This window comes from Microbacterium sp. bgisy207 (assembly GCF_057706855.1).
On the sequence record NZ_JBYIPB010000006.1, the window covers coordinates 55,908 to 113,578 of the forward strand.

Sequence of the window (57,671 nt, forward strand, 5' to 3'; positions counted from 1 at the left end):
CGAGGTGTGGTTCGAGGACGGTTTGGACACGCCGGGCATCACCCTGCTGCGCGTGACCCCGGTCGAGATCGAGTTCTGGGAGCCCGGTCAGAACCGGCTCGAGCAGGCCGCGGGAATGCTCAAGGCGTTCGTGACGCGCGACGCCCCGGACGACGACATCGTCCGACACGCGAAGATCACGTGCTGAACGGGACTCAGGCTGTGAGGCGGCCGATCGCCGCCTCGAACGTCAGCGTCTCGCGGTCCCCGCTGCGACGGTCCCAGAGTTCGACCTCGCCTGTCGCGGCGCCTCGGCCGACGATGAGGATGCGGGGCACGCCCACGAGCTCCGCATCGCCGAACTTGACCCCGGGCGACACCTTCGCACGGTCGTCGTAGAGCACGTCGAGCCCGGCGTCCTCGAGCCGCGCACACGCCTGCTCGGCAAGATCGAAAGCGACGGCATCCTTCCCCGTGGCGACGACGTGCACATCGAAGGGGGCGACGCTCGACGGCCAGATGAGCCCCTTGTCGTCGTTGTTGAGCTCAGCGATGATCGCGAGGATCCGTGTCACTCCGATTCCGTACGAACCCATCGTCACCGTCACGAGTTTGCCGTTCTCGTCGAGCACCTTCAGTCCCAAGGTCTCGGCGAAGAATCGTCCGAGCTGGAAGACGTGACCGATCTCCATGCCCCGCGCGAGCTCGACCGGGCCTGAGCCGTCAGGGGCCGGATCGCCCGGAGCGACGTCCGCGACCTCGACGAAGCCGTCCCCTGTGAAGTCGCGGCCCGCGACGAGCGAGTGCACGTGCTTCTGATCGATGTTGGCGCCGGTGATCCACGAGGTTCCGTCGACGACGCGGGGGTCGAGCAGATACCGGATGCCGGTTGCCGACTCCTCACCGAGCAGCGCACCCGTCGACGACCAGGGACCGATGTAACCCTTGACCAGCAGCGGGTGGGCCTCGAAGTCCTCGGGCGTGGCAGCCTCGACGGTCGCCGGCGCGAAGGCCACCTCCGCGCGCTTGTCATCGACGTCCCGGTCACCGGGAATACCGACGACGACGACCTCCCGGGACCCGTCGAGGTGGGTCAACGCCAGAACGACGTTCTTGAGCGTGTGGGCGGCGGTCCATGTCGTGGCGCCCTGCGTGGCAGGGCCGGCGATCCCGGGCACCGGGGCGTCGAGATGCGTGTTCGCGTGGTCGACGAGCGTGGCGATCGTGGGGGTGTCGGGAGAGTCGAAGATCACCGGCTCCGGCAGTCCATCGAACGGGATCGGCTCCGGGGCGAGCGTCGTGAAGGCTTCCACGTTGGCGGCGTAGCCGCCGGCGCTGCGGACGAAGGTGTCCTCGCCGACAGGAGTCGGATGCAGGAACTCCTCGCTGCGGGCCCCACCCATCAGACCGTTGTCGGCGTTGACGATGACGTATTCGAGTCCCAGCCGCTGGAAGATGCGCTCGTAGGCGTCCCGTTGAGCTTGATACGAGGCCTCGAGACCGGCATCCGTGTAGTCGAAGGAGTAGGCGTCCTTCATCGTGAACTCGCGCCCGCGCAGCAGGCCCGCCCGCGGCCGCGCCTCGTCTCGGTACTTGTCCTGGATCTGGTAGATCGTCAGCGGGAGGTCCTTGTACGAGGAGTACAGGTCCTTCACGAGGAGAGTGAACATCTCCTCGTGGGTCGGGGCCAGGAGATAGTCGGCACCCTTCCTGTCCTGCAAGCGGAAGATTCCGTCCCCATAGGACTCCCAGCGGCCCGAGGCCTCGTAGGGCTCCCGGGGCAGAAGCGCCGGAAAATGCACTTCGTAGGCACCCGCGGCCGCCATCTCGTCACGGATGATCTGCTCGATCTTCGCCTTCACGCGCAGGCCCAACGGCAGCCAGGCGAAGATGCCGGGCGCTTGCCGGCGGATGTAGCCGGCGCGGACGAGCAGCCGGTGGCTCGTGACCTCCGCGTCGGCGGGGTCCTCGCGAAGCGTGCGGAGGAAGAAGTGCGAAAGACGGGTGACCACGAGCGTCAAGTCTAGGCCGCGCCGCGGTGGGCGATCGGTCCCGGCGAGACCGATCGGCAGGGGAACTCAGGCATCCGCGGGCGCAAACGCCAGCAGATCGTCCGTCGCACCCTCGGGCTCACCCGCGCGCGCCCAGCGCAGCTGAGCCTCGCTGCGGTCAAGTCGTGTGCGCAGCTCGGACCACCCGGACGGCGACTCCCAACGCAGCCGAAGCCATCCGTCGTCCTCGAGTGCGGACTCGAAAGCCCCGTCGAAACCCGGGGCGGCTGCGCGGAACCGGCAGAGCGCGAGGAGCGCCGCGACGACGGGGCGCTCAAGTTCGCGGTCGAGTTCGGACGCGCTGTAGACGTGCCGGTTGATGTCGCGACCGACGCCGGTGCGCTCCAGCAGCGCCCGGTCGTTGTGACCGGCGAGCGCGCCGACGTAGTAGATCTGGTGGATCCCCGGCAGGAAGAGCTGGACGGCGCGTGCGGCAAGATAGGCGCGATCATCGCGGCCCATGGCGTCGTAGAACGTGCTGTTGACCTGATAGATGTCCAGGTTCGACGCTGCAGCTCCCGTCGCGGCTCTACTGTCCCCGCCGGTGGCGTCATGGATCGCATCGACCAGGGCATCCAGCTGTTGCGCATTCAGCAGGCCCGGCTCCCCCGTGGCCGGGTCGGGTCCGACATCCACGATGCCGATGCCGTCGTGGGTGTCGAGCACGGTGACGGCATTGACCGGTCGCTCGGCCACCCACCGCGCCAGCGGCGCATGATCGCCCGTCGCTGCCGCGAAGAGGACCAACGGTGGCAGGGCGAAGTCGTAGACACGGTCGACGCGAGCCGCGATCTCGATCTGTCGCCGGTAGAACGAGTGCACCTCGACGAGCACCTCCAGCCCGCGCGCGTGGGCGAGGGCGGTCAGCTCGTCGATGAAGGCGAACGTCTCGGGTGTCATGAATGACGAGGTCCCGGGCGTCTTCACCGCATACCCGACGGCATCGAGGCGGATCATCCGCACCCCCGCCTCCCGCAAGGTGTCCAGGATCGCGACGAGGTAGGCGGCGCCTTGCTCGCTGCGCACGTCGATGTCGACCTGGGCGGAGGTGAAGGTCGTCCACACGAGCCGCGTGCGCTCACCCCACACGTACGGGGGTGAACGGCAGGCCCGGGCGCGGCCGGTAGATCCGCAGGAGATCGGCTTCGGTCGCACCGTCGGGAAAGACCGCGCCCATCGTCAGGAACATCGACGCGTACGGCGACGCGTCCCCGCGCTCCATCACGTCACGGAATTGGGGCGAACGGGCCGAGACGTGGTTGACGATCACATCCACCATGACGTCGAGATCGCGTGAAAGGGCACGGACGTCCTCCCACGTCCCCAGCCGGGGATCGACCGTGGTGTGGTCGTCGGGATCGAAGCCGGCATCGGCTCCGTCGAAGGGCGTGAAGAAGGGGAGGATGTGCACCCCGCCGAAAGCGCCGCCGAACCGCTCCCGCACGAGTGCGCCCAACGCCGGAATCGTGCCGCCCAGGCGGTCGGCGTAGGCGATGAGCTGGATGGGGTGGGTCATGAGTCGCGCTCCGGATGCGGTCGCAGGTGTACGTCGAGGCGTATCCCGCTGCTAAATCGTTTGAGCTAATTTTACCGCGATGTCCACGCGCACGCCTGACACTCCCAGCGGGGCCAGTCGTCGATTTGACACCGTCGCTGCGGTGAAATGCAATATATTGCATGCCGGTCCCCTCCGACGTGGGCGCCCACCGCCCCCTCCTCCGCGAAGAGGTGGAGGCGCGCCTGCGTGCCGCGATCGTCGATGGGACGCTCGAGCCCGGAGAGCAGGTGCGGGATGTCGACATCGCCCAATGGCTGGGCGTGAGCCGCACCCCCGTGCGCGAGGCTCTTCTCGAACTGGCTCGCGCCGGACTGGTGCATACACTGCCGGGGCGTGCCACGATCGTGTCACCCATCGAGCCGCGTGCCGTATGCGCGGCTCGCGACGTCGTGGCGGCGATGCACCGACTCGCCGCGCTGGCCGCCGTCCCCCGACTCAGTGAGGATGACATCGCCCGCATGAGGGCGGCGAACCGGCTGTTCACCTCCGCGCACCGCTCGGGCGACATCGATGGCGCGATCGCGGCGGATGAGCTCTTTCACGCGGTCCTCATCGACGTCGCCGACAATGACGCGGTGCGCACCGTCCTCCACCTCTACCAGCCCGTTCTGCTCCGAGCTGAACGGGCACGGTTCTCGTCGGAACGCGCCGAGCTGTCGACGCTTCGACACGGCCAGCTGATCGAGAGGTGCGTTCAGGCTGACGCCCTCGGCGCAGCCGCGATCGCAGAGGAAATCTGGACCGACCTCATCACCGACATCGAAACGAGGACCCCCACCGATGAAGCTTCATGAGTTCCCTCGCTACCCCTTGACGTTCGGACCGAGCCCCGTCCACCACCTCGCGCGACTGAGCGCCCACCTCGGGGGCGCTCAGATCTGGGCCAAGCGCGAGGACGTGTCCAGCGGACTGGCCTATGGCGGGAACAAGGTCCGAAAGCTCGAGTACATCGTGCCGGATGTCCTCGCCTCCGGCGCCGACACCCTGGTCTCGATCGGCGGGTACCAGTCCAATCACACGCGTCAAGTCGCTGCCGTCGCCGCGCACCTGGGCCTGCGAGCGCGACTGGTGCAGGAGAAGTGGGTTCCCTGGGACGATCCCATGAACGACAAGGTCGGCAACATCCTGCTCTCGCGAATGATGGGCGCCGACTCCCGCCTCGATGACGCAGGGTTCGACATCGGCATCCGGGATTCTTGGAAGTCGGCGCTCCAGGAGGTCGAGGATAGCGGCGGCACTCCGTACCCCATCCCCGCCGGGGCATCCGAGCACCCGCTGGGCGGACTGGGCTTTGCCAACTGGGCGTTCGAAGTCGCTGAGCAGGAGAAGCAGCTCGGCGTCTTCTTCGACACGATCGTCGTGTGCACGGTGACCGGGTCGACCCACGCCGGCATGATCGCCGGTTTCGCTGCGCTCGAGGACCTCACCGGGGTACGGCGCCGCGTCATCGGCATCGACGCGTCAGCGACCATCGAGAAGACCCGCGACCAGGTCGCCCGGATCGCCCGCAACACCGCGGACCTCATCGAGCTCGGTCGCGACCTCCGCGACGACGAAATCCAGGTCCTCGAGGGTTGGGCGGGTGATCTCTATGGCATCCCGGTCGAATCGACAATGACCGCGATGGCGCTCGGCGCCCAACTCGAAGCGATGATCACCGACCCGGTGTACGAGGGAAAGTCTCTGGCCGGACTGATCGACCTCGTGCGGGACCGCGAGATTCCCCAGGACTCGACGGTGCTCTACGCCCACCTCGGCGGCCAGCCTGCGCTGAACGCCTACTGGCGCCTATGGGACTGATCCCGTCCTGCGCAATGGGATAGCGTCGCGCGGGGGTCGTATGGCAGGTTAGGCAGACGACCGGACGGCTCACCTATCGCTATCCGGAGCCACGGGAGGAATGCATGACCGCCGCGGAGCCGACCACCAACACGGTTTCCATCCCGATCCTGACGCAGGAGCCGTTCCCCGACACTCCCGGCAGCGCCGAGCCGGAATGGTTCAAGACCGCGGTGTTCTACGAGGTTCTCGTCCGATCCTTCAAAGACAGCGACGGGGATGGCACAGGCGACTTTCGGGGCCTGATCGACAAGCTCGACTACCTGCAGTGGCTCGGGGTCGACTGCTTGTGGTTGCCGCCATTCTTCCCCTCGCCCTTGCGCGACGGCGGGTACGACGTCGCCGACTACACCGGCATACAGCCGGGACTGGGGACCATCGAGGACTTCCAGGAGTTCCTCGATGCCGCCCACGAGCGGGGTATGCGCGTCATCATCGACTTCGTCATGAACCACACCAGCGACGAGCATCCGTGGTTCCAGGAGAGTCGGCGCGATCCGGATGGCGAGTACGGCGACTTCTACGTGTGGAGCGACACCGACGAGCTGTACGAGGACGCCCGGATCATCTTCGTCGACACCGAACCGAGCAACTGGACCTGGGACCCCGTGCGCCAGCAGTACTTCTGGCACCGATTCTTCTCGCACCAGCCCGATCTGAACTTCGACAACCCGCGGGTGCACGACGCCGTCCTGGACGCGATGCGATTCTGGCTCGACATGGGCCTCGACGGCTTTCGCCTCGACGCCGTGCCCTACCTGTACGAACGCCCCGGGACCAACGGCGAAAACCTGCCCGAGACGCACGAGTTCCTCAAGAAGGTGCGCCGCATCGTGGACCGCGAATACCCCGGTCGCGTGCTGCTGGCAGAAGCCAACCAGTGGCCTGCCGACGTCGTCGACTACTTCGGCGATCCCGACGTCGGCGGCGACGAATGCCACATGTGCTTCCACTTTCCGGTCATGCCGCGCATCTTCATGGCCGTACGCCGCGAATCGCGGTACCCGATCAGCGACATCCTCGCGGAGACTCCGCCCATCCCCTCTGGATGTCAGTGGGGCATCTTCCTGCGAAACCACGACGAGCTGACCCTCGAGATGGTCACCGACGAAGACCGCGACTACATGTGGAACGAGTACGCGCAGGATCCGCGCATGAAGGCCAACATCGGCATCCGGCGCCGCCTGGCCCCGCTGCTCGATAACGACCTCGACCGCATCGAACTGTTCACCGCCCTGCTGCTCTCGCTGCCCGGCGCACCCGTGCTGTACTACGGCGACGAGATCGGGATGGGCGACAACATCTGGCTCGGTGACCGCGACGGTGTGCGCACGCCCATGCAGTGGACCTCGGACCGCAACGCCGGATTCTCGAGCGCCAATCCCGGCAAGCTCGCGCTACCGATCGTGCAGGATCCGGTGCACGGGTATCTCGCGGTGAACGTCGAGGCCCAGCAGGAGAACCGGTCGTCGCTGCTGCAGTGGACGCGGCAGATGATCCAGGCCCGCAAACGCCACCCCGCGTTCGGGCTCGGCAGCTTCAACGACCTCGGGGGCTCGAACCCGTCGGTGCTGTCCTACTCGCGAGAACACACCAACGACGATGGCACGGTGGATGTCATCATCTGCGTCAACAACCTGTCGCAGTTTCCGCAGCCGGTCGAACTGGATCTGCGCCGCTTCGAGGGCCTCGTGCCCGTCGAGCTCGTCGGCGGCGTGCCCTTCCCCCGGATCGGAGAACTGCCGTACCTGCTCACGCTCGGCGGCCACGGCTTCTTCTGGTTCCAACTACATGCACCGGCCGACGACGCAGAGGAGGTAGGGCTGCTGTGACCGCTGTCGACAACGCTCTCCTGGAGAACTACCTGGTACGGACCCGGTGGTTCGGCGGCAAGGGCCGGCCGTTCGAGGTCGAACACGTCCGCACCATCGCCGAAGTGGCCCCCCACAACGGCAGACCCTACCTCGCGCTCTACCTTGTCACCGTCGCCTACCGCGACGACGACGCGGGGATCGAGCTGTACCAGGTGCCCCTCAGCGGGTATGAGGACATGGAGGAGCGGCTGAGCCACGCCTACGTCGGCACGCTCGACGCCGAGGGCACCCCCATCCATCTCTATGACGCCATACACGACCGCGAAGCCATGCAGCTGTGGCTCGACGGGTTCATCGCGGCCGAGGGCACCGGCACCGCACACGTCGACCGGATGCGATTCCGCCGAGTGACCGACGCAGACCCACTCGACGCGTCACTCGTCTCCTCCCCCATGACCGGCGAGCAGTCGAACTCGTCGGCGAGGTTCGACGACACCGCGATCATGAAGCTGTTCCGTAAGGTGAGCCCCGGGATCAATCCCGACATCGAGATCCACGAAGAGCTCACGCGAGGGGGCTCGCAGCATATCGCGCAGCTGTACGGCTGGGTCGAAGTGGATGTCGACGGCGAGCTCCTGCAGACAGCGATGCTGCAGGAGTTCCTGGCGACGGCCACCGACGGCTTCGAGCTCGCGGTCGCCAGCGTGCGCACCCTCCTCGCCGACCCGGAGCAGCGGGTCGAAGACTCCGGCGGAGATTTCGCCGGCGAGGCAGCCCGGCTGGGTGAAGCCCTCGCCGATGTCCACGCCCTCCTGCGCGACCGTTTTCCCGCCAGCCGCCGTGGAGCCGACGCGACAGCCGAGCTCGCGCGGGCGATGCGGGAGCGACTCGACCATGCGCGGCGCTTCGTGCCCGACCTCGAGAGGGTTGTGCCGCACCTGCACCACCTGTATGCCGCGGTCGCGCAACTCCGCGGGCTCGACGTTCAGCGTGTCCACGGTGACCTTCACCTCGGGCAGACGCTGCGCACGTCGCACGGCTGGCGCATCGTGGACTTCGAGGGTGAGCCGGGCAGACCGTTCCGCGAGCGATCGTTGCCCGATTCGCCGTGGCGAGACGTCGCGGGGATGCTGCGCTCCTTCGACTACGCCGCGGCCATCATCGACATGTCGTCCGGGACGGATGCCGATGACGACGACGGGCGAGCACTGCGCACTGCGCGCGCCCGGGAGTGGTCGGCCCGCGCTCGGGAACACTTCGTGGCCGCGTATGTCGCCGCGGTCCGCGGCGCGAGCGGCGAGTCGGAAGCCCCGGCCGGCGAGGCGACGCGGGCCCACCGCGTGCTCCTGGACGCCTACGTCGCCGACAAGGCTGTCTACGAAGTCATGTACGAGACACGCAATCGTCCGTCATGGGTGTCGATCCCCCTCGAAGCCCTGGAACGGGTCACCGAGACCTGAGCGATCCCGCAGCACGGAAGCCCACCGGGGGAGGCACACCGCCGCGACCGCGCCCCGGCACGGTTCCCTCGCCCGGTCCCCATTCATCGGGTGCCGGTTCGCCGCGCCCTAGCTCGTCACGACCTGCGCGGTGCCCAGCGGCGCATCCGGTCCCATCTCATCGGCGAGACGGTTGGCCTCCTCGATGAGGGTCGCGACGATCTCTGATTCGGGAACGGTCTTGATGACCTCACCCTTGACGAAGATCTGCCCCTTGCCATTGCCCGACGCCACGCCGAGGTCGGCATCCCGCGCTTCGCCGGGTCCGTTCACGACGCAGCCCATCACCGCCACCCGCAGCGGGACGGTCATGTCCTTGAGCCCCTCAGTGACGTTGTCGGCGAGCGAGTACACGTCGACCTGGGCCCGGCCGCACGACGGGCACGAGACGATCTCGAGCTTGCGCTCCCGAAGATTCAGTGACTGCAGGATCTGGTGACCGACCTTGACTTCCTCGGCGGGCGGGGCCGAGAGCGACACGCGGATGGTGTCTCCGATCCCCTCGCCGAGAAGGATTCCGAACGCCGTGGCCGACTTGATCGTGCCCTGGAAGGCCGGACCGGCCTCGGTCACACCGAGGTGCAGAGGCCAGTCGCCCCGCTCGGCCAGCAGCCGGTAGGCCTTCACCATGACGACGGGATCATTGTGCTTGACCGAGATCTTGAAGTCGTGGAAGTCGTGCTCCTCGAACAGTGACGCCTCCCACACCGCGCTCTCCACGAGCGCTTCCGGGGTGGCCTTACCGTACTTCTCCAGAAGACGTCTATCGAGCGACCCGGCGTTCACGCCGATCCGCAGTGACACGCCGGCGGCCTGCGCGGCCTTCGCGATCGCGCCGACCTGGTCGTCGAACTTGCGGATGTTTCCGGGGTTCACGCGCACCGCGGCGCACCCGGCGTCGATGGCCTGGAAGACGTACTTGGGTTGGAAGTGAATGTCGGCGATGACCGGAATCTGACTCTTCGCGGCGATGATGTGCAGCACGTCAGCGTCGTCCTGGGAGGGAACGGCGACGCGCACGATCTCACACCCGGACGCCGTCAACTCGGCGATCTGCTGCAGGGTCGCGTTGATGTTGGTCGTCGGAGTCGTCGTCATCGACTGAACGCTGACGGGAGCGTCACCGCCGACGAGGACCTTGCCCACCTTGATCTGGCGGCTCTTGCGGCGCGGAGCGAGGGTTTCGGGGACCTTCGGCATTCCGATGTTCACAGCTGGCACGGGACCAGCCTACGCATTCCGGCTGAGTGGCAGGCCGACCTCCCCAGATGCATCACGCCTACTGCAGTCGGCGCATCTCGTCCTGGATCTTGCTCTCGGTGAGCGCGCCGCGGGTAGGTCCGTAGGCGTTGAACGCGGAGAAGGCGACACCGATCGCGATCCCCGCGATCGGCCAGGCGGGCCAGAAGTAGCCCATGCCCGTGAGCGCCCAGATGAGAACGAAGAAGATCGAGAGCACCACCCACGTCGCCAGCGTGTACCAGAACCCCTGCTTCGCGCGAAGACTTGCGACCGCGCGTTGGCGGAGCTCGTCGGAACCACTCGTACCCTGCGGATCAGTCATGTCTCGAATGTATTGCGAGTGCGTGCCGTAGCGCCAGAGTCTCGGTCCGACCCGCTGCCGCTGTGGTAGTTTCGGCGCATGTTCGCGAGCACCGCTTGGTGGCCCACCGCTTGAGGCGGTGTGCTCGCGTTGACGCAGAGACCGCCCCGGGGCGGTCTTCTTTGTGAGGGTGGCCGCCCCACGACGAAAGACCGACCATGACCGGGACCCCCCTTCCCCCGCTCGCCGGGCTCGCCCACAGCGACATCCCGTTCGCGATCCTCGCCCGTGACGCCGACACCGTGGAGTTGCTCACCGGCGAGATCGTCGACGTCGATCTGCTTCGCGACATCCCGCTGCTGGGCGTCGACGGCACGCCACGGGAAGTCCTTGCCCTCGTGCCGTTCCGCCAGGTGCGCGAACGGGGCTTCGACTGCCTGGACGACGACGCACCCCTTCGGTGCCTCGTGATCACGCAGCGCGCGACGTACCTCCGGAGCGAGGCACTGGCGGTGCTTCCGCACGATGACATCCCCTTGCGCGCCGCGGGGTTCGACATCGATGACGAATCGTATGCCGACATCGTCCGCCGCGTGATCGCCGATGAGATCGGTCGCGGCGAAGGGGCGAACTTCGTCATCCGTCGCGACTTCACGGCCGAGGTCGACGCCGACCCGCGCGTGGCAGCGCTCGCCTGGTTCCGCGCCCTCCTCGAGCACGAACGCGGGGCGTACTGGACGTTCGCGGTCGTGACCGACGGTCACGTCGCGGTGGGAGCCAGTCCCGAGGCCCACGTCAGCGCGGAAGCGGGCGTGGTGACCATGAACCCGATCTCGGGGACGTTCCGCCACCCCGCGGAGGGTGCCACCGTCGAGAACCTCAGCGAGTTCCTGCGCTCCACGAAGGAGACCGAGGAGCTGTTCATGGTCGTCGACGAAGAGCTCAAGATGATGAGCGCCGTGTGCACGGACGGTGGACGGATCACCGGTCCGCACCTCAAGGAGATGTCCCGACTCACCCACACCGAGTACATGCTGCGCGGGTCCAGTCGCCTCGACCCGCGTGACATCCTGCGGGAGACGATGTTCGCGCCGACCGTCACCGGTTCGCCCATGCAGAACGCGTGCACGGTGATCACACGCCACGAGAAGACGCCGCGCGGGTACTACTCCGGCGTCGCCGCACTGTTCACGCCGCGGACGGATGCCGGCCCCGGCGAGGTCACCCACGACCTCGACGCGCCGATCCTCATCCGGACTGCCTATCTTGAGGACGGCCGCCTTCGGGTGCCCGTCGGTGCGACCCTCGTTCGCCACTCCGATCCCTACGGCGAGGTCAGCGAGACGCACGGGAAGGCGGCCGGTGTGCTCGGGGCGATCGGGGCGATCCCCCGCGCGGCGGTGCCCGTCGACGAAGATGCACCGGCCGGCGCTCCCCGACGCTTGGCCGACGATCCGACGATCGCAGCGTTGCTCGAGTCCCGCAACGCGCGGCTCGCGCCCTTCTGGTTGAACCCGCAGGCGCCGGCGGATTCCGGACCGTTCGCCGGTCATCGCGCACTCGTGGTGGACGCTGAGGACCGCTTCACCACGATGCTCGCGCACCAGCTGAGCCATCTGGGCCTGGACGTCTCGATCGTTCCCTGGGATGCCGTCAGCGACGACGAGGTGGACTCGGCGGAGCTGCTGGTGTCGGGCCCCGGCCCCGGCGACCCGCTCGATCCTGCCTCACCGCGGATGGCGCGGTTGCGCGAGATCATCACGCGGCGGCGGATGTCATCGCTGCCGCTGTTGACAGTGTGCCTGAGCCACCAGATCCTGGCGAGCGAACTCGGTATGGGTCTCGCGCCCCTCGCCCAGCCGCACCAGGGGATGCAGCTGACCGTCGACGTCTTCGGGCACCCCGCATCGATCGGCTTCTACAACACGTTCACTGCCCGGGTCGAACCGGGCCACACGCCCAGCGGCGTGGAGATCTCCGCCGATGCGACGACCGGCGACGTCTACGCTCTCCGAGGTGCGGGATTTGCCTCCGTGCAGGGGCATCTGGAGTCGATTCTCTCGCGCGACGGCATGTCGACCCTGGAGCAGCTGATCGCCTGGGCGCTGAGCACCCAGAGCGCCTGACCTCCGGGACCGGTCAATCCATCGGCCCCTCCGAATCGCCGCTCAGCCCAGGAGGGAGATCGGGTTCACCAGGTCGGCGATGATCAGGATGCCGCCCATCACGATGAGCGCGATCACGACGACGAAGGTGAGCGGCACGAGTCTGGTCGCGTCGATCGGGGCGGGTTCCGCCTTGCCGCGAACGCGTGCCCACCAGCTCCGGATGCCGCCCCACAGCGCGACCGCGATATGCCCGCCGTCCAAGGGCAGCAGCGGAATGAGATTGAAGACGAACAGGGCGATGTTCAGCGACGCCAGCAGTGACAGGATGACGGCGACGCGGTTGATGACCGGCGCATCCGTCGCAGCCACCTCGCCGGCGATCGCTCCCGCGCCCACGATGCTCAGCGGCCCGTTGGGATCGCGTTCCTCTCCCGTCACCAGCGACGCCGCGGTTTCGTACACCTTCACGGGAAGCTGCACAACGATGCCCGCGACGGCGGCGACGTTGTCTGCGACCGCGGCGGGCGCCGACCAGATCGGCTGGCGGACGAACTCGACGGTGCCCGTCACACCGATGACGCCGACCTCGGCATCCACTGTCTGGCCGTTATCGTCGACGATCTGACGCGTGACGACATCGGGAACCACCGTCAGCGCGAGTGTTTGCCCGTCGCGGTCGACGACGAGCGGCACACTCTCGCCGGGCGCCGCCTGGATGAGAGCGGCAGCTTCGGCGAAGTCCGAGACCTCCTCGCCGCCGACCGAAACGATCACGTCGCCGGGCTGGATGCCGGCCTCCGCCGCCGGTGACGCAGGATCGCCCGGCTGACACGAGGTGTCGGCGGCCGCGGGGACACACGCGCTGACCGAGGCGACGGTGCTCGTGACGGTCTGCACGCCGATGCCGGTGAGCACGATGGCCATGAGCACGACCGCGAACACAAGGTTCATGAGCGGCCCGCCGAGCATGATGATGACGCGCTTGGAGACCGGCAGCCGGTAGAAGACACGGGTGTCGTCGGCACTCTCGAGCGTCTCGTCGTTCGCCGCGCGTGCGTCCTGCACCATCGTGGCGAAGAACCCGCCACCCGCGCGGCCCGCCGCCGCGGATCCGTCCGACGCTGCGGCGCGGGCGGCGGGCGAGGGCGGGTACATCCCCGCCATCGAGATGTAGCCGCCGAGCGGAATCGCCTTGATGCCGTATTCGGTCTCCCCGCGGCGTCGCGACCAGAGCGTGGGTCCGAAACCGACCATGTACTGGCCGACGCGCACCCCGAACCGCTTGGCGGGAACGAGATGCCCAATCTCATGCAGCGCGATCGAGATCGCGAGGCCCACGACGAGCACCACGACACCGACGATGAAGGCGACCAGATCCACGCCGCCACGCTATCGGCTCTGCCTTGGAGTCAGCCCAGCGCGCGGGTGAGAAGATGGATGCGCCATGCCGACCGATTCCGCGAACCTGCCGCCCGTGCTTCGGCCGGAGCATCCGCCCGTGCACCGCCTCGCGGATCTCGCCGCGCACCTCGGCGCTGCCGTCGAGCGGCGCGACGCGGGCGAGCAGGCGAGCGATGCCGCAGCCGAGTCGTCGGCATCCGTCACCGGCCTCACGCTTGCGACGGCCGACCTGCGCGCGGGCGATCTGTTCGTCGCGGTGCAGGGCGGTACGCGGCACGGCGCAGAGTTCGCCGCCGACGCTGCAGCTCGCGGGGCTGTCGCCATCGTCACGGATGCCGCAGGCCGCAAGCGCGCTCTCGCGAGCGGACTGCCGACCATCGTGGTGCCCGACCCCCGAGGATGCCTGGGCTCCCTGTCCGCGTGGATCTACGCGACCGGACCGGACGACGAGCTTCCGATCCTCTTCGGGACGACCGGGACCAACGGCAAGACGAGCGTGTCGCACCTGCTCGAGGGGATCCTGACGCAGCTGGGCGTCACTTCGGGGTTGTCCTCCACCGCCGAGCGTCACATCGCCGGCGACGTGATCGTCTCACGGCTCACGACTCCCGAAGCGTACGAGATGCACGCTCTGCTGGCGCTCATGCGTGAGCGCGGAGTCGAGGCGGTCGCCGTCGAGGTCAGTGCGCAGGCCCTCAGCCGCCGACGCGTCGATGGGATCGTGTTCGACGTCGCCGGCTTCACGAACCTCTCCCACGACCACCTGGACGACTACGCAGACATGAGCGAGTACTTCCAGGCCAAGCTGCCGCTGTTTCGTCCTGACCGGTCTCGGCGCGCCGTCATCTGCCTCGACTCCGCATCCGGCGCCGACGTCGTCGCAGCGTGCGAGGTGCCGTACGTCACGATCGGCACCCCCGCGATCGCCGCGGATCCGGATGCCGCCGCCGGAGCGGACTGGACAGTCGAGATCCTCGACGAGCTGCCGGACGGGACCCGGTTCGCTCTGGCGGGGCCGCAAGGCCGGCGTCTGACCACGACCGTCCCTGTGATCGGCCGTCACATGGCCGCGAACGCGGCGCAAGCGATCGTGATGATCGTCGAAGCCGGCTACGACTGGGAACGCATCGCAGGCACCCTCGACGACGACGTGATCCGCGCCTATCTGCCCGGACGCACCGAGCTCGTCTCGGGACCCACCGGCCCCGCAATCTACGTCGACTTCGGCCACTCCCCTGACGCGTTCGAGAAGACGCTTGCGGCCGTGCGTCGCGTCACGCCTGGTCGCGTGCTGATGCTCTTCGGCGCTGACGGCGACCGCGACAAGAGCAAACGACACGACATGGGGCGAACGGCAGTGCTCGGCAGCGACATCCTCGTGATCACGGATCACCATCCGCGGTTCGAGGACCCCGACTCGATCCGTGCCACGCTGCTCGAGGGAGCGCGGCGGGCACGGCCGGATGCCGAGATCCACGAGTACTCGCCGCCCGAACGCGCGATCGTCGAGGCTGTCGCGCTGGTCGGCGACGGCGACGCGATCCTGTGGGCAGGACCGGGCCACCAGGACTACCGCGACATCCGCGGCGTGCGCACCCCCTACTCGGCGCGGGAACTCTCGCGACGAGCCCTTCGGGACGCGGGATGGCCAGTTCCCGAGCCGCGGTGGCCCGTGCCCTATCCCGACTGAAGATCCGCGTCACCCGACTCGAGAGGACCGATCCCGTGGGATTCATCGCCTTCGCCGTTCTCGGCATCCTGACGGGCGTCATCGCCCGCATCATCCTGCCCGGCAAGCAGGTCGGAGGCTGGTTCGTCGCCATCCTGCTCGGGCTTCTCGGCGCGATGGTCGGCGGATGGATCGCAGGGCTGTTCGGTCTCGATGTGTACACGACGTTCTGGAACTTCTCGGGCTGGGTGTTCGCGCTCCTGGGCTCGATCGTCGTGCTGCTCCTGTTCGGCCTCATCTTCGGACGCCGGCGCGGTTGAGACTTGTGGTCTGACCACAAGAAATCGTGTGGTCAGACCACAGGGTCAGGCGGATTCGTGCATCTTTCCGTCAGGTCGCCGCAGCGGGTCTAGCGTCGTAGCCAGAAGCACTCCCGCGATAGCGGAACCCCCGCCATCCCGCGAGCGGCCAACACTTCGACACCCACGAAGGAGATGCGCCATGAGCACCGCAACCCCCGTCCGGACCGACAACGCTGACACCCTCCCCCCGGCATGGAACGGCTTCGTCGCCGGACCCTGGCAGGACGCCATCGACGTGCGCGACTTCATTCAGCGCAACTACACCCCCTACAGCGGTGACGCCTCGTTCCTCGCCGGTCCGACCGAGCGCACGCAGCGTGTCTGGCACACCCTCACAGCGATGTTCCCCACCGAGCGAGAGCGCGGCGTGTACGACGTCGACGCGACGACTCCGTCGACGATCACCTCGCACGCACCGGGCTACATCGCCCGCGACGACGAGCTCATCGTGGGCCTCCAGACGGATGCCCCACTCAAGCGCGCCATCATGCCCAATGGCGGGTGGCGCATGGTCAAGGGCGCCCTCGAGACCTACGGATACGACGTGCCGGAGGATCTGGAGAAGATCTTCACGACCTACCGCAAGACCCACAACGACGGCGTCTTCGACGTCTACCCGCCCGCCGTGCGCCGCGCACGCAGCAGCCACATCATCACGGGGCTGCCCGACGCCTACGGTCGCGGACGGATCATCGGCGACTACCGCCGGGTCGCCCTCTACGGCACGGCAGCGCTGATCGACGCGAAGAAGGCCGAGCACGCGGAACTGGACATGCACTTCTCGACCGAGGAGATCATCCGCGATCGGGAGGAGAACGCCGAGCAGATCAGGGCCCTGCAGGAGCTCACGCTCATGGCGCAGAGCTACGGCTACGACATCTCCCGTCCCGCCGCGAACGCCCGTGAGGCGATCCAGTGGCTGTACTTCGCCTACCTCGGTGCCGTGAAGGAGCAGAACGGCGCAGCCATGAGCTTCGGCCGCAACACCGGATTCCTCGACGTCTACGTCGAACGCGACCTCGCCGCGGGAGTGCTCACCGAGACCGATGTGCAAGAACTCATCGACGACCTCGTCATCAAGCTTCGGATCGTGCGCTTCCTGCGCACGCCCGAGTACGACGCCCTGTTCTCCGGTGACCCGACATGGGTGACCGAGTCGCTGGGGGGCACGGGCGTTGACGGGCGCACGCTTGTCACCAAGACCGCATTCCGCTTCCTCCAAACGCTCTACAACCTCGGGCCGGCCCCGGAACCGAACCTGACGGTGCTGTGGTCGAACGATCTGCCGCGGGGCTTCAAGGAGTTCTGCGCAAAGGTCTCGATCGACACGTCCTCCATCCAGTACGAGTCCGATGCGCTCATCCGAGGCCTCTGCGGCGACGACGCGGCCATCGCGTGCTGCGTATCCCCCATGAGCGTGGGCAAGCAGATGCAGTTCTTCGGCGCACGCGTCAACCTCGCAAAGACACTGCTGTACGCCATCAACGGCGGGCGCGACGAGATCACGGGCACGCAGGTCGCGCCGGTCATGCCCCCCGCTACCGGCGAGGTTCTGGACTACGCCGATGTGCGTGGCAAGTTCCGCACGATGATGGAGTGGCTCGCCGAGACCTACGTGGACGCTCTGAACTGCATCCACTACATGCACGACAAGTACGCGTACGAGCGGCTCGAGATGGCGCTGCACGACCGGGAGGTGCTGCGCACGATGGCCTGCGGGATCGCAGGACTGTCCGTCGCTGCAGACTCGCTGTCGGCGATCAAGTACGCCACAGTGACACCCGTGCGCGATGAGACCGGCCTCGTGGTCGACTACCTCGTCGACGGCGACTTCCCGCTCTACGGCAATGACGACGACCGCGTCGACGACATCGCCCGCGAACTGGTCACCGAGTTCATGGAGATGCTGCGCACCCACCCGACGTACCGCAATGCGGTGCACACGCAGTCGGTACTGACGATCACCTCGAACGTGGTCTACGGCAAGAAGACCGGGAACACCCCGGATGGCCGCCGGGCGGGCGCCCCGTTCGCTCCGGGTGCGAACCCGATGAACGGCCGCGACACGCACGGCATGCTGGCAGCCACCCTGTCGGTGGCCAAGCTTCCCTTCGATCAGGCTCAGGATGGCATCTCCCTGACCACGACCGTGGTCCCTGCGGGGCTGGGTCGCACCGAGCAGGAGCGAGTCACGAATCTGGTCGGCCTGCTGGATGCGCAGATGGCCGCGGGCGGCTATCACCTCAACGTCAATGTGCTCACGCGCGAGACGCTCGAGGACGCGATGGCACACCCCGAGGAGTACCCGCAGCTGACGATCCGCGTCTCCGGATACGCCGTCAACTTCGTCCGGTTGACGCGCGAACAGCAGCTCGACGTGATCAGCCGCACCTTCCACGCGGGGGTCTGACATGGCCGCCGTCGCGCTCCCCCAGCCGACGGTCCACGCGGGCCGCCTCCAGACGCACCACGCGCGTCTGGAGGCGGCCCGTGCCGGCGAGGTGGGAAGTGTCCACTCCTGGGAGCTGGTGACCGCCGTCGATGGCCCGGGAACGAGGATGACACTGTTCCTCTCCGGCTGCCCGCTGCGCTGCCAGTACTGCCAGAACCCCGACACGTGGATGCAGAAGGATGGCACACCGACGACCCTTGCCGAGGTCGTCGGCCGCATCCGCCGCTACGCAGGAGTGTTCCGCGCGACCGGCGGCGGGTTGACGATCTCCGGCGGTGAGCCCCTGCAGCAACCGGCCTTCGTGGCGCGCATCCTGCACGACGCGGCGGCCTCCGGCATCCACACCGCGATCGATACCTCCGGCTACCTCGGCCGCAATGCCTCCGACGAGATGCTCGAGGACCTGAGTCTCGTCCTGCTGGACGTCAAGTCAGGCATCCCGGACACCTACCGGACGGTCACGGGCCGTGACCTGCAGCCGACGATCGATTTCGGTGACCGGCTGGCCCGTCGCGGCGTCCCCACCTGGATCCGGTTCGTCCTGGTTCCGGGCCTGACGGATGCCGAAGACAACGTCGACGCGGTCGCCGACATCGTCGCGCAGTGGCCGAACGTCGAGCGAGTCGAGGTGCTGCCCTTCCACCAGATGGGCGCGTCGAAATGGGACCGATTGGGCCGCGCCTACACGCTCGCCGAGACGCGGGCGCCCGAGCCCGAACTGATCGACCGCGTCCGGGGCCAGTTCCGCGCGCGCGGCCTGACCACCTACTGACTCCCCCGCATCTCAGTCTGTCAGCGCCTCAGCGCGAACCAGGGCGCGAACCCACACCTTCCGCGCCGAGCCCACACGTTCTCGCACGCGAATCCTGTGGGTTCGCGCCGAGTCGTGTGGGTTCGCGCCCTGGGCGGGCCGTCAGGAGGGCAGAAGTTCGGATGCCGTGCGCCGTGCCCACTGCTCGGCATCCGAGAGGCTCTCCCGGGTCAGCGCCGACGGCGCGTCGTGCGCCTCCACAACCCGCTCCACGGTCTCCAGGATGCCGAGAAAGCCGAGGCGTCCCTCGTGGAAGGCGTCCACCGCGACCTCGTTGGCGGCGTTGAAGACCGCAGGGTATGTGCCGCCGGCGCGTCCTACCCGCTTGGCCAGCGCGACGGCCGGGAAGGCGGCCTCGTCCAGCGGTTCGAACGTCCACGACGTTCCGGTGCTCCAGTCGAGCGGGACACCGATGCCGGCGATGCGATGCGGCCAGTCCAGGCCGAGCGATATGGGCAGTCGCATGTCGGGCGGCGAGGCCTGCGCGATCGTGGACCCGTCGGTGAACTCGACCATGGAATGCACGATCGACTGCGGGTGAACGACGACATCGATCTGCGGGTAGGGCACGTCGAACAGCAGATGAGCCTCGATCACCTCGAGACCCTTGTTCACGAGAGTCGCCGAGTTCGTCGTCACGACGCGGCCCATGTTCCAGGTGGGATGCGCCAGGGCCTGGGCGGGAGTGACACGGTCGAGTTCCTCGCGCGAGCGGCCGCGGAACGGTCCACCCGATGCGGTGAGGACCAGCCGTCGCACTTCTGAGCGCTCCCCCGAGCGCAGCGCCTGTGCGATCGCCGAGTGCTCGGAGTCCACCGGGACGATCTGACCGGGACGCGCAATCGCGGTCACGAGCTCGCCACCGACGATGAGCGACTCCTTGTTCGCGAGCGCGAGGGTGCGTCCCTCCTCGAGCGCCGCGAGAGTCGGCCCCAAACCCACCGAGCCCGTGATGCCGTTGAGCACGACATCCGTCTCGACCTCACGGACGAGCTGCTCTGCCTCGCCGATGCCCACTGCCACATGCTCGACGCCGAACTCGCGAGCCTGAGCGTCGAGTACGTCCCGCCGACTTCCGGTGGCCAGCCCCACGACTTCGAAACGATCCCGGTTGGCACGGATCACATCGAGCGCCTGGGTCCCGATCGAACCGCTCGAACCGAGGATGATGACACGGCGCATGCGCTCAGCCTATCGAGACCGTTCCCCGCGCCCGGGGCGCGATGCCGGCAGCCGCCGCGTCACCGTCACCCGGCGGCAGGCTCGCTGGAGATGATCTCCACGACGAAGACAAGCGTCTCGCCCGCGAGCTCGTGCGTGTTGGTGGCCGACGCGTCGCCGTAGCCGCACAGCGGCGACATCGTCACGAGCACCGTCGAACCGACCTTCTGCCCCTCGATGGCGCGCTGGAATCCGGATACGACATCGGTCGTCGCGAACGTCGCCGGCGAGCCGCGTTCCCAGCTGGAGTCGAAGACCGAGCCATCGCTCCACTTCACGCCGGTGTAGTTGAGGGTCACGCTGTCGCCGGGCTCCACGACGTCGCCGTCGCCCTCTTCGAGCACCTCGACCACGACACCGCTCGGCGGCGCGGAGCCGGGAACCGTGACCGTCGGAACGCCGGCGTCGTCGAAGGTCACCGTCGGCATCGCGGCGTCGGCCTCCACGACCTGGCACCACTGGTCGGCCGGGGTCACCTCGAGCACGTCGAGGACGTAGATCTGAGCGGCGACATCTCCTTGGCCTGGCACGGCCAGGACGATGCGGGACCCCGCTTTCGCGCATCCGAAGAACTCACCGATGCCCGTGCCGACCTCCACCGGAATCGGGGCGAGCGGATCGGTGTCGCCATACCCCGCGGCATCCACCTGCTCCCCGGTGTCCCCGTCGAACACGGTGAGGGCATAGGTCACGTAGGCCCCGTCGGTGAGGGGTGTGCCGTCGCCGTCGATGGCGACGCTGCGCTGCATGGCGTCCACCGCGATCGGCGTGCTGAAGGTAGCAGTGGGAATGGCCCCGAACTCGCCCTCGACGGTGACGGACTCCGAGACGGGACCTGGCTCTGCCGCAGCCGCGCAGAGCCCCCCGTCATCGACCGTCGTAGCGGTGGGATCGGTGTCCGGGTTCGACGTGCACCCGGCGAGAAAGAGAGCGGCGGCCGCGGCAACGGTCAGGGCGACAAGGGGACGTGAGCGCACAATGGTCCTCTGCTGTGTGGGAGGGGAGTTCCCATCCTGTCGCACACTTCCTCTGTCTCTGCTGGGAATCGCAGACCCCGCACCATTCCTGTCCCGGAATGGAATCGACGGTAGCCTCGATGGGTGACGGTCGAATCGAATGCCCCCGAGCCCGAGGAGTCCGCCGACGGCCAGCGAGGGCGCCGCCGCCGCATGGGGCTCACGTATGCGCTCGGACGCATGGTGGTGACGCCACTTGCTCGCCTGGTCTACCGACCCCGGGTGGAGGGCAAGGATCTCGTGCCCAAGACCGGTCCGGTGATCTTCGCGAGCAACCACCTCTCCTTCATCGACTCCATCGCCATTCCGGTTGCCGCGCCCCGCCAGGTCCACTTCCTCGCAAAATCGAGCTACTTCGAGGGCAAGGGGCTTTCTGGGTGGGCCTCACGACAGTTCTTCACCTCGATCGGCGCCATCCCGGTGCGCCGGGGCGCCGGCCAGGCCGCCCTGGACGCCCTCGATCAGCAGCGCGCGCTGCTGGAGCGCGGAAGCGCGGTGGCCCTTTACCCGGAGGGTACGCGCTCGCTCGACGGCCGTCTGTACAAGGGACGGACGGGCGTGGCGTTCCTGGCCCTGCAAACCGGCGCGCCGGTGGTGCCCGTGGGCCTCATCGGCACCGACAAGGTCATGCCCAAGGGTGCCACCATGCCGTCGCTGAAGCATCGCGTCACCGTCAAGTTCGGCGCACCGCTGGACCTTTCCCACCACGGAGACTCGGGCTCGGGGCGCGCTCGCCGCGGCGCGACGGACGAGATCATGGCGGCGATACACGCCCTCTCCGGGCAGGAGCTCGCAGGTACCTACAACGAACTCCAGCCCCAGTCCCCGATCGAGCGCATCAAGCAGGCGCTCCCCCACGAACGGCGCTGACGCCGTCTCAGCCGTCTGCCCCCACCACGAGAGTCGTCGGCACGTGACGGACGGGGAAATTCACCGAGTTGGCGATGAAGCACCACTCATTCGCCTGCCGGTGGGCGGCTTCAGCCGCGGCACGCATCCCCTCCTGTGCCACCGTGACCACAGGATGCAGCGTCACCTCGCGGAACCTGCCCCCGCCGCGCCCGTCCTCGACCATCGTTCCGATGGCACGGTCGCGGTAGGCGACGACAACGACACCCGCCCGCACCGCAGCGTGCAGGTAGGACAGCAGGTGGCACTCGCTGAGAGCGGCAACCAGGAGATCCTCCGGGTTCCACCGCGACGCATCTCCGCGGAACGGCTTGTCGCTGGATGCGAGAAGATCGGGCTTTCCGTCGACACGGAGGGTGACGTCACGGGAGTACTCGCGGTACCCCGACGTCCCCACACCGCGGTTGCCCGTCCACTCGGCATGGATCGTGTAATCGTGCTCGCCCAACATGAGGTCAGTCTGTCACCGCCTCCCCGGGATCGGCAGCGGCGGCGCGGATAGGCTGTGAGGGTGCCTGAGACCCTCTCTGTTGCCGGAGCCGTCGAGCTCGCGCGCGTCGAGCGCGGCGGATTCGTGGAGTCGCGTCATGCCGGAGCGGCCCTCGTTCTCGACCCGGACGGGCAGGTGATCGAGCGCCTCGGCGACGTCGACGCTCCCATCCTGCCCCGGTCCTCCCTGAAGCCGGTCCAGGCCCTCGCCTGCATGGCCGCGGGCGCGCCGCTCGCGGGCCAGTCGCTCGCGCTTGCGACAGCGAGTCACTCCGGCACAGACCGCCATGTCGCCGTCGTTCGCGACATCCTGGACAGCGCCGGGGTGGATGAGCGCTCGCTCCAGTGTCCGCCTGCGTGGCCAGCGGACACGACCACCCGCGACACGCTGGTGCGTGCCGCCGGCGAACCTGAGCGGCTCCGCATGAACTGCTCGGGCAAGCATGCCGCAATGCTGGCGGCGTGCGTCGCTCAGGGATGGGAGCGCGAGACCTACCTGGATCCGGAGCATCCGCTGCAGGTGCAGATCCGTGAACTCGTGGAACGGCTCACGGGTGAGCGCGTCCAGGCCATCGTCGTCGACGGATGCGGAGCTCCCGTCTTCGCCGTGAGCTTGTCCGGTCTCGCAAAGGCGGCGCACCGGATCGGGGGATCCTCGGAGCGGTCCCCCTTCGCGTTGCACCGAAACGCGGCAGCGCTGGTCGCAGCGGTGCGAGAGCATCCGTGGGCGATCGACGGTCCCGGCCGCCCGGACACGATCGCGGTCGAAACCACGGGTGTCTTCGCGAAAGGCGGGGCGGAGGGCGTGATGATCATGGTCGCACCCGACGGCACGACCGTCGCTCTCAAGATGCTCGACGGCTCGGGCCGTGCTGCCGGTGTGGTCGCGCTCCGACTCCTGGAGCGGGCAGGCGCCCTCTCGGCGGCGGACGTGACACGGGCACGTGAGGCGCTGCCCCTGCGAGTTCGTGGCGGCGGACGCGACGTCGGGGCCATCTCTCCCGCGTTCTGAGCAGACCTCACCCCAGTCGGACTCGCCTGACTTCTCGTCCCGGCTCTACAAGCCAGCCGCGGCCGACACCGGAGACACACAACGGCGGAAGCTCACGGCGTCCCGTGAGGAGCCGATACTCCCCGGCGCACGACGGGTCGATGAGCAGTGGCCGCTGCGCCCGCAGGGACATCAGAAGCGTCCACTGCCTCTGCCACTGTTCCGGGTCGGCGCGCAGCACACGGGTCCGCCCGTCATCGAGCTCGGGGCGCCCGTCCGGTCCGAGAGCCTCGTCAGCGTCTGTGACCGCAATGCCCGCCTCCTGCCAGAGCGTGTGGAGCCGCCCGGCCCCGGGTGTCGCGCGCGTGACCCACGGCGTGATCCCGGATGCCGGCTGCCACCGGGGCGCGGGAGGCGGGTGCGGAGGCTCGAGAGGAGTCCTGGGCCGGAACGTCTGAATCAGCGTTCCGTCGAAGCGGCCCCTGCCAGGCGGCGCGGCCGGGTCGTGGTGGCCGGCCCGTCCGCCGTGCGCGAGAAAGTCGGGACGCTGAACGTGCCGGAGCAGGAGGCGGTGCGGAAGGAGATCCGCGACTCGCGCGAGCGGCCCCGTGAGGCGTTCGGCACCCAGGAGGAGCGGGCTATCGTCGCGGGAGGTCCGCGCTATCGACTCGAGCATGCTCACGACGGCGTTCGCGTAGTCGAGCGGAAGCGTGGAGAGCAGCGCGTCCGCCGCGTCGACAACGACGACTCCGCGTCGGTCCGCCCCGACCCGCTCAGCTGCGACCCTGGTGAGGTCATCCCACGCCGACTCGGGATCGCCGGCATCCACCCAGGCATCGATGCGGTGGTATTGGGTCGCCACCGTCCACAGCGCGGTCGTGACACCCGATGAGCCGGCTCCGATCACGCAGAGGCCGCGCGACCCCGGATCGAGCCCGACAGGTCGCTGCCGTTGGAACTGGGGCTCGTCGGCCAGTCCGACCAGGATCCGGCCATCACCGATCGGGGGATCGGGAAGCGTCACGGAGTCGGGAAGCGGCTCGAGCCAGGGTGAGCTGACCGGCGCGGATCCGGCTCTCCCCGCGATCCGCGAGAGCAGATCCTCACCGACCATCGCGACTCGCACCGGCACCGGTCGATCGTCGTGGGCACGCTTGACCAGTGCGCTGCCCACGGCGCGCGCGCCTCGCGCGGGTATCCGCGCACCGGTGTCGTCGCCGATCATGAGGCGGCTGTCAGCGGCATCTGCCGCCCGAAGCACGATGCGCAGTGCGCAGTTGGCCAGGAGCGCGTCCCGAAAGACGCCGGTAGCTCGCTGGGTGCCCAGGACGATGTGGATGCCGAGCGCCCTGCCCCGAGCGGCCAGATCCACGAACAACCCCGCGAGCTCGGGGTGGGCCGCCAGCAGCGTCGCGAACTCATCGACGACGACGACCAACCGGGCCAGATCGGTCCCTCCCTCGCCGATATCGCGAATCCCGGCCGCTGCGAGCGCGCTTTCCCGGCGGCGCACCTCGGCGCGTAAGCTCTCCAAGCCTCGCGCCGCTTCGGCTTCGTCGAGGTCTGTGAGCACGCCGGTGACGTGAGGCAGGGCTCGAAGCGAGGAGAAGGCGGTGCCGCCTTTGAAGTCCGCGAGGACGAACACCACCTCTGCCGGGCTGAACCGTGCGGCCATGCCGGCGACCCAGGTGCGCAGAAGCTCGCTCTTGCCGCTGCCGGTGGTTCCGACGACCAGGGCGTGAGGCCCCTCCGACACGAGGTCCACCGCAAAAGGATCGGAGCCCGTCTGACCGATGACGGTGGCAAGTGTCCGGGAGCGCTCCGCGCGCACCAGCGGGACCGCTGAATCCAGCAGGCTCGCCAGCGGCTGCGGCTCCGTGTCCGAAGACGTCGGTGCAACCCGAACGCGCAGGGAGCGAGCCACCGCGCGTGCCTGCAGCTCGGAGAGCAGCTGTGGGCGGAACGCGTGGCAGGTCTCGCCGGTATCCACGGTTGCCGCAGCGATTCCGGTTCCCGCATCACCCACCGTGATCTGCACGCCGCCACCGCCGATGCCGGAACCGCCGACCAGGATGACGGCGTCGAGCTCCGGTGTCGAGAAATCCCATCGGTGGGTCGAGACGAGCCCCAGCCTCCGTCGTCCCGGGGTGAATCGGTGCGGGAGCTGCTCGATCCAGGGGTGACCGTCGGGGATCTCGCCCACGATCTCGAGGTCGCCGGGCGGGTGCACGAGGCAGGCGTGCGTCACGATCGCCCGCACGGTTGCCGCCACGAGTGGTTCGGCTCCGGCCACCTCGATCCGTCCCTGCAGCGGTATCGCAACGGGAGCGTCAGGTACCGTCACCGTCTGGTCTGTCGTGCGCGGGAAACCGGACTCCTCGGTGAGCTCCTCGCGCGGCGCGTCGAGGTCGGGCGTGCGGTCGACCCTCATGTCGCCGCAGCCCAGCAGCACGTACCCCTGACGACCGGGGATCGCGCGCCACACCTCCCCCGGTTCATCCAGGAGGCGACGGATGTCCGGCGATCGGCGCCAGGCACGGTCGCGCTCCCGCGTGACCAGCGCGTCGACTGCGGCGGCGCGCGAGGCCGCGCTTCGGGCAGCGGCGATCCCCGCACGGCGCCGAGCGCGGTGCGCCGCCCAGCGGCGATCCCCGATGGCCGCCAATGCCAGCATCGGGGCGAGCGCGGCAAACCACAGGCTCAGCACGGATCCGGTCAGCGCCCACAGTCCGACGGCGCCGAGCACCGGAACCGCCGTCGCGAGGATCGGAACGCCGCTCCTGCCGGGATCGACGGCGCGCGCCGTGGTCGACGGCATCCGGCGCAGTGAGGGACGAGCGAGAAAACCCATGGCTCCAGACCACCAGTCTGGAGCGCCCGCCCGACCGTCTCTTGCAGCAGGGCCGCACGACGGCCCGTCACACGCCGCTGGGGAGGAATGCGTCCTCAGACGCCGGGCACCCTCGCAACGTTCACGACGACGATCGAGATGTTGTCGCGCCCGCCGTTTTCCAAGGCGGCATCGAGCATCGCCTCGACGGCGGCTTCGGGCTCGGCGTGGACCGTAAGGAAATGCTGGATACCGAAGTCGGTGAGTTCCTTGGTCAACCCGTCCGAGCAGATCACGAACCTGTCGCCGTCGACCACGTCGAGCCTGACGTAGTCGGGAGTCACGCTTTCGCTCGGGCCAAGCGCCCGGGTGATGACGTTGCCGTACGGGTGGTTCTCCGCCTCGTCCGGGCTGAGACGGCCAGAGGCGATGAGCTCCTGCACCACCGAGTGGTCGGTCGTGACCTGCACGATCGCCCCATCGCGCAACAGGTAAACGCGCGAGTCGCCGATGTTCAGGGCCACCCAGGATGGCTCGGCTCCGGAAAGGTCGAGGAACAAGCCTGTGACGGTCGTTCCGGTCGCCTCATCCGTCGCCTCCGGGCGCGCGGCGATGTCCTTGACCGCCCGGGCCAGGGCTTTCTCGATGGCCTTCGTCGACACTGATCCCGTGTCGGCGACCGCGTGGAGACGTTCGACGGCGCTCGCGCTGGCGATCTCGCCGCCGATGTGGCCCCCCATACCGTCGGCCACCACGAACAGCGGAAACTCTGCGAGCACGGCATCCTGATTGATCTCGCGTCGACGGCCCGTGTGCGTCACGGCGGCCCAAGCGAGCTCCAGCCGGTCGCGCGTCAGATCGACGGTATGGGAATGGGCGGAAACCTCGGCCACGCGACCCTTTCCTCGTCGTTGTCGGGATCGGCGCGAGGCACCGACCGTCACATACTAATCGAACGTCTGCCACGCGGCGGCGCGACCCCGCGGCGCCGCGCCGGTCGGGAGGGCTGCGACGTCATGGAACGGCCGGCTCCGGTCCCTCGTCGGCGGGGGCGTCGAACTGCGCGTTGTACAGCGCCCAGTACGCTCCCCGCGCGCGCAGCAGCTGCTCGTGGGTTCCCTGTTCGACGATCGCGCCGCTCTCCATCACCAGGATGAGGTCGGCGTCCCGGATCGTCGAGAGCCGATGCGCGATCACGAAGGAGGTGCGGTCGCGGCGGAGCCGGGACATCGCACGCTGAATGAGCAGCTCGGTGCGAGTGTCCACCGACGAGGTGGCCTCGTCGAGGATCAGGATGCGAGGATCGGCGAGGAACGCACGGGCGATCGTGACCAGCTGGCGCTCTCCCACCGAGAGATTCGTGGCCTCATCATCGAGCATCGTGTCGTATCCGTCCGGCAGCGCATGGACGAACCGATCCACATACGCCGCGGTCGCTGCCTCGATGATCTCCTCGTCGCTCGCATCGGGACGGCCGTACGCGATGTTCTCGCGGATCGTGCCCGTGAACAGCCACGTGTCCTGGAGCACCATCCCGGTGCGGGCCCGCAGATCGTCCCGCGTCATCCGTCGCGTGTCGATGCCACCACCGGACAGACCCGAGGCGGTGTCCAACAGGATGCCGCCGCTGTCGACGTCGTAGAAGCGCATCACGAGGTTCACGAGCGTGGTCTTGCCCGCGCCCGTGGGTCCCACGATCGCGACGGTGCTTCCGGATGCCGCGCGCAGGCTCAGCCCGTCGATCAGCGGGGTGTCTGCGACGTAGCGGAACGAGACATCACGGAACTCGAGCGTGCTCGCATCCTGCGGGACCGTCCCCGCCGGGGCCGGATCGTCGCTCTGTTCGGGTTCGTCGAGGAGTTCGAAGACCCGCTCCGCGCTCGCGACCCCGGATTGCAGCAGGTTGGCCATCGATCCCAGCTGGCTCAGCGGCTGGGTGAACTGGCGCGAGTACTGGATGAACGCCTGCACGCCGCCGATGGACAGGAGTCCCCCCGCGACCTGGAGGCCACCCACGACGGCGATCGCGACGTAGACCAGGTTCCCGATGAACATCATCGCCGGCATGATGATGCCCGAAAGGAACTGCGCCCCGAAGCTTGCGCGGTACACCTCCTCGTTCTCGGCGGCGAAGTCGGTCTCGGCCTCGCGCTGGTGCCCGAAGACCTTCACGACGGAATGGCCCGAGAACGTCTCCTCGATCCTGGCGTTCAGGACTCCCGTCGCGCGCCATTGCGTGACGAACAACGCCTGCGAGCGACGCGCGACGAGGACGGTGACCAGAACCGTCAGGGGGATCGTGACCAGCGCGATGACCGCCAGCAGCGGCGAGATCACGAACATCATCACCAGCACACCGACGACCGTCAGAAGCGAGATGACCACCTGCGAGAGTGTCTGCTGGAGGCTCTGACCGATGTTGTCGACATCGTTGGTCACACGGCTGAGCAGTTCGCCGCGCTGGACGCGGTCGAAGTACGACAGCGGCAGGCGGTGGATCTTGTCCTCGACCTGGATGCGCAGCCGGTGCATCGCGCGCTGCACGACGCCGTTGAGGATGCGGGCCTGCAACCACCCGAACAGGCTCGCCCCCACGTAGACCGCCAGCACGACCAGGAGGAGGTGTCCGAGCGTCGCGAAGTCGATCCCCGCGCCCGGCGTGAAGGTCATCGTGGAGAGCAGATCCGCCTGTTCCTGCTGACCGCTCGCGATCAGCTGGTCCATGATCTGCTGCTGCGTCGTCCCCGCGGGGACATCAGCGAACTGCAGGGAGATGAACCCGGCGAAGACGAGATTGGTGCCGTCGCCGAGGAGTTTCGGACCGATCACCGACAAGGCGACGGAGAACACGCCCAGGATGATCACAACGACCAGGAGCGCGTTCTCCTGGCGGAGGTGGGCGAGCAGCCGCCGAGCACTGCCACCGAAGTTCTGCGCCTTCTGCACCGGCATCCCGACACCTCGCCCCATCGGGCCCCCCATCGGGCCGCGTGCGGTCGGTGCGGGTCCCGCAGCGGGACGTGGCGCGCTCATGCGGCAGCCTCGGCCGACAGCTGCGAGTCCACGATCTCTCGGTAGGTCTCACACGACTCCACGAGATGATCGTGCGTGCCGATGCCGACGACGCGGCCGTGATCGAGCACCACGATCTGGTCGGCGTGCTGGATCGTTGAGACCCGCTGCGCGACGACCAGACGCGTCGCGTCAGGGAGTTCGGTGTCCAATGCCCGGCGCAGCGCCGCATCCGTCCGCAGGTCGAGCGCCGAGAACGAGTCGTCGAAGACGTAGATTGCGGGCCGCTTCACGAGCGCCCGGGCGATCGCCAGCCGCTGCCGCTGACCACCCGAGACGTTGGTGCCACCCTGCGCGATCGGCGCGTCGAGCCCGAGCGGGAATCCTTCAACGAACGAGCGGGCCTGAGCGAGCTCGAGCGCGCGCCAGAGACTCTCGTCGTCAGCCTCGGCATCGCCGTAGCGCAGATTGGAGGCGACGGTGCCCGAGAACAGGAACGCCCGCTGGGGGACGAGCCCGATCCGCGCCCAGAGCTGGTCGGGTTCGTACTCGCGGACGTCGACGCCGTCGACCCTGACCTGCCCTGCCGTCACGTCGAACAGCCGCGGCACCAGCCCGATGAGCGTCGACTTGCCCGCCCCGGTCGACCCGATGATCGCGGTCGTCGTTCCCGGCTCGACGGTGAACGTGATGTCGTGAAGCACCGCATCCTGGGCTCCCGGGTACGCGAAGTCGACATGAACGAACTCGATCCGGCCCTGCGGCGTCGGTGCGGCCACGGGTGTGACAGGTGGCTCTACCGACGGCTCGGTCTCCAGCACCTCGCCGATACGGTTCGCGCACACGGCAGCGCGCGGGATCATGACGAACATGAACGTCGCCATCATGACGCCCATGAGGATCTGCATGATGTAGGTGAGGAACGCGAAGAGCGTCCCGATCTCGACGTCGTCGTACTGCACTTGGAAGGCGCCGAACCAGATCACCGCGACGCTCGAGACGTTCAGCACGAGCATGACGACGGGAAACATGAGCGCCATCAGGTTGCCCGCACGAAGCCCCGTCGCCATGACATCGCGACTCGCGACGTCGAATCGCGCGCGTTCCTGATCTTCGCGGACGAAAGCCCGCACGACGCGGATGCCGGTCAGCTGTTCCCGCATGATCTGATTGACCCGGTCGATGCGCTGTTGCATGACGGTGAAGGCGGGGACCATCCGCACCACGATGAGGGCCACGAGGATCAGCAGCACGGGAACCGCGACGGCCATGAGCCACGACAGCCCCGGGTCCTGCCGGATCGCCATGACGACACCGCCGATGGCGAGCATGGGCGCCGACACCATGAGCGTCGCCGACACCTGAACGAGCATCTGCACCTGCTGCACGTCGTTCGTGTTGCGCGTGATCAACGAGGGGGCGCCGAAGTGTCCCACCTCGCGTTGCGAGAACGCGACGACCCGACGGAAGACGTCGGCGCGGAGGCGCTTTCCCATCCCCATCGCCATCCGCGAGCCGAAGTAGACCGCGACGATCGCGCACACCACCTGCACGAGCGACACGATGAGCATGACACCGCCGGTCGACCAGATATACGCGATGTCCCCCGTGACCACGCCGTTGTCGATGATGTCGGCGTTCAGACTCGGCAGCAGCAGCGACGCGATCGACTGCGCGAGCTGGAAAACGACGACAGCAACGATCAGCGGCCATGCGGGCCGCAGATAGCGAACCAGAAGCGTCCAGAGCACGAGGAGGTCCTTCCCTCAGAGAGCACAGCGCCGGGTCTGCGCCGAGCGCGCCCTCGCTGACGCTACGCCCGGCATCCGACCGCGGGCAAATCGCCACGTGCCACGACGCGGAGGGCGGAGTTGCGGCAGCGTCGGCGCATCTGGCCGAACGAGAGAAGAGGCTCCCACCGATGCGGTGGGAGCCTCTTCTGTCAGGCGTTTCCGTCAGGCCTTGGGGTCCTCCGGAGCCGCGGGCGGCTCGGTGTTGGCCGGGGGCTGCGGTGCCGCGGCGGGCGGAGCGGCCGGGGGCGCGTACCCGGTCGGCGGTGCGGGCGGCGCAGCGTAGCCGGGCGCGGGGCTCGTGGCCGGGTTGGCGGGGTACCCGCCGGCCGGGACCTGCGAGGGGATGCCGTCCCAGTTCGTCCGGTCGCCCAGGAATCCGTTGCCGGCCCACGGTGCGGCAGGGATCGCCGTGTTCCACCGCGACTTGTCGAAGGCGGCGATACCGAGCCACACGATCGAGAGGAAGAAGTAGAGGATGAGCCAGACTGCTTCCTTCTGCAGCTTCAGACCCACGCGCCATGCGGCGAGCAGCGTCAGGATGAACGCGGCAAGACCGATCAGCTGGCCGATGACCGGGATCCAACCGAGCAGGATTGCGGCACCGATGGCATACAGCAGCAGCCAGGGGCTGAGGTCACCGAGCTTGAGGAAGATCATGCCGTTGTAGACCGGCACCCACGCGCGCCACTTGCCCTGCACGCCGGCCTTGTCGAAGATCCTCATCAAGAAGAACGAGGTGAGGATGTACCCCGCGGCAGCGAACAGGATCCAGAAGAAGGCGAGAAAGATCAGCAAGCCGATCGACGCGCCGTCGTTGTAATAGACGACCGATGCGCCTACGTTTTCGAACATGAACGTTCCTCCCGAACGGTCAGGACTCGCACCTCGAGCTGGTGCGCGACGGGGCATTCGCCCGTTGCTCCACATGCTAGCGACACGCGATGCCCGGTGTCATGCACCCGTGGCACGTGCATCGCGTTGCTCGGGCCGACTCAGACGAACAGCGCGAGCTCTCCCGGCGCGCCGGGCGCCAGATCGAGGCCGGACTCCCGCGCCCAGTCCACGACGTCGGCGACGCTCGCCAGCGGCGGTCGGTGCCGGGCCAGGCGGCGCACCAGTTCGCCCTTGGCCGCCTTGTTGAAGTGGTTCAGCGCCCGCGTCTGACCGTCGGCACCGCGCGTGAGAACCCGCAGGTACACGCTTCGCTCGATCGGCGCAGCTCCGAGCGCGACGTAGGCCTCGGACCTCAGGTCGAGCACGAACGCCTCTTCGCGCCGAGCCAGCGCCGTTGTCACCGCCGGGCCCCACAGGCGCCGCGCGGGCGGGAGATTCGGCACACGGATGCCGGCACCGAGGCGGTAGGACGGGATCGGATCCAGGGCCCCGATCGGCCCGAACGGCGCGGAGTGGATCAAGACGTGGGTGCCGAGCCACCGTCGGGCAGAAGCGTCAAGGGTGGCAGCGTCGAGAGCATCGAAAAGAACTCCGGTGTACCGGTCGATTGCCGGCATCGTCGGGGACGTCCGCAGCACCCGATTCGTCTCGATCTCGCCGCGCTGCGTCGGTCCGAGCTTGAGGACCCTCGCCGCAGCATCCGGATCATCGCTCAGCCGGACCAGTGCGTCGATGACCGACTCGCGGATGGACGTCAGTTCGGAAAGTGCCAGCGCGGATGCATCCCACGGCGGCCCCTCCCCACCTGGCCGCTTCGTCTCCGACGGCGGCAGCAGGATCAGCATGGCCGCCCGTCACCGGGGAAGACGCACTCGCCGGGGTGGGACGGATGACAGTGCATTCGTCCCACCCCGGCGAGTGTTCGTGCACCCCGCACGGGCCGACTCCGTCGACCTCGGCAGGGGGACTGTCGTGTCAGGCGACGAGCGCGGCGTTGCCCGCGACGATCGTGACGACGTTACCCTCAATCGAGAGGAAGCCATCCTGAGCGTTCGCGACGACCTTGCTGCCGTCATCCTTCGTGATGCGCACCTGGCCCTCGGCGAGGATCGCGAGCACAGGCTCGTGCCCCGTCATGAAGCCGATCTCGCCTTCGACGGTCTTCGCGACCACGAGGGATGCCTCCCCCGACCACACTTCCGCGTCGGCGGAGACGAGGCTCACGTGCAGCGGCATGATCAGCCGTTCTCCTTCTGGATCTGCGCCCAGCGCTCTTCGACGTCCGAGATGCCGCCGACGTTGAAGAACGCCTGCTCGGCCACGTGATCGAAATCGCCCTTGACGATCGCGTCGAAGGACTCGATCGTCTCCTTGATCGGAACGGTGGAACCCTCCACGCCCGTGAACTTCTTGGCCATGTAGGTGTTCTGCGAGAGGAACTGCTGGATGCGACGCGCGCGGGCGACGACAACCTTGTCCTCTTCGGAGAGCTCGTCCACACCGAGGATCGCGATGATCTCCTGCAGTTCCTTGTTCTTCTGCAGGATCTGCTTCACGGCCGTCGCCACACGGTAGTGGTCCGCGCCGATGTAGCGCGGGTCCAGGATGCGGCTGGTCGAGGTCAGCGGGTCCACGGCGGGGTACAGACCCTTCGACGCGATCTCACGCGAGAGTTCGGTCGTGGCATCCAGGTGGGCGAAGGTGGTCGCCGGCGCGGGGTCGGTGTAGTCGTCGGCGGGAACGTAGATCGCCTGCAGCGAGGTGATCGAGTGACCGCGGGTCGAGGTGATGCGCTCCTGCAGGATGCCCATCTCGTCAGCCAGGTTCGGCTGGTATCCCACAGCCGAGGGCATGCGGCCCAGCAGCGTCGAGACCTCGGAACCGGCCTGCGTGAAGCGGAAGATGTTGTCGATGAACAACAGCACGTCCTGCTTCTGCACGTCACGGAAGTATTCAGCCATCGTCAGCGCCGACAGGGCGACGCGCAGACGCGTCCCCGGCGGCTCATCCATCTGACCGAACACCAGCGCCGTCTTGTCGAAGACGCCCGCCTCCTCCATCTCGTGGATGAGGTCGTTGCCCTCACGGGTACGCTCACCGACGCCCGCGAACACCGACACACCGCCGTGGTCCTGCGCGACGCGCTGGATCATCTCCTGGATGAGGACGGTCTTGCCGACGCCCGCACCGCCGAACAGGCCGATCTTGCCGCCGAGCACGTACGGGGTGAGCAGGTCGATGACCTTGATGCCGGTCTCGAACATCTGCGTCTTGGACTCGAGCTGATCGAACGCGGGAGCCTTGCGGTGGATACCCCAGCGCTCGGTGATCTCGACCTGCTCGCCGGGCTCGCCGTTGAGGATGTCACCGGTGACGTTGAACACGCGCCCCTTGGTGACGTCACCCACGGGGACGGAGATCGGTCCCCCGGTGTCGCGCACCTCCTGGCCGCGCACGAGTCCGTCCGTCGGCTTGAGCGCGATCGCGCGGATGAGGTCGTCGCCCAGGTGCTGTGCGACCTCGAGGGTCAGCTCGCTGGACTCGCCCTCGATCGTGATCGTGGTCTTCAGCGCGTTGTAGATCTCGGGAATCGCATCGTGCGGGAACTCGATGTCGACGACGGGGCCGGTGACGCGCGCGACGCGGCCGACGACCGCGGTCTTCTCGGCGGTAGCGGTGGGGGTCATGGTCATTCTCTTTCGTGTCAGGTCTACTTGCCCGACGCCAGAGCGTCGGCGCCGCCGACGATCTCGGCGATCTGCTGCGTGATCTCGGCCTGTCGCGCGTTGTTGCGCAGGCGTGTGTAATCGGTGATGAGCTTGTCTGCGTTGTCGCTCGCGGACTTCATGGCCTTCTGCGTCGCGGCGTGCTTGGCCGCCGACGACTGCAGCAGAGCGTTGAAGACACGGCTCTGGATGTACACCGGCAGCAGCTGGTTGAGCACCGTTTCGGCATCCGGCTCGAACTCGTACAGCGGGTACACCTGAGCCGACGCCGACTCTTCGGCTTCGACGACCTCGAGCGGAAGCAGGCGCACCTGCTCCGGCGTCTGGGTCATCATGCTCACGAAGCGGTTGTAGACGAGATGGATCTCGTCGACGCCGCCCTCGTCGCCGCCGCGGTCGTAGGCATCCAGCAGAGCAGCCGCGATCTCTTCGGCCGTGTGGAAGTGAGGCGTGTCGGTGTCTCCCGTCCACTGCGCGGCGCTGGCCATCTTCCGGAACTGGAAGTAGCCGACGGCCTTGCGTCCCACGAGATAGAAGACAGGTTCCTTGCCCTGCTCACGGAGCAGCTGTGCCAGCTCGAGACCCTCGCGGAGGATCTGCGAGTTGAACGCGCCCGCAAGCCCTCGGTCCGAAGCGAAGATCACCACCGCTGAGCGACGGATGACCTCCCGCTCCGTGGTCAGGGGGTGATCCACGTTGGAGTGCGTGGCGACCGCCGAGACGGCGCGGGTCACGGCACGCGCGAAGGGAGCGGACGCGCGCACGCGCGCCATCGCCTTCTGGATGCGCGAAGCCGCGATGAGTTCCATCGCCTTCGTGATCTTCTTGGTCGTCTGAGCAGAAGAGATCTTCTGCTTGTAGACCCGGAGTTGTGCGCCCATGGTTTATCGACCTCGCGCGCCCTTAGTGGCGGCCCTTGACGATCTTCTCCTGGTTGACATCCTCGGCGTGCGCCGCGCCGACCTCTTCGTGGCCGGGCTTGGAGATCGCCTGACCCTTGCCCGAGCGGAACTCCAGCACGAAGTCGTCGACGACCTTCTCGAGCTCGGCGACGGTGTCGTCATCCAGCACGTTGGTCTCGCGCAACCGGTCGAGGATCGTCGTGTTGCGACGCAGGAAGTCCAGAAGCTCCCGCTCGAACGGCAGCACGTCTTCGACCTCGATCGTGTCGAGCTTGCCGTTGGTGCCGGCCCAGATCGAGACGACCTGCTCCTCGACCGGGTACGGGTCGTACTGCGGCTGCTTGAGCAGCTCGGTCAGACGAGCGCCGCGGGCCAGCTGACGGCGAGACGCCGCATCCAGGTCGCTGGCGAACATCGCGAACGCCTCGAGTGAGCGGTACTGCGCGAGCTCGAGCTTGAGTGTTCCCGAGACCTTCTTGATCGACTTGACCTGCGCGTCGCCACCGACACGCGAGACCGAAATACCCACGTCGACGGCCGGACGCTGGTTCGCGTTGAACAGGTCCGACTGCAGGAAGATCTGTCCGTCGGTGATCGAGATCACGTTGGTCGGGATGTAGGCCGACACGTCGTTGGCCTTCGTCTCGATGATCGGAAGACCGGTCATCGAGCCGGCACCCAGTTCGTCGGAGAGCTTCGCGCAGCGCTCCAGCAGACGCGAGTGCAGGTAGAAGACGTCACCGGGGTACGCCTCACGGCCCGGCGGACGGCGCAGCAGCAGCGACACGGCACGATACGCCTCGGCCTGCTTCGACAGGTCGTCGAAGATGATCAGGACGTGCTTGCCGCCGTACATCCAGTGCTGGCCGATGGCAGAGCCGGTGTACGGAGCGAGGTACTTGAAGCCGGCGGGGTCGGAAGCGGGGGCCGCGACGATCGTCGTGTACTCCATGGCACCGGCATCCTCGAGGGCGCCCTTCACGGATGCGATCGTCGAACCCTTCTGACCGATCGCCACGTAGATGCAGCGCACCTGCTTGGTCGGGTCGCCGGACGCCCAGTTGTCCTTCTGGTTGATGATCGTGTCGATCGCGATCGCGGTCTTGCCCGTCTGACGGTCGCCGATGATGAGCTGGCGCTGTCCGCGGCCGATCGGGATCATGGCGTCGATCGCCTTGATGCCCGTCTGCATGGGCTCGTGCACGCTCTTGCGCTGCATGACGCCCGGCGCCTGCAACTCGAGCGCGCGACGGCCCTCGGTCGCGATCTCGCCAAGGCCATCAATGGGGTTGCCGAGCGGGTCGACGACGCGGCCGAGGTAGCCGTCGCCGACGGGAACCGAGAGCACCTCGCCGGTACGCGTGACCTGCTGGCCCGCCTCGATGCCGGCGAAGTCACCGAGGACGACGACACCGATCTCGTGCTCGTCGAGGTTCAGGGCGAGGCCCTGAGTGCCGTCGGCGAAGGTGACCAGCTCGTTGGCCATGACGCCGGGGAGGCCCTCGACGTGGGCGATGCCGTCGGCGGCGTCGATGACGGTTCCGACCTCGTTGGCCGCTGCCCCGGAGGGCTCGTACGCGGCGACGAAGTCTTTCAGCGCGTCACGGATGACGTCGGGGCTGATGGAGAGTTCTGCCATGGTCTTCCTTCGTTGGGGTCCTTCTCGGGTTCCGTGCATCGGACCCGAAGTCTGCGCCTCGCGGCGGTGTCGTTAGCCGGCCAGTCGCTGACGCAGGTCGGCGAGCCGGGAGGAAACACTCATGTCGATGACGTCGTCGGCGATCTGCACGCGCAGTCCGCCCACGACGGCGGGGTCGATCACGGTGTTCAGGGAGATCTTGGTGCCGTATCGACGGGTGAGCAGCTCCGTCAGGCGCGCCGTCTGCTCTGCGCTCAGGGGCGCCGCGGCCGTCACCGTCGCAACGGCACGACCGCGCTCGTCGGCGACGATTCGGATCGCCCGCGAGAGCAGCTGGCGCACCCGCCGCTCGCGCGGTTGCTGCGCCAGCGAGGCCGCGATAAGAACGGTCGCCTCGCTCGCACGCCCGGTAAGCAGTTTCTCGACGAGAGCACCCTTCAGCGACGCCTCGCCCAGTCGGCTGCCGAGCGCAAGCTCCAGCTCCGGGTTCGCCGCAACCGTGCGGGAGAACTCGAACAGCTCAGACTCGACATCCGCCGAGGACGCGATCGTCGCGGCCCTGACAGCGAGCTCTTCGATGCCATCCACGAGGTCGGACGCCGACGACCACCGCTGCTGCACAGCATTGCTGAGCAGCCCGACCGTCGCGGGAGCCATCGATGGCCCGAAGACGTCGGTGATCACCTTTGCGCGCGCTGCGGGGGCCGCTGCGGAGTCCGCGAGTGCGCCGCTCAGCTGTGTGGACTCCGCGAGCTCGCGGGCAGCCACGAAAAGCTCGCGGGCGACGGTCAGGTCGACGCCACGAGCCGCAGCCAGCGCCGCGGTCGTCTCCGCGAGCGCCTGATTCGTCGCACTTCCCATTACTTCGCCGCCGTCTCGGATGCCTCGAGGTCAGCGAGGAAACGGTCGACAACGGCCTTTGCCTTCGCGTCATCGGAGAGCGTCTCGCCGATCACGCCACCGGCGAGATCGAGCGCGAGCGTCCCGACCTCACTGCGCAGCGACACGAACGCGGATTGCCGTTCGGCATCGATCTGCGCGTGCGCTGCCGCGGTGAGGCGTGCGGCCTCGGCCGACGCGTTCTCCTTGGCCTCGGCGAGGATCTTCTTGCCGTCCTCGCGGGCGGCGTCGCGGATCTCACCGGCTTCGCGGCGCGCGTCAGCGAGCTGAGCGGTGTACTCCTCGAGCGCCGCTTCGGCCTTGCGCTGGGCCTCGTCGGCCTTCGCGATGTTGCCTTCGATCGCCGCGGAGCGCTCGTCGAGCAGCTTCTTCATCCGCGGCAGGGCGTAGAGCCAGAACAGGACGAGGATGACGATGAAGCACACGCCCGACCAGATGATGTCGTACCACGCCGGGATGAGAGGGTTTTTGGCAGCCCCCTCTTCGGCGGCGTACGTGACAAGAGCCGTGAGCATCCTGTCTCCTTAGTCAGCAGTGGGGGATCAGACGAAGATGAAGCCGGCGGCGATACCGATGAACGCCAGCGCCTCGGTGAAGGCGATACCGATCCACATGAGGACCTGCAGTCGGCCGGCCAGTTCGGGCTGGCGAGCGACGCCTTCGATCGTCTTGCCGACGACGATGCCCACGCCGATCGCCGGGCCGATGGCGGCGAGGCCGTAACCCATCGTCGCGACGTTGCCGGTGACCTGGGCGAGAACCGTAGTTGCGTCCACGGATTTTTTCCTTTCGGTTGAGGGCGGCTTTCGGGCCGACCCGCTTAGTGCTCTTCCGCCACCGCGAGCTGGATGTAGACCGCGGTGAGGAGGGCGAAGACGTACGCCTGGAGGACAGAGACCAGGATTTCGAAGAGAGTGAAGACGAACCCGAACGCGAGGCTGCCGGCTGCCAGAGCCGACCACCAGCCGCCGAGGTCGAAGAGGAAGAACTGCGTCGCTGCGAAGAACAGCACCAGCAGGAGGTGGCCGACCATCATGTTCATGAGAAGTCGGAGAGTCAGCGTCACCGGGCGGATGATGAACGTCGAGATCAGCTCGATGGGGGTGACGATGATGTAGATCGGCCAGGGCACGCCCGAGGGGAACAGGGAGTTCTTGAAGAAGTTCTTCGGACTCTTGCGAATACCCGCGTAGATGAACGTGACGTAGCTGATGATCGCCAGCACGAGGGGCACAGCGATGACGCTGGTGCCGGCGATGTTCATGAACGGGATGATTCCCGTGATGTTCATGAACAGGATCATGAAGAACATCGTCGTGAGGATCGGCAGGAACCGCTGGCCGTCCTTCTTGCCCAGGAGGTCTTCGGCGATGTTGACACGAACGAAGTCGAGACCCATCTCGACCAGGCTCTGGAACCGGCCCGGGACGACGCGCATCCGTCGGGTGCCGAGCCAGAAGATCAACACCACAGCGATCGTCGCGGCGAACTGGATGAGGGTGATTCGAGTGACTGCGAGAGCCTCAATACCGAAGAGGTAGAAGATCGGCTCGGGGAAGAACTCGTCGACGGACGGTCCGTGGAATCCCCCGCCGTCTTCGGCGGTGGACGCAATCAGGGTCGCAGCTTCGGTAAACAGCGCTGGCTCCAGCTTCGGGGCATCGGGTACTAGCCGTTGCGACGATGGGCGGTGAAGTGGCGATCCCGACAGCGCTCGTCAGGCGAACGGGCGGGCGCAAGACCACCCTAGCAAATCCGGAGAGCTCCGGGCGCCGCGTCAGTCTCCCGGGGCCTCGTCAGGGTCGGTCGTCGGCAGGGTCGTGTCGCTCGCATAGGGCACGCGCATGCGGGTCACGACGATGACATCGACCGCAAGCGAGGCGAGAACCCCCGCCACAATGGCGACGAAGAAGACGAGCGAGTTGACCCACGGCTGATCGCGGACGACGAACAGAACGATCAAGAAGACGACGAACTTCAACAGCCATCCACCGAGCACGATCCCGAAGAACAGCGGCACGTACAGGTCCGTGCCGAACCAGCGGTTGGCCACGAGGATGCTGATGCCGGTGATTCCCAGGAACAACGCCGCCAGGAGCACGCCGACCAGTGCGCTCCACAGACCGGACTCGCCCGCGACGAGATAGCCGACGACGGAGCCTGCGACGGCAAGAGCCCCGGTCACGATCGCCGACCAGATCAGGGTCGTCCGCAGGATCGGGGTGCTGGACACGGTACTCACGAGGCCTCCTGGGCGGTCGTGGCGCGCGCGGGGCGGCGCTCGGGGGGCATGAGGGTCACAACGAGGCAGGCGATGACGCCGAGGGCACCGAATCCGACGCCGATGAGGTACTCCCCCGGCCAGTCGGAGGCCGTGCCGATGTACATCAGCAGCATCGCCAGTCCGATCACCGCGGTCCACGCGTAGAAGATCAGAACGGCGGTCCGGTCACTATGCCCCATGTCGAGCATCCGGTGATGCAGGTGCTTGCGGTCGGGGGAGAACGGCGACTTGCCGGCGCTGACCCGGCGGATGATCGCGAGACCGAAGTCCAGCAGCGGCAGCAGGACGATCGTGATCGGCAGGAGGATCGGGATGAAGGCACCCAACAGCTGCGACCTGCCGAAGTTGTCGGGATCGAGCTGGGATGGGGTGATCTGACCGGTGATCGCGATCGCGGACACGGCCATCAACAGACCCAGCATGAGCGCGCCGCTGTCACCCATGAACAGCTTGGCGGGCGTCCAGTTCAGCGGCAGGAAGCCGATACAGGCGCCGATGAGCGCGGCTGCGATGAACGACGCCAGATTGAAGTAGGTCGTGGCGCCGGCATCGCGCACCAGCAGATATGAGTAGGCGAAGAAGACAGCGTTGGCGATGAGGGCGACGCCGGCGACCAGGCCGTCCAGGCCGTCGATGAAGTTGACGGCGTTCATGACGACGACGATCGAGAGCACCGTCAGCACGAAACTCATCCAGCTGGAGCCGACGGTCAGGCCGCCGATCGGCAGGGACAGGATCTGGAGCTTGCCGAACCAGGCGATGATCCCGGCTGCAACGAACTGCGCACCGAGCTTGATCATCCAGTCGAGGTCCCACACGTCGTCGGCCACCCCGACGATGACGATGAGGGTCGTCGCCCCGAGGATCGCCCACACCGCGGCGGGATCGGCCCAGAAGATCGAGAAGAACGGATGTTGTGACGAGGCCAGGAAGGCGGCGACGATTCCGATGTACATCGCGACACCGCCCAGCCGGGGCGTCGGGGTCTTGTGGACGTCACGCTCGCGGATGCCGGGGTAGAGCTTGTACCGCATGCTCAGCTGCCACACCGCCCACGCCAGCACGAGAGTGATGGTCGCGGTCAGGATGACGACGAACAGGTACTGCTTCACGCGGATCCGGGGGCGTCGGCATCCGTGTCGGCGTGCGGCGCCGAAGGATCCTCGAGAAGGTCGCCGATCACGTCACGGATCTCATCGACGCTCACGGCGCCCTCGCGCAGGATACGAGCGTGGCCCGGCTCGCGACGAGCGAGTCCGGTCGCGTCGAGGATCGTCGAGGGCACGCCGGTGGGCACAGGTCCCGAATCGAGGTAGACGTCGACGCGATCGCCGAGCATCTGGCGCGCGTTCAGCGCGTCGATGGCCGCGGCCTCCCCGGTGAGATTCGCGCTCGAGACGGCGAGCGGGCCGGTCTCCTCGAGGAGTTCGAGGGCGATGCGATGGTCGGGCATGCGGACCGCCACGGTTCCTCGGGTCTCCCCCAGGTCCCACGTGAGCGAGGGCTGCGCGGGAAGGACGATCGTGAGCCCTCCCGGCCAGAATCGGTCGATCAGCCGTTCGACGGGTTCGGGCACCTCGGCCACGAGCGCCCGCACCATCGCGACGCCCGCCACCAGCACAGGAGGAGGCGACTGGCGGGTGCGCCCCTTGGCGTCCAGGAGGCGCTGCACGGCGGCGGCGTTGAAAGCGTCGGCGGCGACACCGTAGACGGTGTCGGTGGGGATGACGACGAGGGCGCCCCGGCCGATCGCCTGGCGTGCCTGTCGCATGCCGGGCAAGAGCTGGGCGTCGTCGCGGCAGTCGAAGACGTCGGACATGGCGTGCCCAGTCTACGGAACGAGGCAGTGGTTACGGATGCAGCGCTGTCGTGACGCGGTCGCGACGCGTGAGATCCATGTGGGTGGCGGGGGCGCGCCACCCGTCTGCGGCCAGCAGCTCGCGGATCGCCGCGCCCTGGTTCTCGCCATGTTCGATGGCGACCATTCCCCCCGGGTGAGCAAGCCGCAGCGCGGAGGCGCTGACCTCGCGGACGACGTCCAAACCATCAACGCCGCCGTAGAGCGCACTGGGGGGATCGAACCAGCGCACCTCGGGATCGCGTGGGATCGCCGCTTCCGGGACATACGGCGGATTGCTGACGACGACACTAGCGGTGCCGTCGAGGTCGGGGAACGCGCGAGCCAGGTCGATGAAGGCGAGCGTCGCGTTGTGCGCCCCGACGTGGGCGAAGTTCTCCTTGGCCCACACGAACGCATCGACGGCGTTCTCTGCCGCGTAGACACGGGCGTGGGGCACTTCGGTCGCCATCGCGAGCGCGATCGCGCCGGACCCGGTGCCGAGATCGATCGCGATCGGTGCGGGCGAGGCCGACGCGCGCAGCGCGTCGATGGCGATCTGGACAAGAGTCTCGGTCTCGGGACGCGGCACGAAGACGCCCGGACCGACGCGCAGCTCGAGATGACGGAACGGGGCAGTTCCGGTGATGTGCTGCAGGGGCTCACGAGCCGCGCGACGTGTGACGCAGTGGGCGAACTCTTCTCCCGTCGCGGGCTCGATCACCTCACCGCGCAACGCCGCCGCCTGCAGCTCTCCCCGACCGACATCCAGGACATGGGCCAGCAGCAGCTCGGCATCCACGCGCGGGTCGGGAAGGCCCGCCGCAGCCAGGGCGTCCGCTGCCGTCGCGAGCTGATCGGCAATCTTCTGCGGGGCGCGGGCGGGGTCGGAGGGGCGTTGAGGGGGCATGAGCGACCCCAAGCCTAGGGCGATGGGACCTTCTTCGTCACAATCGGGCCCGATCAGGTGAGGCTCGCCTAGGCTGAGTGGTCGTCACCTACGTCGCCCGAAAGGCCCCGCAATGACCGGTATCCACAACGACATCACGAGTGCATTCGGAAACACCCCCCTCGTCCGACTGAACCGCGTCGCGGAGGGCGTCGAGGGCACCGTGCTGGCAAAGCTCGAGTTCTACAACCCGGCCTCCAGCGTCAAGGATCGCCTCGGCATCGCGATCGTCGATGCTGCCGAGGCGTCCGGTCAACTGCCCCCGGGCGGCACGATCGTGGAAGCGACCAGTGGCAACACCGGTATCGCCCTGGCCATGGTCGGCGCGGCACGCGGATACCGTGTCATCCTCGCGATGCCCTCGTCGATGTCGACCGAGCGGAAGCTCCTTCTCAAGGGCTACGGGGCAGAGCTGGTCCTCACCGACCCGGCCCTGGGCATGAAGGGCGCCGTCGCGAAGGCCGAGGAGATCGCCGCAGAGACGCCGGGGGCGGTGCTGGCCAAGCAGTTCGCGAACGAGGCGAACCCCGCGATCCACCGCAAGACCACCGCCGAGGAGATCCTGCGGGACACCGACGGCAAGGTCGACTACTTCGTCGCAGGCATCGGCACCGGCGGCACGATCACCGGCGTCGGGCAGGTGCTCAAGGAGCGCGTCCCCGGCGTGAAGGTGGTCGCCGTCGAGCCGAAGGACTCTCCGCTGCTGACCGAAGGCAAGCCCGGACCACACAAGATCCAGGGCATCGGTCCCAACTTCATCCCCGAGATCCTCGACCAGGGCGTCATCGACGAGGTGATCGACGTCGAGTTCGACGACGCGATCTCAACGGCGCGCGATGTCGGAACCAAGGACGGCATTCTCGTCGGCATCTCCAGCGGTGCGGCGGTGTGGGCAGCCCTGCAGGTGGCCTCGCGCCCCGAGGCGGCGGGCAAGAACATCGTGGTCGTCATTCCCTCCAACGGCGAGCGCTACCTCTCGACTGCCCTGTTCGAGCACCTGCGCGAGGACTGACGATGGGAGTCCGACGCATCGTCGGCCGCATCCGTGAAGACATTGCGGCAGCGAAGCTGCGCGACCCGGCGGCCCGTAGCGGCATCGAGATCGCAGTGCTCTACTCGGGTCTGCACGCCATCTGGGCTCACCGCGTCAATCACTGGCTGTGGACCCACAACGCGAGATTCCTCGCCCGCGCGGGCTCACAGCTGACCCGCTGGCTCACGGGGATCGAGATCCATCCGGGTGCCCGGATCGGACGACGGTTCTTCATCGACCACGGCATGGGAGTCGTGATCGGTGAGACGGTCGAGATCGGTGACGATGTGATGCTCTACCACCAGGTCACGCTGGGCGGACGCCAGCGCGAAGGCGGGAAGCGTCACCCCACGCTGGGCGATGAGGTCGCGGTGGGTGCGGGGGCGAAGATCCTCGGGCCCGTCACGATCGGTGCGCGTTCGGTCGTCGGCGCCAACGCCGTCGTGACGAGGGACGCACCGGCCGACAGCGTCCTCACGGGGATCCCGGCCAAGGCCCGCAAGCGCAAGGACGGCATGGACACCCGGGCGCTTCTGACAATGCCGGAGTACCAGATCTGACGCGTCACGCCCCGGACGCTGACGCCGCCCCTGACTGCGTTGCGGCCTGCATCCGGTCCCAGCGGCGGTAGAGGATGACCGCGGCCGCCGAGAGGACGGCGATCACGATCGCGACGATGATCGCTGTTGCGACGAAGCCGTCGCGATATGCCTCCGCGGCTCCCGCCAGCAGCGCGGTGCCGCCCTCTGCAGACGACGGCGTTGTGCCGGACTGCGTGTATTGCTGCACCGCATCCAGCGCCTGACCGAGTCGGGTCGGCGGTACGCCGGCCTCAGCCAGACGGCGCGAGAAGTCGTCACCGGCCAGCGCGTTGACGAGAATCACGCCACCGGACAACCCCAGCGCGTAGCCGAACTGTCCGATCGTCGTGCGCGAGGAGGTTACGACCCCGAAATGCTCGGGCGGCGCCAGCCTGATGATCAGGGCACCGTAGGGAACGAGCCCGGAGATACCGAAGCCGATCAGGACGAGAGCGGGCAGGAAGGCCCAGAACGACCCCGACAGGAGAGTGAGTGCAAGCGACAGGAAGCCGAGCGTCGTTGCGGTCCCGGTCAGGATGATCGCCATCGGCACCGAAAGCCCCCGGGTGAGCCAACGCCCCAGCAGCACCGAGGCGATGACCGACACGACGGTCATGGGCAATTGCGCGAGGGAAACCTCGATCGTCTGGAAGCCGTACACGAACTGCCAGATGTTCGCGGTTTGCAAGATGGCGACAGCCTGCGAGATGTTGAACGCGAGTCCGATCGCCACGGCAGCCAGAAAGCCCGGGTTCGCGAAGATGTCGATGGGAAAGAAGGGGTGGCGCACGCGCGCCTCGACGAGGACGAATGCGGCCAGAAGCACCAGCCCCACGACGAAGGGTATCCAGGTCAGGGGCTCGGTCAGTCCCCGCCCGGCGTGACTAATCCCGTACAGCACCCCGATGATGCCCAATATCAGAAGGATCTGCCCGCCGATGTCCGCGGGTCCCGAACCTGACCGCGGCTCGCCGGGGAGGACGAAGACCACGGCGACGACGGAAAGGCCGGCGAGGACCGGTGTGACGAGGAACGCAAGCCGCCAGTCGACATCGGCAAGTGCTCCGCCGAGAAAGCTGGCGCCGATGACGGTCAAGGCGCTGTACGCAGCGAACGAACCCATCGCCGCGGGCAGCCGCGGCGCCGGCACCACCGCCCGCAAGTAGGCGAACGAGGCGGCGAAGACGGCACCCAGTCCGATGCCGGCGATTGCCCGACCGAGCATGTACGAGATCGGATCGAACGCTACCGCGGCGATGAGTCCACCGACGATCGAGGCGACAAGCGCGAGCATCAGGAGGAGCTTGCGCCCGATGCGGTCTGCCAGCAGACCCGTGCTGATCACGGTCGCGGCCAGCATCAGCGTGGAGATCGATGCGGCGATCGCCTGAACACCGGCATCCATTCCCAGTGCGCGCGATGACTCGACCAGCGCGGTGCTCGCGATCGTCGGGTCCGCCGTCTGCACGCCGGCCATGACGCCCAGCAATGGCACGGCGAACACCGCGACCGACTGCCGCGCCGCGCCGGACCCCTGACCTGGCGCAGCGGCGACGCTCACTCGGACGCCTTCACCACGTGGTGGCAGCAGGCGGGCACGCCGTAGGTTCGGAGTGTGGCGAAGTCGCTGTCATCGACCTGGTGCGAGGCCGCCGCGAACGCGTCCAGGTCGATGCGTTCGCCGCCCAGCCACGTGCCCGTCACGCCGATCGCGCCGATCCTGTCGGGAGAGACCGTGTACGGGTCGGCGTCGAGGGCAACGAAGTCGGCGAGCTTGCCGACCTCGATCGATCCCACCTCGTGATCGATCCCGAGAGCGTATGCGGCGTTGAGGGTGTGCGCCTGAAGCGCTTCGTCGAGAGTCACGGCCTGCTCGGGACCGTGGAGCGTCCCGGACGAGCTGCGACGCGTCACGGCGGCCTGCATGTTCAGCAGCGGGGTCGGCGGAGACACGGAACCGTCGTTGTGGAAGGACGGACGAACGCCCGCGTCGAACGCGTCCCGGAAGCGCTGCCAGGATCCGCCGATCGCGGGTTCGAACATCCCCCCGTCGAGAAGGTCCCCCCAGTAGTAGAACTGGAACGGGCCCATGGAGGGGACTACGCCGATCGATGCCATACGGCGGAACTGGTCGGTGCGCGCGCCGCCGATGTGCTCGACGCGCCACCGGTGGTCGGAGTCGATGAGCCCGTGCCGTCCCAGCACGGTGGAGAAGGCATCCAGCACGATGTCGATCGCGATGTCCCCGTTGGCGTGGAATGCCATCTGCCACCCCTCGCCGACGTGCGCCTCGAGCAGGGCGTCGAGCTGGTCGCGGGTGTAGTTCATCATCTTCTCGCCGGGGACGCCCGGCGTGATGCCCGCGGCTCGGGTGACATCCGTGTCCAGATACGGGACACTCATCGCCACGTTCCCCACCCACGGCGAGCCGTCGGCCCAGAGCTTGATGCCCTGCTTGCGCAGCATCGACTCGGGTGCGCTGGACTGGAAGGGCTCGCCGCAGTCCGGCTCGGTGGACATGTGGTAGAGCGACACGCGCAGCGGCGAACTGGGCAACGACGCGAGCGCTTCATAGGCGCCCTTGAGATCTGTGCGGTAGGTGTGTTCAGACGTTGCCGTGATGCCGGCGCTGGCCAGCAGAATGTAGTACTCCACCGCCCCCTGCAGGGGACGCGGGCCCTTCGCGATCGCCTCCAGCACCGGCGCAGCCTGCGCCATCGCGGCGGGAATCTCGGTCGCCCGGCCCGTGAGGGAGCCATCCGGGTTGCGATCGAAGAAGCCCCCGACGGGATCCGCAGGCGGATTGTCGATCCATCCCAGCTTTCGCAGCACAGCGGAGGTGACATAGGACGTGTGTCCCGAGTTTCCGAACAGCAGTGCGAGGCGGTCACCGAAGATCGCGTCCAGCTCCGCCGCGTTGGGCTCGGTGTGCTTGTGCAGCAGACCGTCGAACCCGAAGAAAGCCAGCGGCGCGTCCGGCGCCGATTCCGCGATCGCTTTGCGGAACACGGCGACGACATCATCCCAGGTCGGCGCGAACCACGGTGCGATCCAGTACGCGGGAGGCATCGTTGCCATGCCGCTGAGCACGGGATGCGAATGCGGTTCGATGAAGCCGGGGAGCAGCGCCGCAGCGCCCGTGTCTTCGATGTCGGCGCCGGGCAGTGCAGTCCTGCACTCATCGACCGTCCCGACGGCGACGATGCGACCATCGTCAACCGCGACGGCCTCGGCCCGCGTGCGATGCGGGTCGAGAGTGAGAATCGTGCCGGCCTTCAGAATCTTCTTCATCGTCGAGTGCCCCCCCAGGCAACGTCATCCGGTGTCGATCGCGCCCACCGTATCGAGGCGGGATGAGGGACACAACCCCGGAGCGCGGCGTGTCACTTCTCCGCTCGACGCTCCTCGACCTTCTTCTTGATGAAGACCATCGGGAGCAGCCACGTGGCGAGGGCGGTCACGAGCCAGACGATGACTGGCGCAAGGATCCACGTCAGCACGAACGGCTCGCCGATGCTCACACCGCTGGCGGGGATCACCACCACGATGACGAGGGCGACCAGCGTCGAGATGATCCCGATCCCCCCCAGGAGCGCGGGGGCGTTGCGCTTGGCGACCGTCGCGATCCACGGAGAGAGCACGCTCTGCAGGACGGCGAAGATCAGCACTGCGAGCAGGAACCCCCACCAGTCCCGCCAGTCGATGCGGAAGCCGGGGAGCAGCACGTCGGCGGCGATGAGACCGACAGCTGCCGAGAGCACGAAGATGAGCGCACGGATGAGGAACATGACCACGCCCCGACAGTAGCGGGTCCGGGGCCCACTCGACAGCATCCCGACTCCGGTGGGCGCTCGCGTCAAGCGCACTGCGCAGCCGACGCGTGTCTGTTACGGTGACGGGCCGACGAGGCGACCGCTGGGGAGAGGACGGGGTGGGATGACGGGGAGTTGGGGGCTATGGCCGAGCCTGATCGCGTTGACGGGCTCGATCGGCGTGCTGTGGGTCGCCGGCACACGTCTGGCATACACCGCGGACGAGCTGGCCGGGCGCACCGGGATGGGGCGCGCGATCGCGGGGGCGGTGTTCCTGGGCGCGGTGACCTCTCTCACGGGCATCATCACGACGATCACGGGTGCCGTCGCGGGAGACGCCGGATTCGCGCTGGCCAATCCCGTGGGTGGTGTGGCGATCCAGACCGTGTGGCTCGCCGTGGCGGACCTGGTCTATCGCCGTGCGAACCTGGAGCACGCGGCGGCGTCTCTGGAGAACCTCGGCCAGTCGTTGACACTGGTCGCCCTGCTCACGCTTCCGGTCATCGCGTACGCCACTCCCGCGCTGTCGTGGGGCTGGATACACCCCGTGTCGCTCCTGATTCCGGTCATCTACGTGTACAGCCTGCTGTTGCTGCGCCGCATGCGCTCGGATGAGATGTGGCGTCCGCGCCGAACATCTCAGACCGTCGACGACGATGACACGACGTCTTCGCACCGGTCGCTGCGCCGGCTGTGGGTCACGTTCGCGGTGCTCGCGGTGATCACAGCGGGCACGGGCTGGGTCATCGGCCAGGCAGGTCTCGGCGTCGCCGCTGCCACGGGCTGGCCGAGCGACATCACGGGGTTCACAGTGACGACGGCGGTGAGCTCTCTGCCCGAGCTGATCACCCTCATCGCCGCGGTGCGGATGGGCGCGCTGACTCTGGGCGTGGGCAACATCATCGGCGGGAACGTGTTCGACACCCTCATGATCTCGATCGCCGACGTCTTCTACACGGAGGGGACGATCTACGCCGCGGCGGGGCCGTCCAGCCTCGTCCTCCTGGCGGGCACCGCGTTCATGTCTGCCGTGCTGGCCGTCGGGCTGCTCGCGCGCGAGAAGAAGGGGATCGGGTTCGAGGGATTTGCCATCCCGACCGTCTACCTCGCCACGATCGCCCTCGCGATCACGGCGTAGGACGGCCGGTCAGCTCTCTGCCGCCAAGGCTGCCAGCCGTTCTTCTTCGTCGGCGGCGATGCACGACGCGATGATCGGTTCGAGGGCGCCATCCATGACCTGATCGAGGTTGTAGGCCTTGTAGCCGGTGCGGTGGTCGGCGATGCGGTTCTCCGGGAAGTTGTAGGTGCGGATCCGTTCCGAGCGATCCATCCCGCGGATCTGCGAGCGACGAGCGTCGGATGCCGCAGCATCCCGTTCCTCCTGTTGTTTGGCCAGCAGCCGGGCCCGCAGCACCCGCATCCCGGCCTCCCGGTTCTGCAGCTGCGACTTCTCGTTCTGCATCGACACGACGATCCCGGTCGGCAGGTGGGTGATCCGCACCGCCGAGTCGGTCGTGTTCACCGATTGCCCGCCCGGACCGGAGGAACGGAACACGTCGATCTTGAGGTCGTTCGGGTCGATCTGGATCTCTTCGGGCTCGTCGACCTCGGGGAACACGAGCACCCCGGTCGTCGAGGTGTGGATGCGGCCCTGCGACTCGGTGGCCGGCACCCGCTGCACGCGGTGCACTCCGCCCTCGTACTTCAGATGCGCCCATACTCCCTGGGCGGGGTCGCTCGAGGATCCCTTGATCGCGACCTGCACGTCCTTGTATCCACCGAGGTCGGACTCATTGCGTTCCAGGAGTTCTGTCTTCCACCCCTTGGACGCGGCGTACTGCAGGTACATCCGCAGGAGGTCGGCCGCGAACAGCGCACTCTCGGCGCCGCCTTCGCCCTGCTTGATTTCCATGATGACGTCTCGTGCGTCATCCGGGTCCCGCGGGATGAGCAGGCGCCGCAGGCGCTCCTGCGCTTCAGCGAGGCGCTCCTCCATTGCGGGGATCTCCTCGGCGAAGGCCGCGTCCTCACGCGCCAGGTCACGCGCGGCGGCGAGGTCGTCGGACACCGACCGCCACGCGTCGTGCGCCGCGATGATGCGGCTGAGCTCGGCGTACCTGCGGTTGACGCGCTTGGCCCTGCCGGGGTCGGCGTGCACGGCGGGGTCAGACAGCTCCGCCTGGACCTCGCGGTGCTCGTCGATCAGGGCGCGGAGGGAGTCGAACAGTGCCGGCTCGGGCATGAAGGGCTCCCCGCTCAGCGGATGCTGTTCTCGTGCCCGTGGCCGTGGCCTCCCCCACCGTGACCGTTCGAGGTCGGCGCGGGGATCGACTTCTGCATCTGCACGAGGAACTCGACGTTCGAGGACGTCTCCTTGAGCTTGCCGAGCACGACCTCGAGAGCCTGCTGCGGATCGAGGCCCGCGAGCGCCCGACGCAGCTTCCAGGTGATCTTGACCTCATCGGGCGAGAGCAACATCTCTTCGCGGCGAGTGCTCGAGGCGTTGACGTCGACCGCGGGGAAGATCCGCTTGTCGGCGAGCTGGCGCGACAGACGCAGTTCGCTGTTGCCGGTGCCCTTGAACTCCTCGAAGATCACCTCGTCCATCTTGGACCCGGTCTCGACGAGCGCCGTCGCGAGGATCGTGAGCGATCCGCCGTTCTCGATGTTGCGGGCCGCGCCGAAGAAGCGCTTCGGGGGGTAGAGCGCGGACGCATCGACACCGCCGGTGAGCACGCGACCGGATGTCGGCGCCGAGATGTTGTAGGCCCGGCCGAGGCGGGTGATCGAGTCCAGCAGCACGACGACGTCGCGACCGAGCTCGACGAGGCGCTTGGCGCGCTCGATCGCGAGCTCGGCGACCGTCGTGTGGTCTTCCGCAGGACGGTCGAACGTCGAGGCGATCACTTCGCCCTTGACGGTGCGCTGCATGTCGGTGACCTCTTCGGGACGCTCGTCGACGAGCACGACCATGAGGTGAACCTCGGGGTTGTTCGTCGCGATCGCGTTCGCGATCTGCTGCAGCACGATCGTCTTTCCGGCCTTGGGCGGCGCGACGATCAGGCCTCGCTGGCCCTTCCCGATCGGGGCGACAAGGTCGATGATGCGCTGTGTGAGCTTCTCGGGCGCCGTCTCCAGGCGCAGGCGCTCCTGGGGGTAGAGCGGCGTCAGCTTGCTGAACTCGACCCGGCCGGCGGCATCCTCGACCGAGAGACCGTTGACGGCGTCGACCTTCACGAGCGCGTTGTACTTCTGACGCCCCGTCTGCTCGCCTTCGCGTGGCTGCTTGATCGCTCCCACAACAGCGTCGCCCTTGCGGAGGTTGTACTTCTTGACCTGACCGAGGGACACATACACGTCGCTCTGGCCGGGCAGGTACCCGGTCGTGCGCACGAACGCGTAGTTGTCGAGGACATCGAGGATGCCGGCGATGGGGATGAGGACATCGTCCTCGCCGACTTCGGGCTCGAACTCGTCGTTCTGGTTCTGTCCGCGGCGCTTGTTGCGCTGTCGACCGCGACCGCTGGTCGAGCTGCCCTCGTCGTCCGCGTCGGCGGCCTTGGGCTGCTCTTGCGCACCGGCGTTGCCGTTGTTGCCGTTGTTTCCACCGCTGTTGTTGCCCGATGCGCGGCTGCGGCTCCGGCTCCGGCTGCGGCTGCGGCTGCGGCTCGGCGTGCTCTCGTCGCCGGAGTCCTCCCCGGACTCACCGGAAGCCGTCTCCTCGTCGCTACGCGCGGGTGCGGCGTCGGTTGGCGCAGTGTCGGTCTGCGTGGTGTCGGTCTGCGCGGTGTCGGCCGGTGCGGCCTCTGCCGACGCGTTCGTGTCAGCGGGGGCTTGACGTGCAGCGGGCGGCTCACCGGGAGCTTCGGCGTCGGGAGCCGCCGGAGCCTCCGCAGCCGCTGACGTGTGGGCGGGAGCATCCGTGCTCTTGGCGCGGCGCGGTGCACGCTTGCGTGCGGGCTTGGTCGGCGCCTGCGCGGCAGCCTCATCCGGCTGCGCCTCAGCGGGGGCCGCCTCGCTCGGCGGGGCAGCCTCCTGCTGCTCAGCGGACGCGGCCGGAGTGCCGGACTCGGCAGCAGGCGGGGCCTCCGTCTGCTGCGCGGACTCGGTATCGGCCGCCGCAGCGGGCTCGGCCTGCGCAGTGGGCGCAGTCTCGCTCACGGGCTCAGCCTCGGCCGGCTCAGCCTTAGCCTCAGCCGGCTCGGCCTCGGCCGGTTCAGCCTCGGCCTCAGCGGGCTCAGCATCAGCCGGCTCAGCCTCGGCCGGCTCAGCCTCGGCCTCAGCGGGCTCGGCCTCCGGAGCCGCCGCTGTGGGCTGCTCCTCGGCGGATTCGGACTGCGTGGCGGCCTCGTCGGCCGCGGGGGTGGTCTGCTCAGCGGCGTCGCTCTCGGACGCGTCGGTGTGGACCTCGGAGATGGACTCCACGAGTACTCCCTTGTGTACCTAATGTGCGGTGAATCGAATGATGTGCGGATCCGCACGGATGAAGAAGCCGCCGCGACGGGCTCGACGTGCTGAGCGGGACTCAGCGTCTCGTGCTCATCTGCCTCTCCTCGAGTCCTTCCGGGCATGGATGCTCGGAAGAAGGGTGTCGAGGGAATTGCGGAGGCTTCGCAGATATGCGGCGGGGGCCAGATTCACGGGTTACGTGGAACCCCCCGCGTGCACCTTCACTGTACCACCCTTGACGTCGACGGCCAGCATATGAGCCTGCCACGGGGTGTCGGTGACCCGCTCGGCGACAGCCGCTGCTTCCAGGCGACGGCCAGGACCGTCGGCCAGCACGAGCACGCTGGGCCCTGCCCCCGACACGACCGCCGCGAACCCGTGCTCGCGCAGTACGCGCACGAGCTTGTCGGTCTCGGGCATCGCCTGGGCCCGATAGTTCTGGTGCAGCTTGTCTTCGGTCGCCGCCAGCAGCAGCTCGGGGCTCTGCGTCAGTGCAGCAACCAGCAGGGCTGAGCGGGAGAGGTTGAACACGGCATCCTCCCGAGGGACCTGCAGCGGTTGCAGGCTCCGCGCGACGCTCGTAGACATCGTGAATCCCGGGACGAAGACCACGGGAGAGACGCCGCGGTGGACGAGGAGTTTCTTGTGCTGCGGCACCGCCTCGTCCATCCACGCGATCGTGAGTCCGCCGAAGAGCGCGGGCGCGACGTTGTCGGGATGCCCTTCGAGTTCGGTGGCGAGCCGGAGCATCGTGTCGGGCCCGATCTCGACGTCGCCCTCCAGAAGCCCCTTCACGGCGAGGATCCCGGCCACCACGGCCGCCCCGGAAGAGCCCAACCCCCGGCCGTGCGGAATCGAGTTGCGTGCCCGGAGGCGCAATCCCGGCACGGGACGCCCGACGGCCTCGAACGCGTAGGCCATGGCGCGCACGACCAGGTTCGACGCATCACGCGGGATCTCCTCGGCACCCTCACCCTCGGCCTCGATGTCGAGCCCCGGTTCGGGGAGGGACGTGACGACGAGGTCGTCGTAGATGCTGAGCGCGAGTCCCAGCGTGTCGAACCCGGGACCCAGGTTGGCACTGGTCGCGGGAACCCGTACCGCAACCGAGCGCTCTGCGACCCCGGCTGCGCTCACTCGGTCGCCCCCGACGAGGTCAGGCCGAGCACCGCGGCCACCTCGGAGGTCGTCGCATCGACGACCGTCGGCCGAGCTTCGGAACCATCCGCGCCGCGCAGCGCCCACTGCGGGTCCTTGAGGCCGTGACCTGTCACCGTGAGGACGACCTTCGCGCCGGCCGGGATGACTCCCGCTTCGGCGCGGTCCAGCAGACCCGCGACACTGATGGCCGACGCCGGCTCCACGAACACTCCGACCTCGCCGGCGAGGATCTTCTGCGCCGCGAGGATGCGCTCATCGTCGATCGCCCCGAACCAGCCGTCCGTGGCGGCTCGGGCCTCCAGGGCGAGCTCCCACGACGCCGGGTTCCCGATACGGATGGCGGTGGCGATCGTCTCGGGGTTCTTGACGATCTCTCCTCGCACGAGCGGCGCACTTCCCTCGGCCTGGAACCCGAACATCCGCGGAACGCGCGTGGAGACGCCACGATCGGCCTCCTCGCGGTAACCGCGGGAGTATGCCGTGTAGTTTCCGGCGTTCCCGACCGGGATGAAGTGGAAATCGGGCGCATCGCCCAACACCTCGACGATCTCGTAGGCGGCGGTCTTCTGACCCTCGATGCGGTCGGGGTTGACCGAGTTCACCAGATGCACCGGGTAGTTGTCGGCGAGCTCGCGGGCGATCTCGAGGCAGTCATCGAAGTTCCCGCGGATCTGGATGAGTTGGCCGTTGTGCGCGACGGCCTGACTGAGCTTGCCCATCGCGATCTTGCCCTCGGGCACGAGCACGGCAGCGGTGATGCCGGCGTGTGCCGCGTAGGCGGCGGCGGATGCCGACGTGTTGCCCGTCGAGGCGCAGATGACGGCCTTGGCGCCGTGCTCCACCGCGCGCGAAAGGGCGACGGTCATCCCCCGGTCCTTGAAGGAACCCGTCGGATTCATCCCTTCGAACTTCACCCAGACCTGGGCGCCGGTGCGCCGCGACAGCGCCGGTGCCGGCACGAGCGGCGTGCCTCCCTCGCCCAGCGAGACGACGGTCGATTCGGCGGTCACGCCCAGTCGATCGGCGTATTCGTGCATGACTCCGCGCCACACGTGTGCCACGTCAATCTCCTTCTACTCGCAGGACCGAGACGACCCGGTCCACGACGTCACTGTCAGCGAGGCGTGCCACCGTCTCGCTGAGGTCTTGCTCCAAGGCCTTATGGGTTCCGATCACGAGACGGGCCACGCCCGTCGGATCCGCCATCACCCGCGCGAGCGGATCGACGGATGCCTCAGCGACCGTCTGCTCGACTGTCGCGATCGAGACGCGACCCTCGCTCAGGATGCCGGCGACTGTCGCAAGGACGCCGGGCTCATCGGCGACCTCGAGCGTGATCTGGTACTGCGTGGTCACGTGCCCGATCGGCAGGATCGGCAGATTCGCGCGGGTGGACTCCCCCACTCCGACGCCGCCGGCGATGTGACGGCGCGCGGCCGAGACCACATCGCCGAGCACGGCGGATGCTGTCTGCACGCCCCCGGCGCCGGCGCCGTAGAACATCAGGTTTCCGGCGGCCTCGGCCTGCACGAAGACGGCGTTGTTGGCCCCGTGCACACTTGCAAGGGGATGCTCGCGGGGCACGAGCGCGGGGTACACCCGCACCGAGATGGCGTCGCCGGAGCCGTTTGCCACCCGCTCGCACACGGCGAGGAGCTTGATGACGTAGCCGGCCTTGCGTGCCGCATCCATCATGGGCTTGTCGATCGTGGTGATGCCCTCACGGTGCACCGCCTCCAGCGGCACCGACGTGTGGAACGCGAGGCTCGCGAGGATCGCCGCCTTCTGCGCCGCGTCGTATCCTTCGACGTCGGCGGTGGGGTCAGCCTCGGCATAGCCCAGGGCCTGCGCCTGCGCCAACACATCGCCGAAGTCCGCGCCCTCGGTGTCCATGCGGTCGAGGATGTAGTTGGTCGTTCCGTTGACGATCCCCATGATGCGCTGCACCCGGTCGCCGGCGAGCGAGTCGCGTAGCGGCCGGATGATGGGAATCGCCCCCGCGGCGGCAGCCTCGTAGTACACCTGGGCGCCGACCTGATCGGCGGCCTCGAAGATCTCGGGGCCGTGGGTGGCCAGCAGCGCTTTGTTCGCTGTGACGACATCCGCGCCGGACCCGATCGCCTGCAGCACATGGGTACGGGCCGGTTCGATCCCGCCCATCAGCTCGATCACGATGTCGGCGCCGAGGATCAGCGTCTCGGCATCCGTCGTGAACAGCTCGCGCGGCAGGTCCGCCTCACGAGGTGCATCCGGGTTGCGCACGGCGATGCCCACCAGTTCCAGGCGCGCTCCGGCGCGATCTGCCAGTTCATCGGCGTGCTGACGCAGCAGCGCGGCGACCTGGGAGCCGACAGCTCCAGCGCCGAGCAGCGCGACTCGCAGGCGGCGGTAGTCGGTCATGCCGTCCTTTCGGTCGGGGGGATGCCGGCATCACGCGCCAGCAGGTCATCGAGGGTCTCACCGCGCACGATCACGCGCGCTCGCCCGTCTCGAACCGCCACGACGGCGGGGCGAGGCAGGAAGTTGTAGTTGCTGGCGAGCGAGAAGCAGTACGCGCCTGTCGCGGGCACGGCCAGGAGGTCGCCGGGCTCGACATCGGCGGGCAGGTACTCCGCATCGACGACGATGTCCCCGGACTCGCAGTGCTTCCCGACCACCCTCACCAGTTGCGGCGGCGCGTCGCTGACGCGCGCGGCGAGCCGAGCACTGTAGTTCGCGCCATACAGGGCGGGACGCGCGTTGTCGCTCATCCCACCGTCGACGCTCACGTAGAGGCGCTCGAGGCCACCCTCGAGCGCAACCGCCTTGGTCGTCCCCACGGTGTAGAGGGTGACCCCCGCCTGGCCGACGATGGCCCGCCCCGGCTCGAAGGCAAGATCCGGCATGCGCACGCCCCGCTCGGCGCACTCGGCCGCGACAGCATCCACGATGCCGTCGGCGAGGGTCTCGATCGCCGTCGGCCGATCAGCGCGCGTGTAGGCGATCCCGAACCCGCCGCCGAGATTGAGTACCCGCATGTCCTGCGCGGCATCCGCGTCGGACGGCGCCAGCAGATCTGCATAGAGGGACACGATGCGTGCGGCGGATTCGGCGAAACCGGCGGTGCCGAAAATCTGCGAGCCGATGTGGCAATGCAGTCCGACCAGCCGCAGGCCCT

General features: G+C 67.9%; 51 protein-coding genes (2 of these 51 cut by a window edge). 15 read left to right on the forward strand and 36 right to left on the reverse strand.

What is annotated here, in order from left to right; translation table 11 throughout:
- A protein-coding gene (locus tag AC3ENO_RS07125; RefSeq protein WP_434969955.1) for a pyridoxamine 5'-phosphate oxidase family protein crosses the window boundary here: on the forward strand, positions 1 to 187 show its final stretch. It extends 317 nt beyond the left edge of the window; the window shows 187 of its 504 coding nt (coding positions 318–504); its start codon lies beyond the left edge, outside the window; it ends in the stop codon at positions 185 to 187.
- 7 nt (positions 188 to 194) lie between these two features.
- Here the strand turns inward: AC3ENO_RS07125 and AC3ENO_RS07130 are convergent, their stop codons facing one another.
- The 3 genes from AC3ENO_RS07130 to AC3ENO_RS07140 all read right to left on the reverse strand — a co-directional run bounded on the left by AC3ENO_RS07130 (position 195) and on the right by AC3ENO_RS07140 (position 3,546).
- Positions 195 to 1,991: a proline--tRNA ligase gene (locus tag AC3ENO_RS07130; protein ID WP_434969956.1), complete on the reverse strand. Its 1,797-nt coding sequence runs from the start codon at positions 1,989 to 1,991 to the stop codon at positions 195 to 197.
- A gap of 66 nt (positions 1,992 to 2,057) precedes the next feature.
- Complete coding sequence (locus AC3ENO_RS07135) at positions 2,058 to 3,095, reverse strand: alpha-amylase family protein (protein WP_488185769.1); 1,038 nt, start codon at positions 3,093 to 3,095, stop codon at positions 2,058 to 2,060.
- A gap of 13 nt (positions 3,096 to 3,108) precedes the next feature.
- Positions 3,109 to 3,546 (reverse strand): alpha-amylase family glycosyl hydrolase, encoded by a 438-nt coding sequence (locus AC3ENO_RS07140; RefSeq protein WP_434969958.1) that lies wholly within the window; start codon positions 3,544 to 3,546, stop codon positions 3,109 to 3,111.
- Between the two features lie 161 nt (positions 3,547 to 3,707).
- Between AC3ENO_RS07140 and AC3ENO_RS07145 the strand changes: the two genes are divergently transcribed.
- The 4 genes from AC3ENO_RS07145 to AC3ENO_RS07160 all read left to right on the forward strand — a co-directional run bounded on the left by AC3ENO_RS07145 (position 3,708) and on the right by AC3ENO_RS07160 (position 8,701).
- Positions 3,708 to 4,382, forward strand: coding sequence for a GntR family transcriptional regulator (locus AC3ENO_RS07145; RefSeq protein ID WP_434969959.1), 675 nt, complete (start codon positions 3,708 to 3,710; stop codon positions 4,380 to 4,382).
- The gene (locus tag AC3ENO_RS07150; RefSeq protein WP_434969960.1) at positions 4,369 to 5,388 is read left to right on the forward strand and encodes a 1-aminocyclopropane-1-carboxylate deaminase; all 1,020 of its coding nucleotides are present in this window, start codon (positions 4,369 to 4,371) and stop codon (positions 5,386 to 5,388) included. Before AC3ENO_RS07145 ends, AC3ENO_RS07150 begins: the two co-directional genes overlap by 14 nt.
- A gap of 104 nt (positions 5,389 to 5,492) precedes the next feature.
- Positions 5,493 to 7,259, forward strand: a complete 1,767-nt coding sequence (gene treS / locus AC3ENO_RS07155) for a maltose alpha-D-glucosyltransferase (RefSeq protein WP_434969961.1) — start codon at positions 5,493 to 5,495, stop codon at positions 7,257 to 7,259.
- A complete protein-coding gene (locus AC3ENO_RS07160) occupies positions 7,256 to 8,701 on the forward strand; it encodes a maltokinase N-terminal cap-like domain-containing protein (RefSeq protein ID WP_434969962.1) in 1,446 nt (481 codons plus the stop codon). The genes treS and AC3ENO_RS07160 overlap by 4 nt, the downstream gene beginning before the upstream one ends.
- A 108-nt stretch (positions 8,702 to 8,809) precedes the next feature.
- On the opposite strand, the gene ispG is transcribed toward AC3ENO_RS07160, so the two are convergent.
- Positions 8,810 to 9,940, reverse strand: a complete 1,131-nt coding sequence (gene ispG, locus AC3ENO_RS07165) for a flavodoxin-dependent (E)-4-hydroxy-3-methylbut-2-enyl-diphosphate synthase (protein WP_434970091.1) — start codon at positions 9,938 to 9,940, stop codon at positions 8,810 to 8,812.
- A 79-nt stretch (positions 9,941 to 10,019) separates the two neighbouring features.
- On the reverse strand, positions 10,020 to 10,304 hold the full coding sequence (locus tag AC3ENO_RS07170; protein WP_434969963.1) for a 2TM domain-containing protein: 285 nt from the start codon (positions 10,302 to 10,304) through the stop codon (positions 10,020 to 10,022).
- Positions 10,305 to 10,501: 197 nt separating this feature from the next.
- On the opposite strand from AC3ENO_RS07170, the gene AC3ENO_RS07175 reads away from it, so the two are divergent.
- A complete protein-coding gene (locus tag AC3ENO_RS07175) occupies positions 10,502 to 12,409 on the forward strand; it encodes a chorismate-binding protein (protein ID WP_434969964.1) in 1,908 nt (635 codons plus the stop codon).
- Positions 12,410 to 12,451: 42 nt separating this feature from the next.
- Here AC3ENO_RS07175 and AC3ENO_RS07180 read toward each other — a convergent pair whose 3' ends face one another.
- Positions 12,452 to 13,771 (reverse strand): M50 family metallopeptidase, encoded by a 1,320-nt coding sequence (locus tag AC3ENO_RS07180; RefSeq protein WP_434969965.1) that lies wholly within the window; start codon positions 13,769 to 13,771, stop codon positions 12,452 to 12,454.
- A 64-nt stretch (positions 13,772 to 13,835) separates the two neighbouring features.
- Between AC3ENO_RS07180 and AC3ENO_RS07185 the strand changes: the two genes are divergently transcribed.
- The 4 genes from AC3ENO_RS07185 (at position 13,836) to pflA (ending at position 19,047) form a co-directional block, all read left to right on the forward strand.
- On the forward strand, positions 13,836 to 15,482 hold the full coding sequence (locus AC3ENO_RS07185; RefSeq protein ID WP_434969966.1) for a Mur ligase family protein: 1,647 nt from the start codon (positions 13,836 to 13,838) through the stop codon (positions 15,480 to 15,482).
- Between the two features lie 35 nt (positions 15,483 to 15,517).
- Complete coding sequence (locus AC3ENO_RS07190; RefSeq protein ID WP_434969967.1) at positions 15,518 to 15,781, forward strand: GlsB/YeaQ/YmgE family stress response membrane protein; 264 nt, start codon at positions 15,518 to 15,520, stop codon at positions 15,779 to 15,781.
- 181 nt (positions 15,782 to 15,962) lie between these two features.
- On the forward strand, positions 15,963 to 18,233 hold the full coding sequence (gene pflB / locus AC3ENO_RS07195) for a formate C-acetyltransferase (protein WP_434969968.1): 2,271 nt from the start codon (positions 15,963 to 15,965) through the stop codon (positions 18,231 to 18,233).
- Between the two features lies 1 nt (position 18,234).
- A complete protein-coding gene (gene pflA, locus AC3ENO_RS07200; RefSeq protein ID WP_434969969.1) occupies positions 18,235 to 19,047 on the forward strand; it encodes a pyruvate formate-lyase-activating protein in 813 nt (270 codons plus the stop codon).
- Positions 19,048 to 19,188: 141 nt separating this feature from the next.
- Here pflA and dxr read toward each other — a convergent pair whose 3' ends face one another.
- Together dxr and AC3ENO_RS07210 are read right to left on the reverse strand one after the other, a co-directional pair.
- Entirely contained in the window at positions 19,189 to 20,268 is a 1,080-nt protein-coding gene (gene dxr / locus AC3ENO_RS07205; protein ID WP_434969970.1) for a 1-deoxy-D-xylulose-5-phosphate reductoisomerase, read from the reverse strand.
- 65 nt (positions 20,269 to 20,333) lie between these two features.
- A complete protein-coding gene (locus tag AC3ENO_RS07210; RefSeq protein ID WP_434969971.1) occupies positions 20,334 to 21,284 on the reverse strand; it encodes an FKBP-type peptidyl-prolyl cis-trans isomerase in 951 nt (316 codons plus the stop codon).
- A 192-nt stretch (positions 21,285 to 21,476) separates the two neighbouring features.
- Here AC3ENO_RS07210 and AC3ENO_RS07215 point away from each other — a divergent pair, with 192 nt between their 5' ends.
- Positions 21,477 to 22,193, forward strand: a complete 717-nt coding sequence (locus AC3ENO_RS07215) for a lysophospholipid acyltransferase family protein (protein ID WP_434970092.1) — start codon at positions 21,477 to 21,479, stop codon at positions 22,191 to 22,193.
- 7 nt (positions 22,194 to 22,200) lie between these two features.
- Here the strand turns inward: AC3ENO_RS07215 and AC3ENO_RS07220 are convergent, their stop codons facing one another.
- The gene (locus tag AC3ENO_RS07220; protein ID WP_434969972.1) at positions 22,201 to 22,683 is read right to left on the reverse strand and encodes an OsmC family protein; all 483 of its coding nucleotides are present in this window, start codon (positions 22,681 to 22,683) and stop codon (positions 22,201 to 22,203) included.
- A 60-nt stretch (positions 22,684 to 22,743) separates the two neighbouring features.
- Between AC3ENO_RS07220 and AC3ENO_RS07225 the strand changes: the two genes are divergently transcribed.
- Positions 22,744 to 23,733 carry an asparaginase gene (locus AC3ENO_RS07225; RefSeq protein ID WP_434969973.1) on the forward strand — a complete coding sequence of 330 codons (990 nt, stop codon included), beginning with the start codon at positions 22,744 to 22,746 and terminating at the stop codon, positions 23,731 to 23,733.
- A gap of 7 nt (positions 23,734 to 23,740) precedes the next feature.
- On the opposite strand, the gene AC3ENO_RS07230 is transcribed toward AC3ENO_RS07225, so the two are convergent.
- The 18 genes from AC3ENO_RS07230 to prmC form a co-directional block, all read right to left on the reverse strand.
- A complete protein-coding gene (locus tag AC3ENO_RS07230; protein WP_434969974.1) occupies positions 23,741 to 26,563 on the reverse strand; it encodes an FtsK/SpoIIIE domain-containing protein in 2,823 nt (940 codons plus the stop codon).
- Between the two features lie 95 nt (positions 26,564 to 26,658).
- A complete protein-coding gene (locus tag AC3ENO_RS07235; RefSeq protein WP_434969975.1) occupies positions 26,659 to 27,435 on the reverse strand; it encodes a PP2C family protein-serine/threonine phosphatase in 777 nt (258 codons plus the stop codon).
- Between the two features lie 121 nt (positions 27,436 to 27,556).
- Positions 27,557 to 29,575 carry an ABC transporter ATP-binding protein gene (locus tag AC3ENO_RS07240; RefSeq protein ID WP_434969976.1) on the reverse strand — a complete coding sequence of 673 codons (2,019 nt, stop codon included), beginning with the start codon at positions 29,573 to 29,575 and terminating at the stop codon, positions 27,557 to 27,559.
- Positions 29,572 to 31,305 carry an ABC transporter ATP-binding protein gene (locus AC3ENO_RS07245; RefSeq protein WP_434969977.1) on the reverse strand — a complete coding sequence of 578 codons (1,734 nt, stop codon included), beginning with the start codon at positions 31,303 to 31,305 and terminating at the stop codon, positions 29,572 to 29,574. Before AC3ENO_RS07245 ends, AC3ENO_RS07240 begins: the two co-directional genes overlap by 4 nt.
- A 204-nt stretch (positions 31,306 to 31,509) precedes the next feature.
- The gene (locus tag AC3ENO_RS07250; protein WP_434969978.1) at positions 31,510 to 32,199 is read right to left on the reverse strand and encodes a large exoprotein; all 690 of its coding nucleotides are present in this window, start codon (positions 32,197 to 32,199) and stop codon (positions 31,510 to 31,512) included.
- Positions 32,200 to 32,339: 140 nt separating this feature from the next.
- Entirely contained in the window at positions 32,340 to 33,086 is a 747-nt protein-coding gene (locus AC3ENO_RS07255) for a YaaA family protein (protein ID WP_434969979.1), read from the reverse strand.
- 130 nt (positions 33,087 to 33,216) lie between these two features.
- A complete protein-coding gene (locus tag AC3ENO_RS07260) occupies positions 33,217 to 33,477 on the reverse strand; it encodes a F0F1 ATP synthase subunit epsilon (protein WP_434969980.1) in 261 nt (86 codons plus the stop codon).
- 2 nt (positions 33,478 to 33,479) lie between these two features.
- Positions 33,480 to 34,928 (reverse strand): F0F1 ATP synthase subunit beta, encoded by a 1,449-nt coding sequence (gene atpD, locus AC3ENO_RS07265; RefSeq protein WP_434969981.1) that lies wholly within the window; start codon positions 34,926 to 34,928, stop codon positions 33,480 to 33,482.
- 23 nt (positions 34,929 to 34,951) lie between these two features.
- Entirely contained in the window at positions 34,952 to 35,848 is an 897-nt protein-coding gene (locus tag AC3ENO_RS07270) for a F0F1 ATP synthase subunit gamma (protein WP_375236624.1), read from the reverse strand.
- A 22-nt stretch (positions 35,849 to 35,870) separates the two neighbouring features.
- Positions 35,871 to 37,508, reverse strand: coding sequence for a F0F1 ATP synthase subunit alpha (atpA, locus tag AC3ENO_RS07275; protein WP_375236625.1), 1,638 nt, complete (start codon positions 37,506 to 37,508; stop codon positions 35,871 to 35,873).
- Between the two features lie 72 nt (positions 37,509 to 37,580).
- Entirely contained in the window at positions 37,581 to 38,369 is a 789-nt protein-coding gene (locus AC3ENO_RS07280; protein WP_375236626.1) for a F0F1 ATP synthase subunit delta, read from the reverse strand.
- Positions 38,369 to 38,923 carry a F0F1 ATP synthase subunit B gene (locus tag AC3ENO_RS07285; protein WP_434969982.1) on the reverse strand — a complete coding sequence of 185 codons (555 nt, stop codon included), beginning with the start codon at positions 38,921 to 38,923 and terminating at the stop codon, positions 38,369 to 38,371. The genes AC3ENO_RS07280 and AC3ENO_RS07285 overlap by 1 nt, the downstream gene beginning before the upstream one ends.
- A gap of 27 nt (positions 38,924 to 38,950) precedes the next feature.
- A complete protein-coding gene (gene atpE / locus AC3ENO_RS07290) occupies positions 38,951 to 39,184 on the reverse strand; it encodes an ATP synthase F0 subunit C (protein ID WP_324253920.1) in 234 nt (77 codons plus the stop codon).
- Between the two features lie 44 nt (positions 39,185 to 39,228).
- Positions 39,229 to 40,047: a F0F1 ATP synthase subunit A gene (atpB, locus tag AC3ENO_RS07295; RefSeq protein WP_375237241.1), complete on the reverse strand. Its 819-nt coding sequence runs from the start codon at positions 40,045 to 40,047 to the stop codon at positions 39,229 to 39,231.
- A gap of 138 nt (positions 40,048 to 40,185) precedes the next feature.
- Positions 40,186 to 40,650, reverse strand: coding sequence for a Cg1360 family ATP-synthase-associated protein (locus tag AC3ENO_RS07300; protein WP_434969983.1), 465 nt, complete (start codon positions 40,648 to 40,650; stop codon positions 40,186 to 40,188).
- Complete coding sequence (locus tag AC3ENO_RS07305; RefSeq protein WP_434969984.1) at positions 40,647 to 41,804, reverse strand: MraY family glycosyltransferase; 1,158 nt, start codon at positions 41,802 to 41,804, stop codon at positions 40,647 to 40,649. Before AC3ENO_RS07305 ends, AC3ENO_RS07300 begins: the two co-directional genes overlap by 4 nt.
- The gene (locus tag AC3ENO_RS07310; RefSeq protein ID WP_375237237.1) at positions 41,801 to 42,511 is read right to left on the reverse strand and encodes an L-threonylcarbamoyladenylate synthase; all 711 of its coding nucleotides are present in this window, start codon (positions 42,509 to 42,511) and stop codon (positions 41,801 to 41,803) included. Before AC3ENO_RS07310 ends, AC3ENO_RS07305 begins: the two co-directional genes overlap by 4 nt.
- 31 nt (positions 42,512 to 42,542) lie before the next feature.
- On the reverse strand, positions 42,543 to 43,439 hold the full coding sequence (prmC, locus tag AC3ENO_RS07315; RefSeq protein ID WP_375237236.1) for a peptide chain release factor N(5)-glutamine methyltransferase: 897 nt from the start codon (positions 43,437 to 43,439) through the stop codon (positions 42,543 to 42,545).
- A gap of 112 nt (positions 43,440 to 43,551) precedes the next feature.
- Here prmC and cysK point away from each other — a divergent pair, with 112 nt between their 5' ends.
- Together cysK and epsC are read left to right on the forward strand one after the other, a co-directional pair.
- Positions 43,552 to 44,490 (forward strand): cysteine synthase A, encoded by a 939-nt coding sequence (gene cysK, locus AC3ENO_RS07320; protein ID WP_375237235.1) that lies wholly within the window; start codon positions 43,552 to 43,554, stop codon positions 44,488 to 44,490.
- Between the two features lie 2 nt (positions 44,491 to 44,492).
- Positions 44,493 to 45,071 carry a serine O-acetyltransferase EpsC gene (gene epsC, locus AC3ENO_RS07325; protein ID WP_434969985.1) on the forward strand — a complete coding sequence of 193 codons (579 nt, stop codon included), beginning with the start codon at positions 44,493 to 44,495 and terminating at the stop codon, positions 45,069 to 45,071.
- Between the two features lie 4 nt (positions 45,072 to 45,075).
- Here the strand turns inward: epsC and AC3ENO_RS07330 are convergent, their stop codons facing one another.
- The 3 genes from AC3ENO_RS07330 to AC3ENO_RS07340 all read right to left on the reverse strand — a co-directional run bounded on the left by AC3ENO_RS07330 (position 45,076) and on the right by AC3ENO_RS07340 (position 48,880).
- Entirely contained in the window at positions 45,076 to 46,653 is a 1,578-nt protein-coding gene (locus AC3ENO_RS07330) for an MFS transporter (RefSeq protein ID WP_434969986.1), read from the reverse strand.
- Positions 46,650 to 48,383 carry an amidohydrolase gene (locus tag AC3ENO_RS07335; RefSeq protein ID WP_434969987.1) on the reverse strand — a complete coding sequence of 578 codons (1,734 nt, stop codon included), beginning with the start codon at positions 48,381 to 48,383 and terminating at the stop codon, positions 46,650 to 46,652. Before AC3ENO_RS07335 ends, AC3ENO_RS07330 begins: the two co-directional genes overlap by 4 nt.
- Before the next feature lie 92 nt (positions 48,384 to 48,475).
- Complete coding sequence (locus AC3ENO_RS07340; RefSeq protein WP_434970093.1) at positions 48,476 to 48,880, reverse strand: hypothetical protein; 405 nt, start codon at positions 48,878 to 48,880, stop codon at positions 48,476 to 48,478.
- Positions 48,881 to 49,028: 148 nt separating this feature from the next.
- Here AC3ENO_RS07340 and AC3ENO_RS07345 point away from each other — a divergent pair, with 148 nt between their 5' ends.
- Positions 49,029 to 50,042 (forward strand): sodium:calcium antiporter, encoded by a 1,014-nt coding sequence (locus AC3ENO_RS07345; RefSeq protein ID WP_434969988.1) that lies wholly within the window; start codon positions 49,029 to 49,031, stop codon positions 50,040 to 50,042.
- 9 nt (positions 50,043 to 50,051) lie between these two features.
- On the opposite strand, the gene prfA is transcribed toward AC3ENO_RS07345, so the two are convergent.
- The 6 genes from prfA to lysA form a co-directional block, all read right to left on the reverse strand.
- Positions 50,052 to 51,146 (reverse strand): peptide chain release factor 1, encoded by a 1,095-nt coding sequence (prfA, locus tag AC3ENO_RS07350; RefSeq protein WP_434969989.1) that lies wholly within the window; start codon positions 51,144 to 51,146, stop codon positions 50,052 to 50,054.
- Positions 51,147 to 51,160: 14 nt separating this feature from the next.
- Positions 51,161 to 53,329: a transcription termination factor Rho gene (gene rho / locus AC3ENO_RS07355; protein ID WP_434969990.1), complete on the reverse strand. Its 2,169-nt coding sequence runs from the start codon at positions 53,327 to 53,329 to the stop codon at positions 51,161 to 51,163.
- 219 nt (positions 53,330 to 53,548) lie between these two features.
- Positions 53,549 to 54,490: a homoserine kinase gene (gene thrB, locus AC3ENO_RS07360; RefSeq protein WP_434969991.1), complete on the reverse strand. Its 942-nt coding sequence runs from the start codon at positions 54,488 to 54,490 to the stop codon at positions 53,549 to 53,551.
- The gene (gene thrC, locus AC3ENO_RS07365) at positions 54,487 to 55,575 is read right to left on the reverse strand and encodes a threonine synthase (RefSeq protein WP_434969992.1); all 1,089 of its coding nucleotides are present in this window, start codon (positions 55,573 to 55,575) and stop codon (positions 54,487 to 54,489) included. Before thrC ends, thrB begins: the two co-directional genes overlap by 4 nt.
- Before the next feature lies 1 nt (position 55,576).
- Positions 55,577 to 56,914, reverse strand: a complete 1,338-nt coding sequence (locus AC3ENO_RS07370; protein ID WP_434969993.1) for a homoserine dehydrogenase — start codon at positions 56,912 to 56,914, stop codon at positions 55,577 to 55,579.
- On the reverse strand, positions 56,911 to 57,671 hold the 3' portion of the coding sequence (gene lysA, locus AC3ENO_RS07375; RefSeq protein ID WP_434969994.1) for a diaminopimelate decarboxylase. 673 nt of this gene lie beyond the right edge of the window; 761 of the gene's 1,434 nt are visible here — the last part of the coding sequence; its start codon lies off the right edge, out of view; the stop codon is at positions 56,911 to 56,913. Before lysA ends, AC3ENO_RS07370 begins: the two co-directional genes overlap by 4 nt.

Bases quoted from the DNA above. Each gene is read 5' to 3' on its own strand.
- AC3ENO_RS07140 (WP_434969958.1), bottom strand. From the start codon at position 3,546: ATGACCCACCCCATCCAGCTCATCGCCTACGCCGACCGCCTGGGCGGC.
- AC3ENO_RS07145 (WP_434969959.1), top strand. From the start codon at position 3,708: ATGCCGGTCCCCTCCGACGTGGGCGCCCACCGCCCCCTCCTCCGCGAA.
- AC3ENO_RS07150 (WP_434969960.1), top strand. From the start codon at position 4,369: ATGAAGCTTCATGAGTTCCCTCGCTACCCCTTGACGTTCGGACCGAGC.
- treS (WP_434969961.1), top strand. From the start codon at position 5,493: ATGACCGCCGCGGAGCCGACCACCAACACGGTTTCCATCCCGATCCTG.
- ispG (WP_434970091.1), bottom strand. From the start codon at position 9,940: ATGCCGAAGGTCCCCGAAACCCTCGCTCCGCGCCGCAAGAGCCGCCAG.
- AC3ENO_RS07170 (WP_434969963.1), bottom strand. From the start codon at position 10,304: ATGACTGATCCGCAGGGTACGAGTGGTTCCGACGAGCTCCGCCAACGC.
- AC3ENO_RS07175 (WP_434969964.1), top strand. From the start codon at position 10,502: ATGACCGGGACCCCCCTTCCCCCGCTCGCCGGGCTCGCCCACAGCGAC.
- AC3ENO_RS07185 (WP_434969966.1), top strand. From the start codon at position 13,836: ATGCCGACCGATTCCGCGAACCTGCCGCCCGTGCTTCGGCCGGAGCAT.
- pflB (WP_434969968.1), top strand. From the start codon at position 15,963: ATGAGCACCGCAACCCCCGTCCGGACCGACAACGCTGACACCCTCCCC.
- pflA (WP_434969969.1), top strand. From the start codon at position 18,235: ATGGCCGCCGTCGCGCTCCCCCAGCCGACGGTCCACGCGGGCCGCCTC.
- dxr (WP_434969970.1), bottom strand. From the start codon at position 20,268: ATGCGCCGTGTCATCATCCTCGGTTCGAGCGGTTCGATCGGGACCCAG.
- AC3ENO_RS07215 (WP_434970092.1), top strand. From the start codon at position 21,477: ATGGGGCTCACGTATGCGCTCGGACGCATGGTGGTGACGCCACTTGCT.
- AC3ENO_RS07220 (WP_434969972.1), bottom strand. From the start codon at position 22,683: ATGTTGGGCGAGCACGATTACACGATCCATGCCGAGTGGACGGGCAAC.
- AC3ENO_RS07230 (WP_434969974.1), bottom strand. From the start codon at position 26,563: ATGGGTTTTCTCGCTCGTCCCTCACTGCGCCGGATGCCGTCGACCACG.
- AC3ENO_RS07240 (WP_434969976.1), bottom strand. From the start codon at position 29,575: ATGAGCGCGCCACGTCCCGCTGCGGGACCCGCACCGACCGCACGCGGC.
- AC3ENO_RS07250 (WP_434969978.1), bottom strand. From the start codon at position 32,199: ATGTTCGAAAACGTAGGCGCATCGGTCGTCTATTACAACGACGGCGCG.
- AC3ENO_RS07255 (WP_434969979.1), bottom strand. From the start codon at position 33,086: ATGCTGATCCTGCTGCCGCCGTCGGAGACGAAGCGGCCAGGTGGGGAG.
- AC3ENO_RS07260 (WP_434969980.1), bottom strand. From the start codon at position 33,477: ATGCCGCTGCACGTGAGCCTCGTCTCCGCCGACGCGGAAGTGTGGTCG.
- atpD (WP_434969981.1), bottom strand. From the start codon at position 34,928: ATGACCCCCACCGCTACCGCCGAGAAGACCGCGGTCGTCGGCCGCGTC.
- AC3ENO_RS07270 (WP_375236624.1), bottom strand. From the start codon at position 35,848: ATGGGCGCACAACTCCGGGTCTACAAGCAGAAGATCTCTTCTGCTCAG.
- atpA (WP_375236625.1), bottom strand. From the start codon at position 37,508: ATGGCAGAACTCTCCATCAGCCCCGACGTCATCCGTGACGCGCTGAAA.
- AC3ENO_RS07280 (WP_375236626.1), bottom strand. From the start codon at position 38,369: ATGGGAAGTGCGACGAATCAGGCGCTCGCGGAGACGACCGCGGCGCTG.
- AC3ENO_RS07285 (WP_434969982.1), bottom strand. From the start codon at position 38,923: ATGCTCACGGCTCTTGTCACGTACGCCGCCGAAGAGGGGGCTGCCAAA.
- AC3ENO_RS07310 (WP_375237237.1), bottom strand. From the start codon at position 42,511: ATGTCCGACGTCTTCGACTGCCGCGACGACGCCCAGCTCTTGCCCGGC.
- prmC (WP_375237236.1), bottom strand. From the start codon at position 43,439: ATGCCCCCTCAACGCCCCTCCGACCCCGCCCGCGCCCCGCAGAAGATT.
- cysK (WP_375237235.1), top strand. From the start codon at position 43,552: ATGACCGGTATCCACAACGACATCACGAGTGCATTCGGAAACACCCCC.
- epsC (WP_434969985.1), top strand. From the start codon at position 44,493: ATGGGAGTCCGACGCATCGTCGGCCGCATCCGTGAAGACATTGCGGCA.
- AC3ENO_RS07335 (WP_434969987.1), bottom strand. From the start codon at position 48,383: ATGAAGAAGATTCTGAAGGCCGGCACGATTCTCACTCTCGACCCGCAT.
- AC3ENO_RS07340 (WP_434970093.1), bottom strand. From the start codon at position 48,880: ATGTTCCTCATCCGTGCGCTCATCTTCGTGCTCTCGGCAGCTGTCGGT.
- AC3ENO_RS07345 (WP_434969988.1), top strand. From the start codon at position 49,029: ATGACGGGGAGTTGGGGGCTATGGCCGAGCCTGATCGCGTTGACGGGC.
- prfA (WP_434969989.1), bottom strand. From the start codon at position 51,146: ATGCCCGAGCCGGCACTGTTCGACTCCCTCCGCGCCCTGATCGACGAG.
- AC3ENO_RS07370 (WP_434969993.1), bottom strand. From the start codon at position 56,914: ATGACCGACTACCGCCGCCTGCGAGTCGCGCTGCTCGGCGCTGGAGCT.